Consider the following 56788-nt stretch of genomic DNA (forward strand, 5'->3'; position numbering starts at 1 on the left):
GGGGACGAGTTTGTCCATTTTGAAGCTCCTCTAGTCAGTAGGAGCCGACACCATCGCTGCTAAACGATTTGGGGTGGCGGCCATGCGCAGGTTAGCAGACCGGTGACTAGGAACCCGGTGCACCCGAAGGTGCCCTGCGCACGGCCACCATGAAACACGGGCCGAAAAAAAGCGCCCTGCAAAAGGTGGCGCTTTGCGCCTAGTCATATCGGCGGGCTGCTAAACCCGGTCACTGAATTGGCAGTGACCGCCGAAGACTAGCCACGTGATTTGAGCGGCGCAAGCGCTTGGGATTCTCTCGGAAACGTCCTGCAAGTTAAAGGGAAATGTCACGGCAGCGACTGTTCCTGCACTTGCCAAACCCCACCGATTCTGGGAAAACCCCAGCCTTTACGCCTTCAACGAGAACCCCATGAGCCCCGACGAACTCCAGATCACCGACATCCGCCCAGGCACCGGTAAAGCCGTGGTCAAGGGCGCACTGATCACCACCCAGTACACCGGCACCCTGGAAGACGGTACGGTCTTCGATTCGTCCTGGGAGCGGGGCAAGCCGTTCCAGTGTGTGATCGGCACCGGGCGGGTGATCAAGGGCTGGGACCAGGGTTTGATGGGCATGCAGGTCGGCGGGGTGCGCAGGTTGTTTGTGCCGGCGCACCTGGCCTATGGCGAACGGTCGATGGGCGCGCATATCAAGCCCAACAGCAATCTGCGCTTTGAGATTGAGTTGTTGGAAGTGCTGACGCGGGACGATTAACTTCGCAAAAACCTGGCCCACCACCTCGTACGCAGCTGCCGCCTCACATTCAAGCATCGGCGGCTTCAGGATAGGGGTTCCTGAACCCTCCCTGAAGAATCTTCTTATTCACCATATGGAAACTTTCCTACGGTTTACTCTCCTTAAATCGGGGCGTAAGCTTCGCGCGTTTTCATCAATAGCGGAGACCCTCAGTGGGTACTTGTTCGAGTGACAGTTGTCGGCCGGTCTCGGTAACCGGCACATACTTGGCAAGATAACGCGCATTTTTTCGATGCCGTTGTCTCGCCACCTAGCGAGAAGCGGCATCCCGACAGCGGCCAGTCCTGGCCCCTGTGCGATCCCTCTCATCGACGCTGACCAGCACCCGGTTAACCTCGGGATGCTACGGACGCGCCTGTCTTTTACGGCGGGCGGGCCGGGCTGACTGTGCCTATGAAAGGGCGCGGTGGGACAGGCAGTACCTGCTCGACGGTTTTTCCTCGCGCAGGAGTAACACACCATGAACCTCACTCTGTTGAAAGAGTTCTTCGCCGGCTTCCTGCGGACCCGGCATATCGCCCGGCATTTCCGCCGCCTGGCGATGCTCGAAACCGTCACCGATGCCAGCGTCAGCCGCGAAGTGCCGCCCACCCTGGCGCAGACCCTGGTGGTCGCGGCCAACAGCAGTGCCGTGCAATTGCTCGGTACGTTGGGCAGCCATACCGAGGGCTTGAGCAGCCTGGAAGCCGATGCCCTGCGCGTGCAATACGGCCTCAATGAAGTCGAGCACGAGCAGCCGCTGCCGTGGTGGGTGCACCTGTGGCATTGCTACAAGAACCCGTTCAACCTGCTGCTGACCTTGCTGGCGGTGATCTCCTGGCTGACCGAAGACATGAAGGCCGCCACGGTGATTTTCTCCATGGTGGTGCTCTCGACCCTGCTGCGCTTCTGGCAGGAGGCCAAGTCCAACAAGGCCGCCGATGCCTTGAAAGCCATGGTGAGCAACACCGCCACGGTGCTGCGCCGCGATGATGCCAAACGCGTCGAATTGCCCATCAAGCAGTTGGTGCCAGGCGACCTGATCGTGCTCTCGGCCGGGGACATGATCCCCGCCGACTGCCGCGTGCTCAGCGCCAAGGACCTGTTCGTCAGCCAGGCGGCGATGACCGGTGAATCGATGCCGGTGGAGAAGTTCGCCCAGCAGCACGACACCAACACCCGCAACCCGCTGGACCTGGAGAACATCCTGTTCATGGGCACCAACGTGGTGTCCGGCGCCGCGACGGCGGTGATTCTGACCACCGGCAACAGCACCTATTTCGGTGCGCTGGCTCAACGCGTGACGGCCACCGACCGTGCGACCACCTCGTTCCAGCACGGCGTCAACAAGGTCAGCTGGTTGCTGATCCGCTTTATGTTCGTGATGGCGCCGCTGGTGTTGTTCATCAACGGTTTCACCAAGGGCGACTGGACCGAAGCGCTGCTGTTCGCGCTGTCGATTGCCGTGGGCCTGACCCCGGAAATGCTGCCGATGATTGTCACGTCCACCCTTGCCAAGGGCGCGGTGTTCCTGTCGCGCAAGAAGGTCATCGTCAAGCGCCTGGATGCGATCCAGAACTTTGGCGCGATGGATGTGCTGTGCACCGACAAGACCGGCACCCTGACCCAGGACCGGATTTTCCTGGCGCGTCATGTGGACGTGTGGGGCGAAGAGTCTGACGATGTGCTGGAGATGGCTTACCTCAACAGCTACTACCAGACCGGCCTGAAAAACCTGTTGGACGTGGCGGTGCTGGAGCACGTGGAGGTGCATCGCGAACTGAAGGTCGGCACCGCGTTCCAGAAGGTGGATGAAATCCCTTTCGACTTCAACCGCCGCCGCATGTCGGTGGTGGTGGCCGAGCAGGGCCGGCCGCATCTGCTGATCTGCAAAGGTGCGGTGGAGGAGATCCTCTCGGTGTGCAACAGCGTGCGTCATGGTGATGTCAACGAAGCGCTGACCAACGAGCTGCTGGCGCGCATTCGCCAGGTCACTGCCGCGTTCAACGAAGAAGGCCTGCGGGTGGTGGCCGTGGCTGCGCAACCGATGGCCCCGGGGCGCGACACTTACAGCCTGGCGGATGAAAACAACCTCACGCTGATCGGCTACGTCGCGTTCCTCGACCCGCCCAAGGAAAGCACTGCGCCCGCTCTCAAGGCGCTGAAAGCCCATGGTGTGGCGGTCAAAGTGCTGACCGGCGACAACGAGCTGGTCACCGCTAAAATCTGCCGTGAAGTGGGTCTGGAGCAACAGGGCCTTTTGATGGGCAACGACATCGAGGACATGACCGACGCCCAGTTGGCCAAGGCCGTGGAAACCACCAATGTGTTCGCCCGCCTGACGCCCAGCCACAAGGAACGCATCGTGCGCCTGCTCAAGGCGAACGGGCATGTGGTGGGCTTTATGGGCGACGGTATAAATGACGCACCGGCGCTGCGGACGGCGGATATCGGGATTTCGGTGGACAGCGCGGTGGATATCGCCAAGGAAGCCGCCGACATCATCCTGCTGGAAAAGAGCCTGATGATCCTGGAGGAGGGCGTGCTGGAGGGCCGGCGCACCTTCGCCAATATGCTCAAGTACATCAAGATGACCGCCAGTTCCAACTTCGGCAACGTGTTCTCGGTGCTGGTGGCCAGTGCGTTTATCCCGTTCCTGCCGATGCTGCCGATGCACCTGCTGGTGCAAAACCTCCTGTATGACATCTCGCAGATCGCGATCCCGTTCGATCACGTCGACGAGGAAATGCTCGCCAAACCACAACGCTGGCAGCCAGGGGATGTGGGGCGCTTCATGCTGTTTTTCGGGCCGATCAGTTCGATTTTCGACATCACCACGTTCGCACTCATGTGGTACGTCTTCGATGCCAACACCCCTGACCACCAGACGCTGTTCCAGTCCGGCTGGTTCGTGGTAGGGCTGCTGACCCAGACGCTGATCGTGCACATGATCCGCACCCCGAAAATCCCGTTCCTGCAAAGCCGCGCGGCGCTGCCGTTGATGGTGATGACCGCTGTGATCATGGCTGTGGGGATCTTCCTGCCGATGGGGCCGCTGGCGCATTACTTCAAATTGCAGGCGCTGCCGTCGCTGTACTTTGTGTTCCTGCCGGTGATCCTGCTGGCGTACATGGCGCTGACCCAGGCGGTGAAGGGCTACTACATCCGTAAGTTTGGCTGGCAATGAACAGGGACGGTTTCCCATGCAAGCAATCGACAACATCAACCTCAACTCCCTGATCGATACACTGGTCAGCCTCACCGCTGCCTTTATCCTCGGTGGCTTGATCGGCTTCGAGCGCCAGTACCGCCAACGCACGGCGGGCCTGCGCACCAACGTACTGGTGGCGGTGGGCGCGGCGATTTTCGTTGACATGGCCAACCGCCTCGGCGGTGCGGAAGGCGCCGTGCGGGTGGTGGCGTATGTGGTGTCGGGCATCGGCTTTCTGGGGGCCGGTGTGATCATGCGTGAAGAAGGCAATGTGCGCGGTCTCAACACCGCCGCCACGCTCTGGGCGTCGGCGGCGGTGGGGGCGTGCGCCGGTGCCGACCTGGTCCTCGAAGCGTTGCTGGGCACGCTGTTTGTGCTGGCGGCCAATACCCTGCTGCGGCCCATCGTCAATAACATCAACCGCCAACCCCTGGATGTGGTGTCGGCGGAGGTTACCAACATCCTCTATGTGATTGCCCGGCGTACCCAGCAAACCGCGGTATTGGCGTTGCTGGAAGCTGAACTGGCGCGCTGTAACTACCCTGCCAGCGATGTCGATGTACGACCGTTCGGCGCCGAGGAGGTTGAAATCGAAGCCACACTGGCGGTGACCTCGGTAGACGGTGACGAGTTGGACGCCCTGGTGGCGCGAATTTCCCGGTCGACCCTGGTGGTACAGGCGTTCTGGAGCCCCAGCACCACCGAGTAGCCTTTGGAAGATTCTGAGGAAAAGTCCTACATTTAGTCGAGATTATCCCTTCATTGGAAAAAGCACGCGGTTGCTAAGGTTGCGCGCTTGCGCCTGTTCAGGAATCAAGGCGTGGCTGCACATGTTTATCGTGTTTTGCAAAAGGAGGGGCCTGTAGTGCCTGAGGTGTTGTACAGAGTAATCAGTGCCGCTTGTCGGAACTGTTACTTTTCACAGGTAGTGGGGTCTCGCGTGATATGTAAGCGTACTGATCTTCCCAGGGGAGTCTTATGAGCAACAAAGCTTTAATCGTGGATGATCACCCTTTTATACGCGCCACCGTGAAGTATCTGTTGAAGCAGGAAGGCTTCGATACCATCTACGAAGCGGGGAACGGCGCTGACGCCATGCAGATTGCTCGTGAAGAACGTCCGGACCTGGTCATTCTCGACCTGGCGATGCCCAAGCTCGGTGGGTTGGAGGTGATCAGCCGGATCAAGGCACTGGAGTTGCCCTGCAGGATCCTGGTGCTGACCTCGTATCTGGCGGTGTTTTTTTCCACTCGCTGCATGCGCGCCGGGGCGATGGGGTTTGTCGCCAAGACCGGTGAGCTGGATGAGCTGCAAAAGGCGATCAGGGCGATCAGGTCCGGCTACAGTTGCTTCCCCAGCCTGCCCACCAGTTCGGTGCGTCGCGACGACCTGCAATCGACCGAGCAGGAGTTGGTGGATGCGCTATCAGATCGCGAATTGACCGTCCTGCAAAAGCTGGCGCTGGGCCTGGGCAACAAGGATATTGCCGACGACATGCTGTTGAGCCACAAGACTATCAGTACCTACAAGACGCGGCTCAAGGAGAAGTTGCGTATGTCGTCGGTGGTGCATCTGTCCAAGTTCGCCCAGCGCAATCATCTGATCTGAAATGGTCACCTCCCGGCGTGTGAAACGTGCGGCCATCCTGCTGATGGGGCTGTTGCCGTGGGCGGTGATGGCCCTGGAGGAACCGCACGATCTGAAACTTCTGGGCCACTCCACCCTTGAAAACTCTTCCCTGGTGTTGGACGAAGCCGACTGGCGCTGGTTGCGCGAGCGCCGCACACTCACGATGGGGGTGTCGGCGCCCGACTACGCGCCCTTTGACCTGAGTAACAACCAGGAGCTTGAAGGCATCACGGCCGATTTTGCGGCACTGGTTGCCCAGGCGCTGAATATCACCATCGACGTGAAGCGCTACGACACCCGCGATGAGGTGATCGACGCGCTCAAGGCGGGCGCAGTGGATTTCGTGGGGTCGGCCAACGGGTTCGAGGCGGCCGACCCGGAGTTGGTGCTGTCCCGATCCTACGCCAACGACCAACCCGCATTGGTGACGCGTGCGGGAGAAAACCAGGCGCTGAGGGCTGACCTTTCAGGCAAGCGCCTGGCGATGCTTTACCACTACATGCAGCCTGAGGCCGTCCAGGCCTTTTACCCCGATGCGCAATTGCTCCTGTTTGCCTCGACCTTCGAAGCGCTAGGTGCCGTTGCGTTCGGCCAGGCGGATGTGTACCTGGGTGACGCCATCAGCACCCGCTATCTGATCAACAAGAACTACCTTAATAATGTGCGTATGGCGGATTTTTCCGCATTGGAGGTCAACCCTTTCGGGTTCGCATTCGCCAAGGACAATACCCGCCTGTTGGGTATCATCAACACCGCGCTGGCTGCCGTTACGGCCAGTGAGCAAATGGAAATCCTGCGCCGTTGGAGTGCCGGTGGCAGCGGATTCCTGGAGGCGGAGCAACTGCGCTTGAGCGCAAGTGAACAGCGCTGGCTGGAGAAGCATCCGCGGGTGAAAGTGGCGGTGCTCGACAAGTTCGTGCCGTTGTCTTTTTTCAACGAACAAGCGCAATTCGAAGGGTTGAGCGCCGAGGTGCTGTCGCGCATCAGTTTGCGCACAGGTTTGAAGTTTGATGTGGAGCGGGGCAGTTCGCTGCCTCGGCAAATTGAACAGGCCAGTGCCGGTCGCGTGGACATGCTGGCGGTCGTCACGCCGAGTGTCGAACGGTCTGAAAAGATCCGTTTTACCCGACCTTATCTGTCCAGTCCCTATGTCTTGGTGGTGCGCACCGACGACGAGCATCTGGTTACCCTGGAAGATATGACCGGTAAGCGCCTGGCGGTTCTTCGCGGCAACAGCCTGGCCGCGCAAATCAGCCGGGACTACCCAGGCATCGGGTTTGTCGAGGTGGAGAACCCCGAGCAGGCCATGGAATTGGTGGTCAACGGCAGTGTCGATGCGACTGCGGTTTCACTGATGAGCGCGCGCTACATGATCGCCCGCAATTACCGCAAACGGCTGCGCATCACCAGCACCGTAGGGAGTGAACCTGCGCGCATTACCTTTGGTGTAAACCGCAGCCAACTGGAGCTGTACTCGATCCTCGACAAGGCGTTGTTGAGCATTACGCCAGAAGAAATGGACGAGCTGACCAACCATTGGCGCAGCGAGATCATCATCGAAGACAACTACTGGACACGTCACCGCAACATCATCCTCCAGGGGTTTGGCTTGGCTGCGCTGCTGCTGCTGGTCACGCTGGGATGGGCGTTCTACCTGCGCAGCCTGATTCGCAAGCGCGCCCAGGCCGAGCGTGCGTTGAGCGACCAGATGCGGTTCATGAGTGTGTTGATCGACGGCACGCCGCACCCGATCTATGTGCGCGATCGCCTGGGCCGCCTGATGGCCTGCAATAACGCCTACCTGGATGTGTTCGGCTTCAAGTTGGAAGACGTCATCGGTAAGACCGTGGTGGAAACCGACACGGGTAACGCGCCCCAGGCCCAGTCGTTCCATGCCGATTATTTGCGTTTGATGGAGTTGGGCGAGCCGCAGGTTCATGACCGTGTGCTCAAGGTGCCCGGCGGCCAGGTGTTGACCATCTACCAATGGATGCTCCCGTACCGTGACAGCAATGGCAGTGTCGTGGGCATGATCGCCGGCTGGGTGGATGTCAGCGAGCGCCAGCGCTTGCTGGGGCAGTTGCAGGTGGCCAAGGAGGAGGCCGACACTGCAAACCGTGCCAAGACCACTTTCCTGGCGACCATGAGCCATGAGATTCGCACGCCCATGAATGCGGTGATCGGCATGATCGAACTGGCCCTGAAGAACGCCGAGCAGGGCGTGGCTGACCGCGATGCGTTGGAGGTTGCGTCGGTGGCGTCCCGGAGCATGCTGGAGTTGATCGGCGATATTCTCGACATTGCGCGAATCGAATCCGGCCACCTGTCCCTGAGCCTGGAGCCGGCCAATCTGTACGAACTGCTGGCCTCAGTGGCGCGGGTGTTCGAGGGGCTGGCGCGGGACAAGGGCCTGGTGCTGCAGGTGGAGCTCGACCCGTTGATCGACCGGCCGGTGCTGGTTGACCCGCTGCGCTTCAAGCAGGTGGTGTCCAATGTGTTGGGTAACGCGATCAAGTTCACCGCCTCGGGCCAGGTGCGCCTGGGCGCCCAGGGGGCACCGGTGTTGGCCGACGACCAGTTGCACCTGCGGTTGTGGGTGGAGGACACGGGTATTGGCATCAGTGCCGAAGATCAGCAGCGTTTGTTCAACCCCTTTATCCAGGGCAGCAACAACGAACAGCCGGCGCGAAGCGGATCGGGCCTGGGGTTGGTGATCAGTCGTAACCTATGCGAGATGATGGGCGGTCAATTGCACTTGAGCAGTGTGCTGGGCAAGGGCACGCGGGTGGATGTGACATTGACGCTGGCGCTGACAACGGCGGCGCCGGTCAGTGTCCCGGTCCCGCACATTCCGCCAGCGCGCGGGTTGAATATCCTGGTGGTGGATGACTACCCGGCCAACCGCTTGTTGCTGGCGCGACAGCTGATTTTCCTGGGGCATCGCATCACCTTGGCCGAGGACGGCGCCCAAGGATTGTCACTGTGGCAGGCCGGGCATTTTGACGGCGTGATCACCGATTGCAATATGCCCTTCAAGGACGGTTATGCGTTGGCGCGTGATATTCGCGCACAGGAACGCCAGCGTGGGCTGGCGCCGTGCCTGATCCTCGGGTTCACCGCTAATGCCTTGTCGCAGGAAGCCGAACGCTGCCGGCAAGCAGGCATGGACGGTTGCCTGTTCAAGCCGACCGGGCTTGAGGACTTGCGCCTGGCCCTGGCATCACGGACCGCTGGCGCGCTAACGGATGAAGTGGAAGTGGCGTTTGATTTAAGTTCACTGATCATGCTGACGCAGGGTGATAAGGATGCTCTCAACGAGCTGCTGATGCCGTTGCTCAAGAGCCTCGAGGAAGACCGTGCGCTGTTGCCGTCCCTGAAATCGCCGGCTGATTTCGCCAAGCTCCATGACTTGGCTCACCGCGTTAAAGGGGGCGCGCGCATGGTCAAGGCTCAGGTGTTGATCACGTGCTGCGAGACATTGGAAAGCGTGTGTGAGCGGCATGACAGCGATGCATCGGACGCTGCGGTAGGGGCGGTAGCTTCGGCCATCGAACAGTTGCATCACAGCCTGGGCCGGTATGGCAATCAGGCTTGACTGCGGGAGCTGGCCATTCGGTTGATTTGGGAGAACTCCTACGCGAAGGGGGAACATGCCTGATTTTGTCTTCGGTATATGTCTGGAAAATGGGTCTCGCTCACTGACGAGCGCTGCCTGCCCAGGGGTTTGCCATGCCGAACAAAGCACTGACCATCCTGATTGCCGATGAACAGCACCTGCAACGGTTGTACATCGAAAAAATGCTCAATCAGTTGGGGTACCACCGGATCGTGCCGGTACAAACCTTCGAGGAAGTCCAGATACTCACGGCTATCCCGGCCGAACCTTTCGACGTGCTGATCATCAATGCGGGGCTGACGGCCCAGGCCTGTGGGCCCCAGCCCCAGGTGCGCCATGTATTGGTCTACGATCACCTGGATGTGGGCGCGCATCCCGGTGTAACGCCGGCGGTGCTGGTGCGGCTGCCCGGTGTGCCGGACAACGTCAATCTCGAACACTTCATGGACATCATCGACCCACCCGAGGCCACTGCCGGCCTGCGGGTGTTGCCATGGCTGCGCGAGTTATCCCGCACACCGGTGGCGGGGGTTTAGTCCCACTTCGGCGCGATGCCCTTGGGGCTGGTCAAGCGCTGGCCCCGTTCCAGCCCGGCAATGTGCGCCATGTCAGCAGCGCTCAAGGTCAGTTGCAGGGCCTTGAGGTTGCTTTGCAGGTTGGCACGCTTAGTTGAGGACGGGATGACCGCATAGCCCAATTGCATGGCCCAGGCCAAGGTCACTTGCGCCGGGGTGGCCTGATGGCGCTCGGCGATCTGCTGGATCACCGGATCCTTGACTACTTCACCGTAGGCCAGGGTCATGTATGAGGTGATCTGGATACCGTTGGCGGTGGCGAAATCCACAACCTGTCGGTTTTGCAGATAAGGGTGCAATTCGATCTGGTTGGTGGCGATGTGCTCGGTACCCACGGCTGCGATGGCCTGCTTCATCAGGGCGATGGTGAAGTTGGAAACACCGATCTGGCGTGTCAGGCCCAGGCGTTTGGCTTCCAGCAACTGCTCCATGAATTCGGTGACGGGCACCTGGTCTTCCGGCGATGGCCAGTGGATCAGGGTCAGGTCCAGGTAATCGGTCTCGAGCTTGCGCAGGCTTTCCTTGAGGCTTGGGATCAGCCGGCCTTCAGCAAGATTGGCGATCCAGATCTTGCTGGTGATAAACAGCTCGTCCCGCGGGATGCCGCTGGCGGCGATGGCCCGGCCAACGTCTGCTTCATTTTCGTAGATCTGCGCGGTGTCGATGACACGGTAGCCCAGTTCCAGGCCGGTGCTGACGGAATCGATCACCACCTGGCCTTGCAGGCGAAAGGTGCCGAGGCCGAAGGCAGGGACTTTTGGCGTGAGGGTAGACATCGGTAACTCCAATAGGGCCGTAGGCAATGACGTTGAGTATCCCCTCGTCGTTGCTTCGGAAACACCGTCGACGCCGAAAAGGACTCTTGCCTGCACGTCACGAATGGCCTGTGTGCCGCAGGTTCTCATGAGGCGCTGTACCTGCGGCAGCAGCGCCTCGATCGATCAGCCTTAAGCGCGCAGGCGCTCGGCAGCCGCACGCAGCAACTGCTCGGTGGCGGTCCAGCCCAGGCAGCCATCGGTCACCGACACCCCGTATTTCATCGATGGGCTCAATGGCTGGCAGCCTTCGAACAAATGGCTTTCGAGCATCATGCCGATCAGCGAGGTATCGCCCTGCAAGCGTTGCTCCAGCACATCGTTGAACACGGCCGGTTGGCGCAGCGGGTCCTTGTTGCTGTTGGCATGGCTGCAGTCGACCATGATCCGCGGGGTGACCTTGGACTTGGCCAGGTCGTGTCTTACCCGCGCCACGCTCTGCACATCGTAGTTCGGCCCGTGATGCCCGCCGCGCAGCACCAGGTGGGTGTCGGGGTTGCCCGGGGTCTGGATGATCGCCGGATGGCCTTGGCTGTCGACGCCGAAGTGGCGGTGCGGGTGGGACGCCGAGCGCATGGCGTCACAGGCAATCGCGACGCCGCCATCGGTGCCGTTCTTGAAACCCACGGGCATGCCCAGGCCGCTGGCCATCTCGCGGTGGATCTGCGACTCGGTGGTACGCGCGCCAATCGCCACCCAACTGAGCAGGTCATCGAAGTAACCGGCGGCCATGGGTTGCAGCAACTCGGTGGCGACCGGCAGGCCCAGGCGCAGCATTTCGCGCATCAGCTCGCGGGACAGGGTCAGGCCGGCGGCCATGTCATCGCTGCCATCCAGGCGAGGGTCGTAGGCCAGGCCTTTCCAGCCGATCGTCGTGCGGGGTTTTTCGACGTAGGCGCGGATCACCAGCAGCATCTGGTCGCCGACGTCGAGGGCCAGCTTCTTAAGGTTGCGGGCGTATTCCATGGCCGATTCCGGGTCATGGATCGAGCACGGACCGACAATGACCAGCAAGCGTGAATCTTCGCCATTGAGGATGGCGCGCACGGCTTGGCGGTGGGCGTGGATCTGTTCGTTGAGGAACGGGCTGAGGGGCAACTGGTGCTTGAGCTCAAGTGAGCTGGGCAGGCGCTGGGTCAGGGCTTCATTGGCACTGTTCAAGGCAGAGAGGGGCAGAGCGGCGACGGAGGAGTTCATATTCAAGGTTTCCTGGGCAAGCGGCGGGCTATTCCCGCGCGCTCGGCCTACTGGGGTGTTCGACAATTCGCCGTATCGGCGATGTGTGTTGGTTTGCCACCGATAGGTGACCGATCGGAGGCGGCAGGCTGTCCCGAGCGGAGCTGGCTAAATCGCCACGCAGTGCACAAGTCGTAGCGGTAATAGGTGGCGTAGTTCATGTCGTGATTCCCTTAAGTGTTCTTGATCAAGTTGAAAGGTTTATGGAGACCTGAAAAAACAAAACCCCCGGTCGGGGAGCCGACCGGGGGTTAGATTTCTCTGGTAGGCGACCCCTTGGTAAGTGGGCGCCGATTTCAGGTATCAGGCGCGCCAGTGGCTAAACCAATACCCAAAATAAAAGCTGACCAGTGTGCTCGAACCGTTCACACGGGTAGCCGACACCGAGCGCTGGGCGCTGGCAGCAGGGCAAACCTGAGTGTGGGTGAGTTGCAACATGGTGTGTCTCCAAATGTATGGAGGGAGCTTACTCGAGGCACGCAGGCAGATTCAATCAGTAATTTCTATTGCGGTGGGGGACTTACGACTATGGGGGGAGTGCCGATATGCTGTTTGCACTTTGATACTGATTGCTTGGACGCGACCATGACTGCCTTCACCCTTGCTGCTGCTCAATCCATTTCCATCGCGGGCGATGTCCCAGCCAATATTGAACGGCACCTCGCATTTATGCGCACGGCGGCGGAACAAGGTGTGCAATTACTGGTGTTCCCCGAGTTGTCGTTGACGGGGTATGAGCCGTCGCTGGCCGCTGAATTGGCGATTGCGCCGGGGGACAAGGTGCTGGCGCCCCTGCGCGAGATGGCGCGTGAGCTGCGACTGACGGCGGTGGTGGGAATGCCGATCCGACTGACGCCAGAGGCGGGCGTGCTGATCGGTGCGTTGGTGCTGGGAGCGGATGGCTCCCTGGCGGTCTACACCAAGCAGCATCTGCATGCCGGCGAAGAGGCTGTGTTTGTCCCAGGGCAGGGCGGTGCGGTCCTTGAGCGAGGGAATGAGCGGATTGCGCTGGCGGTGTGCGCAGATTTTTCCCAGGCCAGCCATCCCCGTGCCGCGGCGCGAGCGGGCGCCACGGTGTATGCCGCCGGGGTGTTGATCAGTGAGGGGGGGTACGCCACGGACAGTGCGCTGCTTCAAGGCTATGCCGCTGAACATGGCCTGCTGGTGTTGATGGCCAATCATGGCGGCCCGTCGGGTGGCTGGGCCTGCGCCGGTCGCAGTGCGATCTGGGCCGCCAATGGCACTTTGCTTGCTGCTGTACCTGGCGTGGGGGATGCGTTGCTGATTGCCCGTCGCGATGGCGGGGGTTGGGTCAGCCACGTGATGGCTCTCTAATGGCTTTTCACCTGCGCGCTGCAACGGACCAGGACCTGCCCTTTGCGCGGAAGTTGACCCACGAGGCCATGGCCCGCTACTACGTGCAGTACGGATTGTGGTGGTCCAACGAAGGCTTTGATACGGCCTGGGCCGGTCGGGAAAACTGGCTGATTTGCCGGGACGACAGGGTCTTGGGTTTTATCAGCCTGAGCCGCGATAGCCGGGCCCTTTATATTCGCGAGTTGCATCTGCTCGAGGCGTATCGCGGGTTGGGCGCGGGTGGCTGGGTGTTGGAACAGATGGCGCTCAAGGCGCAATCGTTGGGACTGTTGCGTTTGACCGTATTCAAGACCAACCCGGCCAGGAGGCTCTATCAGCGCATGGGGCTCAGCATCGTAGGTGAAGAAGACTGCTTCTGGCGTATGGAGCGTGTTTGTCGCTCAAGCTAAAACGTGCACCCACTCCTTATAAGCGCATACTGGCCTCAGGAGCCGATTTCCTGATCGTTGTTCAGGTCTCCCGTCTCAGCAAGGATGATCCCTTCTTTCATGCCCAAAAGGACCGCTACCTTATGGGCTTCCCCACGCCGTCCCTTTTTGCGCCCAGCGAGCACTTGATAGGTGGTTGCCGGATCTACGCCATGTTCACGGGCGAACGCTTGAACTGACTTTCCTTGATGTTCCAGCCAGGCCTTGGCTTGTGCAGCGGTACGGATTCCGGGCATAGTTCAAAACCGTTCAAGTTTGTTTAATAAGAGATGAATGTGTCACCTCTTGGGGTGTGCCAAATAGGATCATACATCCAAATGAGTGGAATCGGTTCGCGTTTACGGCAAGAAAGGGAGCGACTTGGCCTGTCGCAAAAAGTGTTTGGTGAAATCGGCGGCGTTGAAGCCAACGCACAAGGTAAATATGAAAGTGGAGGGCGTGCGCCTAAAGCGGATTACCTGTCTCGTGTCGCCCAAAGAGGCGTGGATGTACTTTACGTGTTGACCGGCGCAGCCACGCCGATTCAATTGGAAAATCTGAGCCAGATCGAAGAGAAAGTCCTCGGGGACTATCGCGCGATGCTCAAGGAAGACCAGGCTGCGATCCGTCGCCTGACCTCGACGTTGGCCGAGCACTCGATTGCGATGAATGGAAAACCCAAGCCCCAGCCCCAGGATTCCTGACCCTTCGCCCAGCAAATTGAGCCATCCGCCGCCCGGCGGATGGCTGTCGCTCAATCAATCTCTCTCTATATGACGCGTGCTATTAGGTCTGTGCCTTGGTTTTTTGCTAAGGTGTTCAGCAACCTATAAGACCATTTCGCGAGGTGTCTGCTTGATTAGGGTGCTAGTAGTCGATGACCATGATCTCGTTCGTACAGGCATTACACGAATGCTGGCTGACATCGATGGCCTGCAAGTAGTCGGTCAGGCCGAGTCAGGCGAGGAATCCCTGATCAAGGCCCGGGAGTTGAAACCCGATGTGGTGTTGATGGACGTCAAGATGCCTGGCATCGGCGGTCTTGGCGCGACGACCAAATTGCTGCGCAGCCATCCGGACATCAAGGTCGTGGTGGTGACTGTGTGCGAGGAAGACCCGTTTCCGACACGCCTGCTGCAGGCTGGCGCTGCCGGTTACCTCACCAAAGGTGCGGGCCTGGCGGAAATGGTCCAGGCCATTCGCCTGGTGTTTGCCGGCCAGCGCTATATCAGTCCGCAGATCGCCCAGCAATTGGCCATCAAGTCCTTCCAGCCCACCAGCGACTCGCCGTTTGATGCGCTGTCGGAGCGGGAAATCCAGATTGCCCTGATGATCGTCGGTTGCCAGAAGGTACAGACGATCTCCGACAAGCTGTGCCTGTCGCCCAAGACCGTCAACACCTACCGATATCGCATCTTCGAGAAGCTCGCCATCAGCAGTGATGTTGAATTGACCCTGCTCGCGGTGCGCCACGGCATGGTGGACGCCAGCGCCTGACATGACCACACCGTTTGATCCGAGTGCCTTTCTCTCAACCTGCAGTGGCCGCCCTGGCGTTTACCGCATGTTCGACAGCGAGGCGCGCCTGCTTTATGTCGGCAAAGCCAAAAACCTCAAGAGCCGTCTGGCGAGCTACTTTCGCAAGACCGGTCTCGCGCCGAAAACCGCCGCCCTGGTGGCGCGTATCGCCCAGGTCGAAACCACCATCACCGCCAACGAAACCGAAGCGCTGCTGCTTGAGCAGACGCTGATCAAGGAATGGCGACCGCCCTACAACATTCTGCTGCGTGACGATAAATCCTATCCCTATGTGTTTTTATCCGACGGCAACTTCCCACGCCTGAGCATTCACCGTGGGGCGAAGAAAGCGAAGGGCAAGTACTTCGGGCCTTATCCCAGCGCCGGGGCCATTCGGGAAAGCCTGAGCCTGCTGCAAAAAACCTTTTTTGTGCGTCAGTGCGAGGACAGCTTCTATAAGAACCGTACCCGGCCCTGTCTCCAGTACCAGATCAAGCGCTGCAAAGCGCCCTGTGTGGGGTTGGTTGAGCCGGCCGAATACGCCGAGGATGTGCGCCATTCGGTGATGTTCCTTGAAGGGCGCAGCAATGCCCTCACCGATGAGCTTTCCACCGCCATGGAGCAGGCGGCCAGCACCCTGGATTTTGAGCGTGCCGCTGAGCTGCGCGACCAGATTTCGCTGCTGCGCCGTGTCCAGGACCAGCAAAGCATGGAAGGCGGTACCGGCGACGTCGACGTGATCGCGGCCTTCGTCAATCCGGGGGGAGCCTGTGTGCACCTGATCAGCGTGCGCGGTGGGCGAGTGCTGGGCAGCAAGAACTTCTTTCCGCAGACCGGTATTGATGAGGAGGTCGCCGAAGTCATGGCCGCTTTCCTGGGCCAATACTACGTGAGCAGCCCCGAGCGCGACCTGCCGTCGGAGTTGATCGTCAATGTGGTGCACGAAGACTTCCCCGCGTTGATCGAAGCCATCCACGAACTGCGCGGCCGCGAGCTGGACATCAGCCACCGCGTGCGTGGTACCCGCGCACGCTGGCAGCAACTGGCGGTGACTAACGCCGAGCAAGCCCTGAGCGCGCGCCTGGCCAACCGACAGCACGTCGCCGCCCGCTTTGACGCCCTGGCTGAAGTCCTTAACCTGGAGGAGCCGCCCCAGCGCCTGGAGTGCTACGACATCAGCCACTCCAGTGGCGAGGCCACGGTGGCATCCTGCGTGGTGTTCGGGCCGGAAGGGCCGATCAAGTCCGATTACCGGCGCTACAACATTGAAGGCGTCACTGCTGGAGATGACTACGCCGCCATGCACCAGGCCCTCACGCGCCGCTTCAGTAAGTTGAAGGACGGCGAGGGCAAGTTGCCGGATATCCTCCTGGTCGACGGCGGCAAGGGCCAGCTGTCCATGGCCCGCGACGTGCTCAATGAGCTGGCGGTGCCTGACCTGATCCTGCTGGGCGTGGCCAAGGGCACGACGCGCAAGGCGGGTTTCGAGACGTTGTACTTGAATGATGCCGCCCATGAGTTCACTTTGAAGGGCGACTCACCCGCGTTGCATTTGATTCAACAGATTCGCGACGAAGCCCACCGTTTCGCCATTACCGGCCACCGCGCCCGCCGTGGCAAAACCCGGCGAACCTCAACCCTGGAAGGGGTGGCAGGGGTAGGCCCGACGCGGCGTCGCGACTTGCTTAAACATTTTGGTGGCTTGCAGGAGCTGTCCCGTGCCAGCATTGACGAGATAGCCAAAGCACCCGGTATCAGTAAAAAGCTCGCTGAGCTGATTTATGCGAATCTGCATAGCGAATAGAATGCCTTTCCACCTCGTAGCCAGTTGTGCCGATGAATATCCCTAATCTGATCACCGTTCTACGCGTCCTGCTCATCCCTATTTTCATTTTGTTGTTCTATTTGCCGTACGAATGGAGTTATCTGGCTTCCAGTTCAGTGTTTGCCTTTGCCGCCGCCACCGACTGGCTCGACGGCTACCTGGCGCGCCGCCTGGAACAAAGCACGCCTTTCGGCGCGTTCCTCGACCCCGTGGCCGACAAGCTCATGGTGGCCGTCGCTTTGGTCCTGCTGGTGCAGGAACACGGCAACCTGTGGCTGACCCTGCCGGCAGCGGTCATCATCGGCCGCGAGATCGTCGTCTCGGCCCTGCGCGAATGGATGGCCGAAATCGGCGCCCGCGCCCACGTGGCCGTGTCCAATATGGGCAAATGGAAAACCGCCGCGCAAATGCTCGCGCTGGTTATCCTGCTGGCCAACCCGTCGGACTTCTCGTTCTGGGTCCTCACGGGTTATGCCTTGCTGCTGATCGCCGCGGGCCTGACCCTGTGGTCGATGCTCCAATATCTGCGCGCCGCCTGGCCGCATCTGCGCACCACCGTTGAAAAGAAATAAAACTTTTTTGAATCAAGGGGTTGACGGGTGCTGAGGATTCTATAGAATGCGCATCACCAAGCGGGAATAGCTCAGTTGGTAGAGCACGACCTTGCCAAGGTCGGGGTCGCGAGTTCGAGTCTCGTTTCCCGCTCCAAATATTGCGCTACAGAGTTCCACTGAATTCTGTAAGTGATTGAAATCAGGGCCTTTAGGCCCTTTTTTCGTTCCAGCGGGAGCCACTGAAATCCAGCTCCATCCAGTGCTTTTAAGTCCCGATTTAAGTCCCGAATGAGGATCTTGGATCTGGATGAGCACTGAATCGGTTTTTTGCTGGAGCAGCTTGGATAGCGAGACGAGCATCTGGCCCTGACTCTGCTCAGGAGCTCGCTATGGCACTCTCGGATACGACCGTTCGGCAAGCCCGAATCACCGGCAATGACTACACGATAGGCGACACGGATGGGCTCGCGCTCAACGTGACCGCACGCGGCGGGAAAATCTGGCGTTTCAGATATTACTGGGCGGGCGTGCAGAAACGCATGTCTCTTGGTAGTTATCCGCAAATCAGCCTTAAAGAAGCCCGTGCCCGACGTGACGAGGCGCGCACCTTGGTCGCCCAAGGCATCAATCCCTATGAGCACCGTAAGCAGCAGCGTCGTGCTGTTCGTTTTGCGGCGGAGCACACCTTTGAGGCCGTGTTCAATCAGTGGGTGGAGTTCCGCAGGCTAAGCCTGAAGGAAGGGCGACAGAGCACGCTCTCGCAGATTTTGAGGATCTTCAGTAAAGACGTCCTGCCTATACTGGGTGGGCGTTCTATCTACGATATCAATCGTCACGATCTGTTGGATTTGCTGAGCAGGATCGAACAGCGCAAGGCCTTAACGACAGCCGAAAAATGCCGGACTTGGTTCAACCAATTGTTCCGCTATGCGCTGGTGAAGATCGAGGGGCTGGAGCACAACCCAGCGTCAGACCTTGACGTAGTTGCACTCCCAAAACCTCCGGTTACGCATAATCCATTTCTTCGCATGGACGAGCTCCCGGCATTGATGGCTGCTCTTCGAAACTACGGTGGCGCCAACCAAACTCGGCTTGGCCTTCGGTTGTTGTTGCTGACCGGTGTCCGCACGGGCGAATTGCGGTTGGCAACACCCGATCAGTTCGATCTGGAGAAGCGCTTGTGGATCATACCAGCGGAAGTGGTGAAACAACTTCAGCTAGCGATGCGGAAGCCAGGTAAACAGACCCAAAATGTACCGCCTTATATCGTGCCGCTGTCGGTTCAGGCGCTGGAGATCGTGCGTCACTTGCTGGACCAGGTTGTCCCTGCGCAACGCTACTTGTTTGCGCATCGAAGCGACCTGAGCAAGCGCATCAGTGAGAACACTCTGAATGGCGCGCTACGCCGAATGGGGTACGCTGATCAACTCACCGGTCATGGCATGAGGGCGACGATCTCGACGGCGCTGAACGAGATCGGATACCCGAAGGTGTGGGTGGATGCTCAGCTTTCTCATGCGGATCCGGACAAGGTGAGTGCGGCCTACAATCACGCGGAATATGTCGAGCAGCGCCGGACCATGATGCAGGACTGGGCGAATCGTCTGGACCTTTGGGGGCAGGGACAGCTGAAAGCGGCAAGTTCTCCGCTGACCATTCGTTTAGAGGGCGCAGCTTCATTACCTTCGTTGGAAAGCGCGAATGCAAACGCCGTTCTGTACAGCGGTGGCTTCCCAGAGACGACTGTCCCAGCCTCCAAAACGTCCGTCAGCAACGAACCGGTCCTTAACGCTGCTCAGTATTCACCAGTCCTACCTGCTCCTACGCAGACTGAACAGCTGCGCGACCCCCAAGTATCTGAAATACAACGCCAGCGCGCCGAGATGCTAGCTACCTATGAAGCTTCGAGTAATTTGGCACTGTTTGTCTTCGCCAAACTGGCAGGCAAATCCAGAGATCAGATCAACCGAGATATCAAGGCTCGGCGCCTGCTATCCCTGAGTCTGGGGAATCGCGGTCAGCGTATTCCCGATTGGCAGCTTGATCCACTGCGGCACAAGTTGGTACTTGCTGCGTTAGCGCGGTTTCCGGATGTCGATGCATGGAGGCTTTATGGCGCCCTTTGTAAGCCTCATGAGCGATTTAAAGGTCGCGCGCCAATCGATGTGCTTACTACGGAGAATTTCGATGTGACCGCACAAATCGTTTGCAGTGCGCTGGGTTCAAGCTGAGGTACTGTCTTTTTGCTGTGATAATGGATGTCGCTGCTTGCTTGGGTCCATCTAGCTCGGGCTGCCGTAAATGCGTGAACTTCACGCGTTGCCTGAGGTGCGGCGGAGATGTTCGGCAAGAGGCTTCTATTGCGCAGGAAGACACCCTTTGGCATCATCTCGATCCCGCCCTCTCTTGTCAGCTCTCCATCCCTCTCATTTGGGGGCTGCGTCTTGGGGATGGCGGGTAACCACCCGGCCTCGTGCCGGGTTTTTTATTCGTTCGGCAGGCACGGCTGGCGGACAAACTTGGAATATCCAGCTACCCCATGTATGGGGTGCTAAAGGGAGAGTGTTCGAATCACTCCGTCCCGACCATATTTTTCAATGTCTTAGCCCAATCTGAAAAGATTGGGCTAAGACATTGAACTCCAGGAATGGCGCGCTACGCGCAAGCCCAGGTGTGAGGAGGTGACAGCTTTGGCACTGGTGAGGGAGTCGGCGGGAAGAAACGGGATTACCCTAGTCATTCCTATTGACTGAGCAGTTGCCGCTACAACCTCCATGCCTGTCAGGGAGCTTGGTGTGTCGGTGCGCTGAGCACTTACCAGGTACAAAGGTGAGTTTGAAGCGTCAAGCCGGGCAGCCCTCGACCAAGTCAAAATACAGCATCGAATTGGCTCATATCGATGTCAGGATCATCATCTCTTTGGTGAGGTAGCCCGGAATCGTGAAGGCTTTGCTCGTACGTCCGTCCCTTCAAGTCGGAAGAGTCGTTTCTAATTGCCAACACCGTCCCAGCAATATGCAATCCACCATCCATACGCCGGATCTGCTTGACTTGAATAAGGCTACCAACCGACTGTCGACCTGTTAGCCAAAGACTCCAAGCGGACACTGAGGTAGCTTCGGCCGAGTCAAATACGAAGCTAATAATTACGTGATTTGCTGTTCGCGTACCTCTGCGTAGAGCGATGCCCACTGGTGCTGGCACCTCATCTGAGAATGAGTGAGCACCTTGAACAAATATGATGTCGCCGGGCGCAATCGTGCATCCCAGCACGCTTCGGTCGAGGTGGTCTGAAATGTTCCTGACAACGACGTCCTGCATTACGGCCGAAAACAGCGCAGTAACATAATAGTAAAGCTGTATTCGATCTGAGTCCGCGTACATAAAGCTGCCAGCTGTCACCCTTTTCACGACCGCCCCTGCTTGGTCACAGACCCCCGCCGTGATTGCCTGCTGAAAGCCCGATACAGCAGTGGGGTCTACTCCCAATCCCTGCGCCAACTCGAACAGACGCAGATGATTAAAGTAAAGCCAGTTATCAAGCTGAAGCTGACTTCCTTGCTGAATAGCCAGGGCATCATCTCGTACAACCTGCTGTTCCCATTGAGCCTTGAGGCTTGAAATACGTGATGACGTCAGATTCTGTTCAAGCTGCCGATTCGTATGCGCCTCTCCATGATGGATAGTGCACAGTACCGCTAGATTCGGCGTTGAGTGATCACGACTGGTAGACCACTCGTTAATATGGTGCACAATAATTGGCCTTTGAGGATCACGGCAGACACAGCAAACCCAGCGGTTGGCAAACAAGACTTTGACAAGATCCTCCTGAGGTATCGCTGGCCGGGTTCCGCCGTATATAGCTGCGATTTGCTCAGCATTCAGTCCAAGCGCTGACAACGCATTTTCACTCGAAAGCTTTAGCTTCGCCAATGTCTGACCTGCGCACCGCAGCCTTGCGGCCGTCTCACTATCGAAGCCGCGCGCCATGAGAGCTTTTTCAGTTGGATTATTCGTCATGCTCGAGACTATAGGCCATGAGCGAGCTCATGGTGAAGCAAGACAGCAAGCCAAACGGCTGCGTCGAATCACACACTGGCCTAGGTCGTTCCGACATTAACTGCTGAAGTGGCGAAACGTCGGAACACCTGAGTGTCTCGGTGCCAAAGAAAACGCAAAAAGGAGTATTCCGCCGATATTTTCGAGTGCCAAACATCGTGCAAAGGAGTGCCAAATCCGGCGCGTCCTTACACCAGGGTCGCTTTCGTGTGCGTTGAGCGTGGCTGCCGCACCTCATGCCAACAAGACCCTTTACTGACCTGTCAGGCTCTGTGACATGACCCGTAATTCCCCGAGAATAAAATGGCTACAAGGCGTCAAGGCTGATGGTTAAAGTGCACCTCGTTGGTGAGCAGGAGGTCGGTGCCGCGTCTGGCTTGCTCCGAACGCTGCTGCCGGGCTGGCAGTGCCATGAGAAAGACATGGGGCCATTAGTAGACACTATGGTGGCAAAACAGTAGCGTGCAGGGCAGGCCTCTCCAGAACGGTTACAGGAGGCGCGGAATAGGAAAAGACTCAAGGCCGAATGACAGGAGGTTGCATGTTTGAGCCCATAGAAGCACTGGATATCTACAACAAAAATGTCAATATTCTGATCGGCTCTGGTGCTTCGGCGGATTTGTTTCCCACTTTGGGATTGCAGATTAAGGATGTGCTCGGCAACTGGGAGACGATCGAAACGCTGTCGACAAAGTATGCACTGCGCCCAGAGAAGAACGCGGCGCTGTTCATGCACTATTACAACACGTGCATTCATCCGGTTCAGACATTTTCTCCATCAGCGATTGCCACGGCTGAGGGACTGGAAAATCTTGATAATTACGAAGTTTTTTTGCGTACGCTATTAGGTTTTCTGGACAGAAGAAAGGATGTCAATCGCAAGATCAACATCTTCACCACCAACTATGATGGCTGTCTGGCGCACGCCGCTGATCGCCTGCTGGTGAGAGGGACGCACGAATTTGTCGTGAATGACGGGACTTCAGGGTTTCACAAGAAGCATTTGCACGCGAAAAACTTTAACACCTTTCAATGCCAGACCGGTGTTTTCGAGCGTGTCGCGTACGGCGTTCCGCAGCTCAATATTATTCACCTGCATGGCTCGGTCTACTGGGAAAAGAGCGGGGACAAGATTGAAGTTAGTTACAAGAATGACTTCAAAAACCTTCTCAGCCCGCACGTCATAAACAAAATTTCGGATCTCTCAAAGTATCTGACCACAGAAGGGGGCGTCACGGACGAGATTCCGTTGGTAAAGCTTACCCACAATCAGATGGAAAGATTCTGGTACGAGTACAATAAGCTTCCAATCGTGAACCCCACAAAGTGGAAATTTCACGAGACGGTTTTTGAAGAGCATTACTATCAAATGCTCAGACTACTCAGCTACGAACTGGAACGACCCAACTCGATCTTGATTACATTCGGGTTCTCCTTTGCGGATGAGCACATCTTGAAGCTCGTTCAGCGCTCGCTGTCGAATCCCAAGCTGCAGACGTTTGTCTGCGCATACAGCCAACGAGGAGCACAGAAAATGCGCGACGAGTTTGGCGCGTGGAGAAACGTCAAGGTCATTGGCCCGCCCGAGGGGGCTGACTTGAATTTTGCCAATTTTAATAAGCATGTGCTTTCGCTCAGCCCGCAGGCCTACGTGCCGGGAGATGCTCACTGATGGTCATCCGGGTAGGTGAGGTTATTGCCGTCAGCGGCGTCAGGATTACTCTGAGGATATTTGAGGATTCCAACCAGGAAACCCTATTCCACGAGGGTAAAAAGTATAGGGGTGTTTCAATCAGAGAGCATTTGCTGATTCAACGCGGGTTCATCGATATTGTATGCCTAGTGGAAGGTGAGTATCTGGATGAGCGCAAGCTTGACGAAACCGCAGAAAAAACTTCCTACATCAGGAAGGTGGATGTTCGGCCCGTCGGTTACGTGGCTGACAATAAGTTCTATGAAGGCGTGAAATACATGCCGATGATCAGGGATGGTGCCTCTCTCCTCAGTGAGGAGATGGTAGGGAAGATCTACGGTGTGAATGATGGGGGCAGCTTTACCATCGGCGCGATGCTCAAAGAGAATATCCCTATCAGCCTCCCGTGGACACGGCTATTTAACAGTCATCTGGGCATTTTTGGTAACACCGGCAGTGGGAAGTCGAACACGCTGGCCAAATTATATACGACTTTATTTCGGGAGAAACTTGCCGGGTTAAAAGGGAAGAGTCAGTTCGTCATTATTGATTTTAATGGTGAATACACTGGAGGCCAGATCCTGGCCACCCAAGATAAAAAGGTTACGGTTTTAGACTCCAAGAATGGGGCACAAAAATTCACGCTGGAAAGTGCTCATTTCTGGGATGCGGAAACCCTCAGCCTGCTTTTTCAGGCAACCACCAACACTCAGGCACCGTTTCTCCGACGGGTTCTGTCGGGGAGGGAAAAGTTTAAAGACCTGCCGCTCTCCCATTTTCTGGAAAAAACGTTTGAGCGAGTGTTTGCTGCTGCTGAGCCTAAAGCGGAGGCGTTGGAGTTAACACGCGAGGTCGCCCGGATTATAGGCTCTGAGGCATTGCAGCACCACTTGGCAGGGGTAAAATACCATGCGCAGAACAAATACTTCAGAGCGCTGGAAGGGCACTACTACGATTCTGATGGGAAAGCATTTGCTGCCTTTTTGAAGCCTTTCCTTGCCGCACATGTAAAACTGGATGCGCTGGACCAATTCGATGAGCTGCTTTTGCGTTGCTATCTACAGCTCTGCGGTGATGTGGTGATGGGCTATGCACAATACGAACATATCCAACCCGTGTTGGCCAGGGCGAGGTCTTCTCTGGCGGGATTGCGCAACGTATTGCATATCGTCGATGCACCACCCCCTCCCTACCTTCTGCACGTCATTTCACTGAAAAAATGCAAGAACGATGTGAAAAAAATTCTGCCAATGCTCATTGCAAAGAATTTTTATGTGAATCACAAGGAAGCAGAAGGGTTGAACAGCCCACCGACTAAAACCCTGCACTTGATCATTGATGAGGCACACAACATCCTCTCCGAGCAATCAACACGAGAGCATGAAATCTGGAAGGATTATCGACTGGAGTTGTTTGAGGAGATCATCAAGGAAGGAAGAAAATATGGCGTGTACCTGACGCTCTCCAGCCAGCGACCTGCGGACATCTCTCCTACTATCGTCTCTCAAATACACAATTTCTTCATTCATCGCCTGGTGAACGAACGCGATTTGATGCTTCTGGATAATACAATCAGCACATTGGACGCTTCGTCCAAATCATTGATACCCACGCTAGCTAAAGGGTGCTGTGTACTTACTGGAACGGCCTTTGATTTACCGATGATCCTGAAGATAGATCCTCTGCTTGAAGGGCACAGGCCTGCGAGCGATGACGTTAATCTTGAGGCACTGTGGGCGAACCATTAGCTTTTTCACGCGATGACTCACGGATTGGCATGGCCAAAACGCTGATCCGCGGCCGGCAGCCCTTCGTGATTTTTGTACGTAAATACAACTCGAGCTTGACGGCTCCGCAGGGATGAAGGACGTCTGCGCATGCCGTCTCCAATTGGACAGGCCTTAACTTCGCTTCAACTCGATTTTGGTCAAGCAAGATCGTTGTGTCCTTGAGCAGGAGGATCGAGTGACGGAGCTCATCTCAATGAGGCGCTGGCACGCGTGTCTGAATACTCATAGACGAAGGCGGACAGGTGAGACTTCTACGCGAACTATGCTTGGTGGCACTTGGCTATAATTCGTGCCGCTGCTCGTGTCGAGGTGGGTTAAAGTGCATCAATGGCTAAGCAAAGCCTCCCGAGGCATGAAGGAGTATCTGGGTTGGAAAGGACTTATGCATTTGTCGACGAATCCGGAAATCATGATCTAGAAACCTCGAAGCAAGGCAGCTCCGGATTCTTTGTTGTGTGCTCAGTGCTTGTTTCTGAAACCGGCTTGGAAAGAGCTTATGAGCTCGCTGAAGCGCTCCGGGTGCGGCATTTCCAGACGGGTGAGATCAAATCCAGCAAAGTTAAGGTCAAGGATACAGAGCGGCGTGTTCGCATTCTGAGTGACCTGGCAGAGCTTCCTCTAAAGCTCTACTTTACGGTCGTCGACAAGTCGAGGGTGTACCGAGATGGGGGGCTTCAGTTCAAAAAGTCCTTTATTAAGCACATCAACGGCATGCTCTATGAGCGGCTCTTCATTGACCGCCCAAACCTCCAGATGACCGTCGATGAACACGGTGGTGCAGAGTTTCAGGAGAGCCTGAAAGCCTATGTTCAGGCCCGTTACGTCGATGATCTGTTCGGCGATGATCAATCCTTTCAGACCAAGAGCAGCAAAAACGATGTCCTCATACAGGTAGCAGACTTTTTCGCCGGTTCGGTCGCCCAAATTTATGAGGGAAAGGCTGGCGAGGAGGTCGTTAAAGCCTATAAAAGGATATTGCGTGATCTGACGCTAGGTCTCGTTGAGTGGCCTCCGAAATATCAATCGCTGCTTGCTGCTCCTGCCGACGATTCTCAATACGCAGATTATCGAGTGCATCAGGAGGCACTTAAACAGGCAGATCAGTTCATCGCTAAGGTTGGCAAGCATCCTGACGAAGACGAACGCTTACAGTGCTGTATCCTTGACTACCTTCGGTTTCAAAGCGAGTTTGTCAGTAGGGATTACGTGACGATGGGTGACATAAAAAGTCATTTGGCTGATCGTGGATTCGGCGATCTCAGCGACCAGAAAATCAAGTCAAGCGGGATTGCCAAACTTCGCGATTCCAATGTGATCATCACCAGTGCATCCAAGGGGTACAAGATTCCGCAAACACGGGCTGACATCAATGATTTCCTGAGAATGACATCTGGGCAAATTGTGCCGCAGTTGGAAAGAATCAAGAGGGCTCGTGATGTCTACATGCTGAGCAGCCGAGGGGAGTACGATATTTTGAAGGCGGCGAATTTGCCAGAGCTTGAGAAGTTGCTAGCCTCACTTGAAGTGCTTGGAGATGGTGACCATTAGTCCTGAATGGCCGCCCCTACCATGTTGCGGCTGATGGAGTGGAAAAATGAACTTGTCGATGCACGATGGATAGTGCCGAAAAGAGTATTTTGATGACATCGGCCAAGGTGAAATATGTACAAGAGGGTGGGCGATTGAGCGCATACACGGATCGTGACCTTGAGCGGAAAATCGTAGCAGCCCAAAAGGACTTACAAGCCTGGGCTGTCACCAACGATCTTTGGCATGATAGCGGGTTTACTTCCTATGCCAAGCGCGTACAAGCAGAGCCTGGCGAAGGGGCGGTGGCTTTCATTCTCTACAGCAGTGGAGAGCTTGCACGCATGCTTGATGAGGATCTATATCCGAAGCTTCGAGCGGAGCTTGATGAAATTGCTGACTCGCATGGTTTTTGGTATGACAACTACGACGGCTGCTCCTACTACTTTTACGCCACAACCGAAGCACTCCAAGAAGCCTACGACCAATTCTTTCACTGGAAATGGGTCTGCAGTCTGATCATCGAAGATTTCGGCGATATCTACGCTGAGCTCTATCAGTATTTTCAGGCTCGCCCTGAGCGGCTTTACAATCTGCATCACCGCGAATTCGAAATATTGCTTTACCGCGTATTCCAGAGCTTGGGATATGAATCAGAGTTGGGGCCGGGAGTTGGAGATGGAGGGGTTGACGTCAAACTACTTCAGCGGAGTCCGTTGGGGGATACCTTGGCTTATGTCCAAGCTAAGCGATATGCCCCTAACCGGCCCATAGGCCTTGAGGCTGTGCAAGCATTGCGTGGGGCGGTAGCAAACGATGGCGCTGACTTGGGCATATTTGTCACCACCTCCCGTTATTTACAGGGAGCGCAGAACTTTGCACATCGATCATCAGGAATACTGGAGCTGAAGACCTCTGCAGACGTCGCTCAGTGGTGTCAGCAAGCGCAAGCGGGCATTGTCCAAGACAAGTCCGTATTAGTTTCGGATACGCATCTATTATCTATTCTGCGTCGTATTGAAGATGGAAGTCACGCGTTAGTCGTTCATGCTCACACTGGGTATCGAACAATCGGAAACAGCTTTGCACTCGTGCTTAAGGAGACCAAGCACGCGGCTCTCCTCATGAGTCTGCCACGGCGGATTATCAGCCAGGATTCCCATGGCCTTGAGGGGCATGAAATCCCAATGTTGGATAAACAGATACTGACTGCCAAAAATGCAGATACGGTCTTCCGCGCAAAACGGAAATTGGATGATCAGGGGCGGGTGAGCTACTGGGATGGGCAAAACCTCTATTCGATCTGGAATCGGCAGCCGAGTCGCTTCAGCCATTTAGACTGAGTATTCTGCGGGGAACTGGTTTGCCATTGCGGCTAGCAGCGACAATAATAAATAGCTCCTCATTTTTGGGTCCTCCTTACCTGGTTTCATGCAGTGGCCGGGTTTGATGCCGTTTCACGTGGCTAACAAATTCAGAATGCGGGTTTCAATGCATATCCCATCCCCTTTGTGTGCACTAGCGGAGCCCGCCATGGTATCAATGCCAGCTTGATTCGAAAGTGGGTACTTACTGCGTTCAGTCCGTCATTAAACATTATGGGCAGCTGAGAGGCTGCAAGAGTATGGTCCAGTGGCGGGTGTTCCAGCGTCGACTTCGCGTGTTGAGCTCTTTTGGGGCTACGGACGTTTATGCTATTCCACTTTAAGGAAAGGATTGTCGGCAGGTACTGGCCCAGTTTCGAACATGAGTGCTGGATTTTCTAGCAAATAGCCTTTGAGGGCTCCTTTTTTCCGTGGACCTTCTACCTGACAGATCCAGATGTTCAAACCATCGTCGCGCTTTTTGTGGGTCTTCAGTTTCTCGAACTGCTTCTGCACCCATCGCCATTCCTCACCTGCAGAATCGGCCCCCAGTGAGATGCACGGAAACTCTTGAACGTAGCGCTGAAAAAGGCCAGGCGTGACCAGGAACACTGTACCGCCCACCGTGTGAATTTTAGCTTTGCTGTCATTGATGATCAGCTTGTGACTCCGGATGCCTTCCTTGACCCAATTCAGGAATACCTGGCCTGGGTCATCCGATGGAAGCGTTGAAGTTTTGTCAGCACTTTCGGACAGTTCAACAGTGGCCTCACGTTCTTCCAACTCGAACATGTCCAGCAGCGAGCCGAGGTAATCGGCATCCTCTAGCGCCATGGGTTCCGGCTGCGGTTGGCTATGGTCTGATCCTACACGGACTGTCTCGGGCGCTGGTGTTGGTACCAGGGTATCAGTATCAGTTGAGTGGTCATGGGTTGCAATGCTCACCGTTCCGCTGAAAGCCTCAGGCCGGTCTTCGTTCCCCCAAATCAAAGCCGGTTGAAGGCGCAGGAAGGTGAAGCTCTGCTGCCAGTTGCCTTGTGCCACAAGCGCGGTCCAGATGGCTTTGCCTTCCGGCGTGGACTCAACCAATCCATGTGACTGCAGCTCGTCAAACACCGTGAGGTTGGACGAGGGAATCCCTTCAATCGATTGCGACAGCAGATAGGCTCGCAGCTTGTCTGTGACCGTCTTGCTGACGAGCCAGAGTGCGTCCTGGGTCAGCCATCCCGCGGCACCTGGCTGGTTGAGTTTCAGCTCGTTCAGAACCAGATGACGCAGTCCGCTGATCAAGTGATGTTGCAGCGAAGGAATGGGCGCTTGTAATGCCTTGCTTGGGTTGCCACCGATGTTCTGCGCAGTGGAAACGCGGTCGGCCTGAGTCACCAATTCGCCCAGCACGCCGGCACGTTCGTACTGACCCGCCAGGACATACAGCAGGTTGGCCCAGAGCGATGGGAACCCACTGAGCCAATCGAAGATCGGGCGGTCGAGAATCTTCGTGTAGAGCAAGCCTGCGGCCGCGCCGTGCAGGTGGTAGTCGCGCCCCTTGAGGTAGCGAAAACGGTAGGGCTGATCTAGGGATCCCTGCCAAGGATGCCAGACACGGCCATCCTGGCGTTCGACCAGCAGGTCCACGGCGATTTTGCCGATGTCATGCAGCAGGGCTCCATAAGCGATGCCGGCGGACCAGGCATCTGTCTGTGCGGCTTGGTCTTCGGGCGCGGCGCCGGTGGGAAGCAGATACGACTGACGCAATTTCAAACTGCAAGCAACCAGCTCGAGGCCATGGTCGAGCATGCCGCCGAGATAAGCATGATGGTGCGTCTCGCTGGCCGGGAGTTGTTGGACCAGTTCGGCGTAGCGATGGATCGGATTTAAATAGAGCTGGCTGAATTGCGGATGGGAGAGGGCGGTGTACTGCCAAATGCGATCAAGCAACTGGCGGCGATGCTCGGCTGCTAACAAGCGCTGGGACGATTCGATGGGCAGATACCCATCGGCGACGTTTACGGTGGGTGGCGGAGGAGGCTTTTGCCTTTTGTGCCGAAACAGACTGAGCATCATGGCCTCCCGGGAACTGGCAGAGTCAGTGGCCTTTTAGCCTTTTCGGATAGGGCTCTTACCCTTGACTTCCCATTCCCTTCCAACCCTTCCCCGTCCTTTTGCCGTGTGTCCCTTTGTGCGGCAATCGGAATATCGATTTGTCCTGGTGCCGTTTTGTTGGAAGCGCATGCTGGTACGAAAAAGGAAAGTGTCGGTACACTGCGGTGCGAATTTTATCGGGTCTTGCCATGAACCTCACTGACGCCACGCTCATACTGCTGCTCGCGGCACGTATCCATGGAACAGACGAAGCCGTCAGGGCCTCGGCGAAGAGCGTGGTCAAGAAGCTACCGCGCAGCAAACGTGATCTGATCTACAGGGTGATCGACAGCCGAAGTCCACTCGAACTGGTGGATTACCTGGCTGAGAATCTGGATACGTAACGGCGTACTGCGGTTACGGGACTACCTCATGTTCTTTGCGTCAGAGCACCGCAGTGTGGGGATTTTTCTGGGCATAGAAAAAGGGTCCAACTCGTGTTGGACCCTATGAAGCGTTTGCAGCGGCGAGGTGACGATCAAGCTCCATCGTTCATGCATCGCGAGTCATCCATTACCGTCTGCTTCCGTTGCTGCTCCAGGTTGAGCACATACTCCGAAGCGCATCGGGCCTGGCCACTGGCGCGGAAAATCGCGCGGTTGTCAGCTTTGAGCAGGCCGAGCCAGGAGTCGATATAGCCCTCGTGCCGAAGCTCTCCCCGTATACCGGCGTAGGCACATAAAAAAGCGGCGCCCATTTCGGCGATCAACTCTTCAAATGCATAGCCTGGCGAGCCAAATGGACCAGGAGAGGTCACGCCTTCGCGCTGCAATCGAGAGTGGTGTCCGGTCCAATGCGTCAGCTCGTGAAGTGCAGTGGCGTAGTATCCACCTTGATCGTGGAATTGCGACTTTGTCGGCAGTTGGATGAGATCCCTGATCGGGTGGTAAAAGGCTTCGTCGGCAGATCGATGAATGATGATTGCGCCCGAACGTAACAACAGATTTTCCGCAGCGCCGTTGGGGAAGAAGGGATCGCTCGGTTCTGTCTCGAGCACGGTTTCGTTGAGCGTTTCGAGCCCTTCCGTTTGCTCGATGTTGAACAGAAAATGCGTCCTGAGAATGCCAAAGTGAGCGACCTTCGGCTGACCGTTTTCATCGAGTACGGGTTGACCTGACTTGGTCTGTTCCTCGCGCTCCATCGGCTTGTAGAGCACTGCCAGGGTGCTGTGCTCACCCTTACGAATATGCCCGCCGGCTTTTTTGGCTTGATTGAAGGTCAGCCAGCGATCTTGAGTGAACCCCTGCAACCTAGCCTCGGCCCAGAGCAACGGTAAATTGATGCCCGAATAGGGACGCTGCGTGACGGCGTTGATGGGATAGGGTTGGTGATGACCGACGTCAGTTGAGCCACTTGAGGACCAGGGCTTGATCCAGGGAGCTACGCCTTGGTCTAACGCGGCAACAATTTTGTCAGTCACGTCTTGATAGATATTACGCATGGCATTTTCCTCGGAGAAAACGGAGGAACGCCTTTCCCGTCGGGGAGGGTTCCCCGGTGGGCGTTGGTTGGAATGGCGCAATACCGCGCACCGTTTGAGTGTGAATCGGTGGCGGGGTATGGCCGTTTGCGTTTAGCGTTGTTGCTCTTCCGCAAGCGCTATCAGCAAGGCGTTAGGTTGGTCTGATGCCTGAAGCAGGCTGAGGCTCAGTCGCAGTAATGGCTCATGATCTGCATCACTCGCTGAGCCGAACTTGGCTACCTCGAACACCACGTAGGGTGTGTTTGGATCGGCCAGGTGAGCTTTGAAGGCTGCGCGTACGACGTTGCTCAGCCTATCGAGCTGCAGCTTTTCAGGATGACTTGAACCATCGAGCAATACTGCGTGTTGCCACGCGTCTGGAGTGAACACAACGGGCAAGCGCAGAGTGTTCAGTGCTTTGCTTGTGAGTGAGTCGGACATGGTGTGCCTCCGTTGATAGCGCGAAGAAACCTGTCCCATAGGGGAAAGAATTTCCCCGCAGTGGATTGAAGAAAAACAAGAGGGTTTGGGACGAGCCGAGCTCGAAAGAAGCTCGGGAGAGCAGTAGGCGTTCATCACCCGTGAAACGTGATCGTGCGAGCCACCGAACGCTAATCGCACTTGGGGGGAACCATCACCGGAGTGACGTAGCTTTGAAGGCTCTGGCTACCTGGGAAGGTGCTGTCGATAACAGCGATCCGTACCCTCTATGTAGCTGGATGATATGGATGGGTCAACGGCCATAGAGGCGCTGGTGCACGAGTTGCGTCTTCTGTCTTCCAGTGAAGAGTTTTTTGACCGAGCAAGCTGATAAACGGTTAAGCATGGGCGATTTTCAGTAGTAGGCTGTAGTCTCAATTTCCACAGGAACACGCTCAGAAGAGGGCGCAACCATGCCGGCTCAGCAGCCAGTTCAAATTTCCCACGCGCACCGCTGGGCATATGCATGTGGTATGGCGGCAAAACGTGGTTATCGCAAGTTGAAAGGATTTGAATCCCGCGTAGCTAAACGTGCGGCGGCGACAGGTATGCCTGCGGGTGGGCTGTTGATCCGCGGGACCTTTCTGGTTACGAAGCTGGCATTCCTCCTTGGGTTGCTCTTTATCGGTTTCTGGTTGGTCGCTTCTGTCGTAACGATGATTGCTGTGATTGGACTTCTGGTGTCCAAGGCTGCCATTGACACGGATCTTGAAGACAATGATCCAGGTCCAGACTTTTTAGGGGCCAACTCCTATCTAGGTAATTACGACGACGATGGCCACTACATTGGGCATTCCAAATCATCGAGTAGTGATGTCAGATGATTCTTTTCGTAGCTCCCATCAACTGATCTGTGCCTTTGCCTGCCGCGCCATGCGCTGCCTTGCTCGCACTTCCTAGCATCCCTTCAAGGCTGCTGCCAATTGAGTAGCCTGCCCAACTCATAGCAACCAGAAATAGACCTGGCAGGACCAAGAACATCGCCCCCATCACGTATTCAATCACCTGCGCCGTCACGGTTCCATCCATAAATCCGGATGTGGGTAGGGACAACAGCACCTGACTGGACGCCGATACTTGGTTGTACAAGGTATCGAGCATGCTGGAGTCGACCCAGCGGGCCAACTCCCACCAGAAGGTCAGCATGTGCAGCGTGAACAGCGCGAACGTCACCGTCATGACGGTCTTTAGCTGGTAGGTGCTGACCAGCAGTATCAGCGGCAAGCTGATGATGACGCCCATGATTAGGAAAGCCTGCACCATCGGCAGGGCAGCGCGTAGTGCATTCATTGCCGGGAAGTTGCTGAAGGAGCCGAGGGCTAGCCCAGTGTTAGTCGCCAGGTTATTGAGCCCCTGATTGATCGACCCACCGCGAGCACTGGAGCCATAGTCCTGGTACACCTGTCCGGGCGACATGGACATCGATTGTTGGCGCGGGCTGACCAGTTCGCGAAGCGTGGCATCCTCGATCTCGTTGCTTGAGCGACCAGTCAACCAGCCTTTCAGCTGAGTCAGTAGCGAAGGATCGACTTGCTCGATCAAGCGCGCTCGCAACCCGACACCGCTGTCATTCCACCACTGTTTGCAGGTGGGATAGCCTGCACCACTCTCCAGCCGTGGCAATGAAACATCGCGGGTTTCATCATAGGGCCAGCTGACACGCGGTGTCCGTGAGCGATCGGTGTCGTAGTAGCCCGGAGTGTCGAGAAAATAGCGTGAGCCGACCCAGGACGCATCATGACTTTGTGCCTTGTCCAACTGCGGGCGATTGGTGAACAGCCGAGAGCGGGAATAGCCGTAGCAGTCGCGAGTAAAATCGGCGACTTCCTGTAGCAACACTTGGTTATCAATGCGAGAACTGTCGATCTCCATGCGCATCTGTCGGATGTCCGGTGCGCAGGGAATGGAGGCGGTGGCCGCTGCGGTCACTCCTTTACTCAAGGCGTGCACCAGAAACCACCAGATTGGCACGTTGGCAGAGCGTTCTCCGATGGTGTTGAAAGTGGTACCCCAGGCGGTTTCCGCTGGCTTGGCCACGCTGACACCGCAGCGTTGGCTCGCTGCATCGTCGAACGCCATTGAGGCGAGGTTTAGCGGGAAGACCGGTGCGCAGCCAAACAATACGACGATGTAAGCCAACCAAAGCCGGTTTTCGATTCGAGGCACCGAGAGCAATCCCTTGTTGCCTTCATCCGCGCCTTGCTGACGGGCCGACAACCACTCTTGCAAGATGATCGCGCCGAAGGGCGCGGCGAACAATCCAGTATCGGACATGACATTCCAGATACCGTTGTTGATGATCCATGCCAGCAGGGAGAGGTAAAACTCCAGGTAGCTGTTGGTGCTCATGAGCATGGTCGTGACCTCACAATCGAGTGAGCTCGACGCAGGTAAAGAGCAAGAGCCCTAATGTCCCGGCGCGTTTCACGCGCAGTCGGTCCTGCGGCCGATGTCGGTAGCGCCTCAGCAGGTCCCGCCAGAGCGCAAAGAGGATGCCGTAGAGCAGGGCGCGCCACCACCGCAGGTAAGGCCGTATCGATTCCAGGGTTTGCTGCCAGACCTCGAAACTGCCCAGCGCAGTGCGGCCGATCCAGGCGACCAGTGCGGCGGCCAGGATCATCACTGCCGCAACCCAGAGACTTGAAAGCAAAGTGAATAGCAGTGAGCGTTTCATGGCTCACTTGCGCCTGGCGTCAGCGTCGTTGAGTCGGCCAGGTTCAGGGTCGCCTTGCTCGACGGTACGCGAAGCATCGGCGCCTCCGGCATGTCGATCGAGCACGAGGCTGGCGGTATTGGTAGCCAATATTTGCCGTACCTGCAGCTCGGTCTGCAGCAGGCGTATTTCGCGCTCCAGCGTGTCGATGTTTTTCGTCAAGGCCGTTTGGGCCGGTTCGGCGGAAGCGATGTTAGGTTCGTGGCTGCCTGCCAGCAGCGTGCGCAATAGCAGGAGCGCTTTGTCGAGTACGCTGGACAGGGCCGTCTCACTGGCCAGGCGCCGCGCCAGGAGTTCCTGATCAGGATCGTCGCGCAGGGCTTCGATCACACCACGAGTCACCGGCAGCATCGGGCTGGAGGCTTTGCTCAGATTGTCAGGGTTCGGCGGCAGAGATCCGGACAGTAAGCCTTGCAGGGTTTTGAGGTGTTCACTGTAGGCCTCCTGGATCAGCGGCGTCAGTCCGCTGCCTGCGGTAGCCCGCAGAGTCTCGCAGGTGTCGCAGGTCGCGACTTCGGTCTCGCCCAACACGCGAACAGCCCATTCGGACTCCTCTTGCGGTGAGGTCCATGCCTGGCAAATAGCGCCGCCCAGGCAATCACTGTTACTGATCGAGGTGTTGTCATCCACTGCGCGGTTATGCAGCAGGTTATAACCCGCGCGCACCACATCGGAGGTTGCCCGGATGGGTGTTTGTCCGCTACCTCCAGCCTTCTGCCCGCCGACCCATGACACCCCATTATTGCCGTTACGGGCCTCGGTGTTTTTCACCGCGGCCACCGCATCACCGCCGGTTTGTTCGAGGTTGCCCTGCATCTCCTGGTTCTTGGCCAATGCGCCCCAACCGGCTTGACCGACCTTATCCGCCATCTTCTCGGCCATGGCCTGGCAGGTCAGCTTGGAACGGTCGAAGTCGATGCGCCCTTGCATCACCCCGTTACTCAACAACTCATAGAGACCGGGGTTGGCGCGCTGGATGATCAACGCCGGCAGCGACATCACCGCCTGGGTCGCGTTCTGCACGATGCTGCCCATGATCTGCTGGAACCCTTCGGTGACGCCGTTCAACTGGTTTTGCAAGGTGTTGGTGAGGCTCATGTTTCCGCACATCATGTTCGCCTGCCAGGACCCGCCGACACCGAGTCCGTTGGGGCGATAGAGCGAGCTCGGCGAGCCCGCTGCCGAGCCGCCACCGATGGTGTACATCACCCGGTCGTCGAGCACTTCACCTTGAGTGCCTAGGCGGTAATCGTCCTCGACTGCATGAGCATGAGTGGCCACTGCGAGCAGTCCACATAGCAACAGACTCATCGCGTCGAACGAGGATCGTGTGAGAAGCAGGCTCATGAAGCACCGCCTTCGAAGTCGATGCTGAACAAAAAGGTCTGTCCTTCACGCTTGCAGCAGCTATAGGGACGCCACAGCGACCAGGCGTAGCCGCCATCCGCGCTCTGCACCGAATCGCTGGGGAAGATGGCACATGTGGGTTGAACCACGGGGGAGAGCAATTGCCATTTGTGGGTCGAAGCGTCGTTTTCAACGATTGGGCCAGGCGGCCAATACCCCTCGCGTGGTACGGGCATGAGCGGGACATATACGTGCGGTTGCCAGTTGCGGGTAATGACATCACCCGCCCGCTGCACCATCACCGCAGCGGCTTTGAAATCGTCGGGTTGCACCAAAAACCCTTGCCGGGGATAGACGTTGCCCCACATGTTTCCCGCGAGCTGACGACCGATTTCACGGATCCCGGGCACAAGCGACTCGGGGTAGAGGCTTTCCGGAATGCCATGACGCCAGGCCAGTGAGTCCAAAGTGCTCAGGTAATAGGGCATGAACGCAGTGGCGCCGCTGGCGCAGGCGTAGCCGGATTGCGAGGCAAGTTGCGTGGCGGCCCAGCCACCGGGATGGCCGATGCCATCAACGTTTTTGAAACGAGGCAGGTTGTCGCGTTGCGTGTTCGGCGTGATCAGGTTACCACCGCCTTCCGCACCGCTGAGGGGAGAGGAGAGTGCGGCCATCTCGGTCCAAGGATTGGCACCGGTGGTGGCATAGCTCGAGACCACCAGCTCAGGAATGAAGTGACGAACCTTGGTTGAGGTTTTCACAGTGCAGCCGAAGGGGGTGCAGAGCAACCAGAAGCAGATGCCGACGACCTTGTATTCGAGACAGTCCGGAGTGAGCACGGAGGCGGCAATGCTGCCGGTATCCAACGCTACGCTTGGCCCGGATGCCAGCAGAATGCTCAGCACCAAAGGATGCAACTTCTGGGGCGAAATGTGTGGGCAGGCAGCAGACATGATCCAGGCTCTGGGTGTATGGCCTGGACAGGTTCAATAATCGAGAGAGGGGTGTCAGTGAGAAAGCCGAACGCAGGATTGTCGGTTTATAACGATCTTCTAGATCAGCAGAGGGTCATTCAGCGCTCAGCGTACGAGCAAGCGCGTCAGACTCGATGAGCAACTGATCCGTTTTGATCTCGAAAATGTTGGCGAGTTTGCAGAGGACCAATAACGACGGGTTGCCTACCCCTCGTTCGATTTGACTCACGTAGGTACGATCCACCTCGGCCATGAGCGCCAATTGCTCCTGGGTAAGGTTCTTCACGCGTCGCATCGAGCGGATATTTTCCGCGAGTTGCAGACGGAGCTGTTCGAAGTCTTGAGTCATGCGCGCAAACTGCGCCTTGAGGGACTCTCAATCCACGGGATATAGTCTACATTGGCTCTGATTCGGGCTTTTTTGATGCTTAAGCCGAGTGTCAATTTTGTTTCTATGCTGCTTAGAACAGACCGAGCATTAATAAATAATCGAAAGCTAAGGTGTCTATGGACGAAAATTACGTTTCAATTCCGGCGGCGGACGGCTGCCCGAGCCTTTTGACACCGTGGGGCAGCGAATTTGCGCCTATGATCGAACGTGGCGTGCAATGCGCCCAGGCCTGGCTTAATACACCCGGTGACGTACCACTGTGGTGGGAACTGGCGCAGGCACGGAAGACTTGTCCGGCAGGAGAATCTCAGGATGCTTTCGAAGCAGGATTTTTATTGAGAGTTCAGCAACGGCTTCAAGGCGTTTCACCGTAGCCGTGCGGCTCCAACCCTGACGATATGGCCTACACGGGAAAATTTACTGGAAGGTATGGTTCCAGGCTCCATTCCTCTAGAATGGAGATCTGACAGAAGTGGCGTTGGTCTGTGATAAACAGATTTACGTAGCTAGGATTCTGATAAGTGCAGATTCTGCACGCTCTGAGAACGTGGAGCGCGATATGAAAGCCGACCAAGTGTTGAGTGACGATCTGGTGAGCCGACTGGAGGGTAAAATCCCAGCCATGGCTGAAGGTGCGATCAATACGGCCTATATCAACGCGCTGGCGGCCGGACGCAGCGTGATGGAAGTGATGGACGGCAAGCTCGTTGAGACGACTGCCGACGGTAAGCACAAGGTTATTCGAGTAGCCAAGCCCAAGCATAAAGTGACCTTGGGTGGGATTATCAAGGTGCACCGCTGCTCATGACCGTCCCTCGGCTGAGGGTGTTTGCCGGCCCTAATGGTTCCGGTAAAAGCACAATGAAAAGTGCCGTCCCTTCCCACCTGATCGGGATCTACATCAACCCGGATGAAATCGAAAAGGCTGCCAAAGAGGGCGGACGCCTGGAATTCAGCGATTTTCAACTGGAAGTCGAAGGCGACGAGGTTCTCGGCTTTATCAAGGCGCACCGACTGATTCGGTCGACCCAGCTCATTGAAGAGGCATCCAATATAGACTTCAGCAATAACGGCCTGAATTTCCAGTCCGTCGCGATGAATTCCTATTTTGCTTCCGTGCTCTCTGATTTCATGCGGCACAAGCTCCTTGAAGCCCAGTTGTCTTTCACCTTCGAAACGGTGATGTCTAGCGAGGACAAAGTCGCTTTTATGCTTAAGGCAAAAGCGTCGGGATATCGAACCTACCTCTACTTTGTCGCCACTGAAGATCCTGACATCAATATCAACAGGGTCAAGAACCGTGTCGCGGCAGGTGGGCACCCAGTCCCCACGGAAAAAATTGTGCAGCGCTACGGTCGTTGCCTGAACCTATTGTCAGCAGCCATCGCAGCCTCGAACCGGGCTTACATCTTTGATAACTCCGGCGCTGATCTGGTGTTGCTCGCTGAAGTAACGGACGGGACGGACCTTGAATTCAGGGCTGATGAGATCCCTGACTGGTTCATGCAAGCCTACGTGGAGAAGGTGTTCAAGGATTTGCTGCCGGGTTGATCGAAACCTAGGATCAGCCCCGTTTCACTTAATTCCTCGCATCCTATCGATCCGTTCAGCTACCCGGTAAGCCGCCTCCAATTCCGAGCAGCCGGTGCTCTGCATCAGTGTCCAGCGTTCGGCTTTTTCCTCGGGCTCCGTCATGGCCAGGGCGAGATAAAGACTCGGCGGAACGGCCCGAAACAGCGTTTCGAGCTTCTTCGACAGCACGACCCCCTCAGTGTATTTACCCGGCTCCTTACTGGCGGAGAGCAGCAAGGCTTTCTGTGCCGGCGTGAGTTTCTTGAACCGTGCGATTTCTTCGATTTCCGCGGGCGGCATGTTCAAGCAAATCCACCATTCGATCATGTTGAGCATGGTCTGCGCGGCGGTGGGGAAGTCGGCAAGGTTTTGCGTCGCCAGCCAGAACCAGGCGCCAAGCTTGCGCCACATCTTCGTGCCCTTGACCACGAACGGTGCCAGCAACGGGTTCTTGGTGATGATATGGCCTTCGTCGGTGACCATGATGATCGGTCGGCCCAGGTATTGATCGCGCTCGGCGAGATTGTTAACGGTGTTCATCAGGCTGATGTAGCTGATGGACATCTGTGCTTCGTAGCCCTCACGAGCATAGGTGGCCAGGTCGACGATGGTCACATCGCTTTCGGGCCAAGGTGTGCCTTCGCGATCGAACAGTTCACCCTCGAAACCCTGGCAAAATAGGTCGATGGACTCTCCCATTTCCTGGGCACGCTCACGACGCTTTTCAGGTAAGTGCGTGTCGCTGGCGACGTGCAGTAACGCGTCGCGCACGTCGCGGGTCAATACCTGGCGACCCGACGCGACACAGGTCTGCGCTGCATCGAGAATGCACTCGCGGATCAGACTGCGATCGGCTCGACTCAGGCGCGCCTCTTCCTTGGCTTCGCCGCCGGTGATCATCAGCCTGGCGGTGATTTCCAGTTCGCCGAGAACATCACGCTGGTCGTCGCGACTGCTTACCGCCTCATCGTCCAGCTCATCGATCGACAGAGTTGCCACCTGATCCGGCTGCTCGACCAGACGCCATGCATCGACAAAGGGTGCGAGGCTGACCGAAGCGCCAGGTTTCAATTGGACCTTATTGACCGACAGGCCCTGGGTTGCGAAGTAGTCGCCCTGCAAGCCGAATGAGTTACCGGCTTCGACGATAAACAGGCGAGGGCGGTACACCGCCATGACCTGCATCAGCAGGGTGACCAGGGTGGCCGATTTACCGGCGCCGGTCGGGCCGAATAACAGCAGATGGCCGTTCATGGCTCGGTCTAGGCGTGACAACGGATCAAAGCTCAACGGCGAGCCACCACGATTGAACAGTGTGATGCCCGGGTGGCCGGTGCCGGTGCTGCGACCCCAGATGGGAACGAGATTTGCCAAGTGTTGAGCGAACATCAGGCGTGTGTACCAGTTGCGTGTGTCGCGGGCCGGGTTGTAAGTCATCGGCAGCCAACGCAGGTAACTGTTGCACGCGGCGACTTCATCACCCTCACGTACCGGTTGCAGCCCCGCGCCCAACAGCGCGTTGGCCAGGCTGACCGAGCGCTGGTGCAATTGCTGTTCATCGTGACCGCGCACGTAAAATGCCAGGGTGCCCCGGTATAGCTTGTGCTGACGGCCGATGATCGCGCGAGCCTCTTCAACATCCTGGCGGGTCTGGGTCGAGGCCAGGTTTTCACCGATGGCTTTGCGGGCCAGGCGGTTTAACTGCTCCTCGAGCGCATCTTGGGGTTTGATCACCAAAGTCAGACTCATCACCGTGCCTTCGGGCAACTGGTCGAATAGGGCATTCACCGCGTCACCCTTGCGGGTTTCGCCAGTGAGTTGGCCAATTAAGGGAGCCCGCCGCAGCTTGTCTACCACCATGACCCGATGGGGCTGTCCATCGAAAAACCAGAGTCCGCGCTGCACATCCGAACGCGGTTCATTGAAGAACAGACGTTCGGCAAAGTCGTGATCGAAGGGCAGTTCCAGCGACTCACCGTCGCCCGACTCCGGATAGGCCACTCGGTGGTAGAAATCTTCGGGCGATTCATCGGTGAGCTTGGGGGCTGGATTGAACCAAGGCAGCAACCAGGCATACAAACCTCGGCCATCGACTCGCGTCGATTTCACCCCACACAATTGCAACGAAGCAGCGATACGTTCGCAAGCCTGATGCAGGGCTTGCACTGAGATAAGTCCCGTCTCCTCAGCGTCAGACTCGAGCCAACGATAGACCACGAGGCGCACCCGGCGGTTGTTGCCCCGCCAGGGCAGGCGCGTGACTGTCTTGTCCTCAAACAGACCACCGGGCTTGGCGATGGCCTTCAGATGATGGCGGCTGAGTTCCAAATAGGCTTCGGTGAAAACCGTGCCTCGCGCGCGGTCCTGAATATAATTGGTGAGTCGAGTCAGGTAGGGGGTGAAGTCGTTGTCGTCCTGGCAGAAAAACTGCGCCACCCAAGGCGCTTGATCCAGTTCGTCAAAGCTATCTTGCAGGGCATCTTCGAGGGCATCGCGGGCGGCCATTAGCCAATCGGGTTCGCGCCCTTCGGTGCCGATGGGCAGTAACTCGAACACCGCTCCCACCGAGCGATTGTCATCGAGTAGAAAACACTGCTCGGTCTCGAGGTACTCGACCCAAGGCAAGTGGTCGGTGAAGCTGGGGTTGTGTGCATAGAGTGCAGCTTCATCGGCCAAGGTTGCGCGAGGGCGCGCTGGGTGGCGCCAGGCTTTCCAACCAGAAGTGCGGTTGCCCGCATCGCCGCTACGCACTACAAGTCTTCCTGACGTTCACCCGGCAATGCGTACTGCACCCGTTGGTAAAACGGAAAAACGGTCGAGTAACCCGGGACCGGTGCCTGCTCGGTACCACTCAAATGCGGATACACGTACAGCACCAGATCGGGATTGGGTAGGCGAGGGAACAGATTATGGATCTCGTTCTCCGATGTACGCGTGTACGGTTCTTGGAGAGAAGCGGAGAAATCCACCTCAGCCAACGGGCGGCGTAACTGCTGCCGAGCATCCAGCAGTTGCTGCTGAGTGCCTTGCGACCCGGCACCGTTCCAGATGTCCAGCATGGTTTGCTCGCCATGGGGCAGCAGCGTCTCCTTGTCAGTGGAACACCCTGTCAGGACCAAGGAAAACACGCTAATCCAGGTCAGGCAGCGAAACGTGGTCTTTTTCATGGCGAACTCTCCGGCCCTTGGGCTCGTAGTCGATGGTAATCTCATGGTCGAGGTGCAGCGCGACTTGGGCGGCCGGTGGCACGTACACGGCAGCAAAGGTCTCGCCATAGAGTTTATTGATCCACTCACGGATGTCGCTGACCCCACCACTGAGAATTGAATTCAGCGCGCTATTGCCACTGCTGCTGGCGACCCCGAGCGTACTGCCGCCTGAACTGATCACGCTGCTGTTGTTCTGCTCATCCCCGAGCAAGGCGGCGACACCGGCGCCGGCGGCAGTGATCAAGCTCTGGCTGCCGAGGTACTGTTGAGCGTTTGAGCGGCGCTCACCGGCAATGCAAGGAATGCCATACGGATCGGACAGGTAACCGAGTCCGCCACGAATCTTGTCGGTGTTCGAGCTCTGGGTGGTGGAGGCATTGCGGCTGGCTACCGCCTTCGGCTGAGGCACCGTGCGGATGGTGCCGTCTGTGAACACGAAAGTGATCGACTCGACTTGCCCACGAACGCAGGACAGAGTCCAGTCACCGGACGCCGTGCCGCTCATAACGGCGCCCGCGACGTCCGGCAGATCGATGCCGTTGGCGGTCAGGTTCTCGGGGCCCACCAGCACTTTGAAGGGATAGGGATCATTCACGGTTCCGTCCACTGGGACTCGGCCAATCAGCGCGGTCATGGCGATCGAGCCCATCAGCGTGGCGTTTTCGGGGATCGTGTAGACCGGCTTCGCGCCTTCGGTACGATCAGCGGGGCGTGTCAGGTCTCGTTCACCCTTGGTGACCTCGCGTAACTGCTTCTGGCTGCGGTCGGTGACATTGTCCTTCAAATCCTCCAGTGAGTTGAAGGCAGTAGGCAGACTCAGTGCGGACACGGTCTTGGTTTTGCCTTGGGCGTCGGTGGGCAGAGCATCCAAGGGCTCAATCCACTGCAATGCATCATTGGCAGAATGCTGCCGTTCGAACTGAGCACCGTCGCCCGGCTCAAGCCCCAGTCCGATCGGCATATCCTTGCCTTTTCCGGTCAGCCCCGACAACTGCTCCTGCAATTGCGTCAGCAGACCGCGAGCTTGACGACTGTCTTGTTCTGCTTTGAGTCGGGCCTCGTTGGCTTGGCGGCGACCTTCGTCGACCTGCTGGGTCACGCTGCCAAGCGCCGTCTGGATTCGCGAATCAACACTGTTTTCTCGCTCGCGCAGGCGATTGTTTTCCGTCTGCAGCGAATCGTTGTGTTTCTTCAAACCGAGCATGTCGCTACGCATGGCCTTCACTTGGCCGATCAAGGTGGCGACCGTATCGCGTGGAGTGTCGCCCGCAATGCCGAGCGACTTGGCTTGCTCGGCGGATAACTGAATATTGCCCTGATCAACTGGGTGCTCTGGAGAGGAGGTACTACCCGCTACCCAGGTTTTCAGGATGATAATAGCCACGCCCAGCAGCACAGCTGGTACTAGCCATTTAAGTAAGGCGTTAGCTTTCATCGTCGGCACCTTCCGAAACAGACAGGAGCATCACGGCGTGTTCAAGACCGGCACCGCGGGTGACGAGGTAGGCAACCGTAGTGTCCTCGGCGCTGCCGACAGGTCCGAGGAAGGTGTGCTGGAATGCCGCTGCGAATAGCTTAGCCTGTAGCCGACGTGGATCGAGTTGCACCGTCGCTGAACCACGGTTGCGCAACTTCACTGCTGTAACCCAGTAGTCACCGAGTTGCCAGGCGGCGATGGACGTGCTGGACACGTTTTCGGTCGGCAGCAGGGTTGGCAGTTCTGTGCGCAGCTTTAGCGGGACGCGGCGTACGCCGGGCAGGGACTCCACGGTACGTAGAGGTGCGTACAGGCTTTGCGCGGCGTAGCGCGTCAAAGCGACTGGGATTGGCGTACGTTCTGGAGCAGGGACGGTGCTGGATTCAGCCTCGGTAGGCTGCTCCTGAGCATTCTTGAAAATACGCACGGGTTCCAGCGGTTGATCGCCAGGCGTGGCTGCAATGTCCAAGAGGATGATCTCTCCCGTCGCGACAGATTGCAGCTGTAGGCGGGTCGGGGCGATGGCCTCCGACGCGCGCAGGTACAGCGTGCCGCCAGTTGATTGCACACGCAGCTTGCCCGTCAGGGTTGAGGGCACTCCGACGCGAACAGCCTCATCGACAAAGACCACCCGCTCCTGATTGATTACTAGTGGCACCGCGAGAGGAAGGCGTTCCCAGCGCATCAACTCGACGGACTGCGCTGCAGCTACCCATAGCAGCAGTGCGATGGTGAGCGCCGGGGTAGAAATCCGCTTCATGGCTCACCTCCAGGCAGAGCGATTTTTTGCGGCGTGCCCTGATAACAGTCCAGTGCCAGCCCCCACTTATTGCGTTCGGGGTCCAGATCAAAACGCACCACGCGTAATGGATAACGCACCACCACCCGTTTCACCGGTTCGGCGGCGTAGTACTCATCGGCGTTGAGGTCGAGGGTGACCAGCCAGCTGTCGCGATCGAGTTGCTTGACCCTGAGTTCCGGATCTTCGCTATAGCCTCGGCCCAGAATTTCGTAGACGCCACGCACCCGCTGGCGGAGTTCGCCGGCGGCCTTGCGGTATTCGTAGTCGCCGTCGAGGAAGGTCTTGCAGGAGGGTGTCAGATAAGACTGCAAGCCATAGATAGCGCGGCGATAGTCCTTCTCGCCATCCGAGGGCCAGCGGTTGAGCTGACCAAAGATGTACAGGGCAAAGGCATAAACATTCTCTGAGGGGATATCCCACCATTTGCGGGTGCTGCCCGAGCGCAGATCCGGTGGTACATGCACGGTCAGATCGGTCGGCGCCGCGCGCCAGCCGTACCAGAGCCCGGCACAGACCAATGCTAGGACTATTACCGCCAGGCGCAGGCTGAAGATATGGGCCTGTTGGGTATCCACCTTGTTCCGAAAGCGGCTCATGGCTGCCACCGGGACAGAGCAGGGCGTAGTCGACGCGAGCGGCGAACTGTCCAAGCGCCTGAGTGGAGAATCAAACTTCCGCGTCCCAGGCGCCAACGGCTGGCGAGTATCCATTCGAGCTTGCGGTACAACCAGGTCTCGGGACGAGCCCGTTTGGCCCGGCGCAATAGCGTGCCACCGGCCAATAACACCACCGCCATGCCTCCAATCATGCTGGTCGGTGCCACGGCAATGGAGGAGGTGGCGATCGCCAGAGGAACACCCAGCACCAGGCCGACGAGTGCGCCGGCACCGAGCGCCACCCACATTTCATCATTGGTCAAACCGCGCAACACGGCGGGATCACGATTGAGTCGCTCAGGCAGAAAGACCAACGTGGCGTCGGCAAGACGTTCGATAGCGTCGTTCATGTCGGCCTCACAGAATCGCGGCTGCCTTGGTCAGGAACCAGATGATGATCACAACCAACAGCGCTCCGATACCAACCACCGCGCCGAGGTCTTTCCAGGTCTTGCGCTGGTTCTGCACGTCGGCATAGACGGTCAGGGAGTGCCAGGCCACACCGAGAAAAGCGAGTAGGGCGATCAGCAAGCCGAGCAGGATTCCGCCGTCGTAGGCGTAGTTTTTGATCGTCTCGATCAACCCGGATCCTTCGCCGCGCGAAGGGGCTTCCATGGTCGGGAGTTCGGCAAAAGCCAGGCTTGGACCGAGCACCAGCAGCAGACCGATCAAGCGCTGGCTGGCACGATCACGCAGGTTGTTTTTCAGAGGGGCAAAACGCTTGAGCATGGCGGCGATCTCCTGGATTAGGACAGGGTAAAAAACATCAAAACCAGCAAGGTGAGCAGGACACGGGTAGTACTGCCGCCAAACGCGCCGAAGCGCACACTGCCGGCCGCCCATCCCCGGTAAGCCGTCCAGATCACCCATGCACACCAAAGCAAAGCCAGGACGAGAACCAGGGACAGCCACAGTGTCGAACTGCTTTGCGACGAAAAGCCGGAGGCGTTTTGAAAAGCGGAGCTCTGAGCGTCAGTCATGCTCATGGCGACGGCTCCGCGGGCAGTGCGTCCAGACGGTAATCGCCGACCAATTCAGTAGCGTCGCGGGGTTGAGCGCGAGAGGGGGACATATAGCCCTGCACCCCCTGGCGAATACGTTGGATGTCCTTAGACAGACGGAGATAGTCAAAGCGATAGCGCCCGACTGGTTCAGCTGTGCTGGCTGCCCCAGCTCGTGTCGCAAGGCGTTCGATGGTGTCGAGTTGCCGCTGTATAAGGCTGAGTTGATCCTGCTCATGAGCCGAGGCGGCATAGCTGCTGCCGTGAACGATAGCCAGTGAGAGTAGTAAGCAGCGAAAGACGGTAGTCGGCATGATGCTGTCCCATATGAAGCTGGGAGCAGAATCAAGTCAAAGGTCGAATTATTCCGTAAGAAACCTGAGATCTAATGAATCGCTTTTTCTGGGAAAGGACTGGGGATGTTTACGTTACAACTAATGTGGTCCTTCGATCTTGGGTGGAGAGAGTGGTTGAGGCTCTAGGGAACTTCCACTCTCGATGAGCTTCGTTGATGACGATATTGTCACCCCCCCCCCATTTTCCGTGAACACCCCGGCACGCCGGCCTGTAAGCTATTCAGGAGGCCTTCTGCCAACTCTCTCAGGACCGTTCCCGATTCATCACCAATCCTGACAGAGAGCCCCATTCAAACACTTAATCCGCGTAGCATCTGTGACTGGCCGTTTACCAGAGCGCGACGCGATGCTTTTGTGGCTCACACATACCACTGGCGTTCGCGTCACCGAATTGGCCTTGCTGGAGTTCGCTGACGTACTGTATCCCAGCGGGGCTATCAAGCCCGAAGTGTATCTACGCGCAGAAATCACCAAGGGCTGTCGACCGCGCAATGTGTACCTGACCCATCCACGATGCCTTGCCGCCCTGGAAGGCTGGATCGCAGTTCGCTGGCGGCGCCGCTGGGGCCTTTCCGGCACTGACGAATACCGAAGCCTGCGCCCAGGTTCAAAGCTGGTCACTACACACAAGGGCCAAGCCTTTGAACTGGCGTTCAAGCACCGCGAGCTTGACAGTGGGCCAGAGGTGTACCAGGCCAGTGATTCGCTCCAACAGACCATTAGCAGGCTCTACCGGCAGGCTGGTATCAAGCAGGGATCGTCGTACACCGGCAGGCGCTCCCTGGCGGCCAAGGTACTGGCGGCAACAGGCGATGTTGAGACGGTGCAGACCATACTCGGTCACTCCTGTCTTGAGCATAGCAAGCCTTACTTGACAGTCGACCAAGCGACAATTCGACATGCATTCGAGGTTGCGCTGGCATAGCGACATCAGTGATGCTTCCTGGATGCATTTTAGTCTAGGTGACGGGCTCTACAGGCTCGCATAATCAAGCTAGCTCTGCGCAGAAGCGCAGCTAAGGAGTCGTCATGTCAGATTCACCCGAGAAACAAGTAGCGGTCGCGCGTTTGCTGGAGCTGGAGCAGATCCTGGCAGCAGCCGAAAAGGACCTGGCAGACTGGAAGGATTATGACTACCGTCGCCGCGACGGCAGCATGCGCCAAGACCAGATGCACGAAGAAGAAGGCCAGAGATTGCGCGACGCTGTTTATCACGCGCGCCAAGCGGTGGAAGCTCAAAAGCAGGCGATCGCAAAGTTGCCCTGAGGTCTGCCTTGTAACTTCAAGAAGCCCGCGGTGCGGGCTTCTTTTTCCCCTCGGACATCGCGATGGCCATCTACGACGAAATCCGTGCCCAGCTCCAGGAGCTGATCGAGCTAGTAGAACAGGACGCGCAGTGCACCTCTGCTGTTGCTCATGGTGCGATTGTGGCCGACCTGGGCACCGCGCAGGCCCGCCAGCAGCGTGCAGCTCGTATCGTCGAACTCAAGCGTAATTTCGGGCTTAAGTGAGCCCTCACAGCCACAACGGAAAAATCAGCCAGCTCAACCCCAAGCTCTGAGCTACAACCAGTAAAGGGCGATGCGACTTTCGCGGCTGAGAAAACGAGGGAATGAAAATGAGCAATTGCGGCGACTTGCTGGACGACAACCTTGGTGACCGTTCCAAATTCCCATCAGAATTTGCAGGTCAGAAGTTGTTTGTTCGAGGTGACGACTGGCAGAACAATGCCATGCTTGGCTGGGCGCCTTATTCCATGGATATCTACGCGGCTGGGTATAAAGACGCGGCAGATGCAATTTTGTATGCATTGTCGGAGCGCAGAACCAGTCTCGACAGCGTTATTTATCCATTAGTATTCCTCTACCGCCAAGGATTAGAGCTTCAAATCAAGCTGATTTTGGCGTTGGCTAGACAGCTGGCAAATTCTCCTGCCAAAGAAGACCACAGCCATAGCCTGATGCCCATGTGGGCAGAACTGCGAACGCTGCTCAATGAGCTGACTCCACATGCATGCGATCAGGAGGTGCCTGCGATGGAGCAATTCCTACATCAACTAGCCGAGATTGATCCGCAGTCGTTCTCTTTTCGGTACCCCGAGGACAAGAAGGGCCAGTTATCACTGCCGGATCTGCACCATATCAATGTTCGACATCTCAGCGAGGTCATGGACAGCATGTTCATGCTGCTTTCCGGCATTCATTCGGAGCTGGGTGAGATGGATCAGCATGTTTGGTGAGCCGGTAGTGTTCAACTTCAAAACTGTGGTTTCGCTAAGCCACGGCCATCCATAGGAAAAATCCTATGAATATGCGCTCATATCGCTACTTCGCTTGCCCGAATAACCACCGGGGCGGAGAGCAAACGTCCGAAAATGATCAGCCGTATTCAAAGTGTTGGGAGAATGTGTCGACTAAGGGCCTCTCGGATGGATCAGGTGACACGTATTTGTGCGCAACCTGCGGGCTGTTGATGTCTCCAGCCTCGAAGCCGGAGGTCAAGAAACACCATGAACAGTGACCAGCTTCAGAGTATTGCTGCTGCTTTAGAAGATGGGTACGGGAGTTGCCCACACGGGCGAGCGGCACTGATGCGTTGGCTGGAAGAGGAGATATCCAGGCTCAAAGCGCGTGGAGTTCCAGGTGGTGAAGCGGCAACGATGGAGCTTGGATTGTCGTACGGGGCTTGGCTTGGTGAAGAGTAGGGAAGTTCGACCAATCCCCATGGGTTGCACTGTCAAACGCGCTTAAATAACTCGGAGGGGTTATGGAAAAGACCAAGAAAATGAAGGGAAGTGTCCGCACGGCGGTGGATGCCGATCTCCCACTCATCCAGGAATGGTTAAAGCGTGAGGCGCGCAATGGGCATGGGTTCATCAACAATTGGGGCATGATTCAGAAAGCGTGCGCCGAAAAGCGGATGACGGTCTTTATTGGGGCGGAAGGACCGGTTGGTTTTCTCACATACGGTATTTCACACGATACTATCTTGCAGACAAAAAGCAGTTGTCAGCAGCGCGGGATTGGACGGGCACTTGTTGAGCATGCCATTCGTAAGGAAGAAGCACTTAACAACACTGTGCTCGTTGTTCAATGTGAACCACGCAGCTCCGTGGAGTTCTGGTCACAAATGGGTTTTGAGGTACACAGGGATGCTGGAGATTTAAAGCATCAAAGGTCAATCTACATGCAACGCCTTTCGAAGTTGGCTCACGCGCACGTTCGGGGCGATCCCTTGGAGATGGTCACCGTATGCGTTTACCCCGAGAACGCTCTGTACTCGAAAGAGCGGGTAAAGCCTGATCGTGTGCATTACGTGATGGCTAAATTCGACGAAGAAACGCGCTCGCTTGAATTGGCGCATCGCGTTTCTGTCGCTCACGAGCGGATTCTGAAAGATCCGGTTGTTGAAGTCAGCTGGGGTGGCTTTGAGATCGTCAGGGGCAAAGTCAAGCATGAACAGGCGAGAGCTATCGGATTTAGGGCCACGCCGAACTGCTGTGGTTGGTATCTGGATGTCATCACTCTCAACGAAATCGAGCTCTAACTTCTTGCTGAACGGATCAAGGAAAAAGAAGCATGTCTACCAAAACGACGGAAACATGTGTCAACTCTTCATGTAAAAGAAAATTCAAGCTGGTTGAGACTGGAGGCAGCTTTGGTGGTGGGGTGGAAGATGCTAGCTATGACTGCCCTTACTGCGGGCATCACTTCGTGTCTCGTAGCAGCGGTCACTTTGAGGCCCAGCCAATCAAGGAGAAGTAGGAAAAAACGACTCTCGCAATAAACGTGATTCTTGGCCTACCGCCGCAGCTGCAGGCATCGATTGACCAGGTGAAAGCCGAGGAAATTCGCTCAGTCCCCTCAAGGGACGTGTCATGTAAAGTTGAGCCGTAAGACAAGAATTTTAAGGCCGTTAGAGGCGCTGCATGGGTTCTGGAGATATTCCGATGAATTTTTTGAAAGTAATATTGGCTGTCACTTTTTTTGCTGCTGGGCCCTCATGGGCTGGAGATTTGACTGGACCTCAAAATAATGCAGTCAGATCAGCGAAGCAGTATCTCAGCATGACGGGCTTCTCACGGAATGGGCTTATTCATCAGCTTTCATCTGATGCTGGAGAGGGTTTCGACGTTTCTGACGCTACGATAGCAGTGGACAGCATGAGCATTGATTGGAACCAGCAGGCGGTGAGGTCTGCGAAGCAGTATCTCAATATGATGGGCTTCTCGTGCAAAGGCCTCATTAAGCAACTTTCCTCGAGTGCTGGAGAAAAATACACTGTGGACCAAGCAACCTACGGGGCAAAACATGCAGATGGTTGCTGAAAAACGGCGTGGTTCAAACGATAGTTACATTGGAATAATCGAATTTGCCTACAACCATCGTTCTAGGCCGTTGGGCTGAAATAGCAAGATGTTGACCAATGCCACCACGAAGCATGGTTTGCCCGTGCCGATTTGGCTCGTGACGCTGCGGACAACGTGAACCAGTAGGAAAGGCTTGTATGAACAATTTTGGGCCTCTAATCCTTGTCATTTCCGGGGCGATAGTTTTTTACCTCTACCGGTCACACAAGCGGAAGGCTGACTACGAAGCTCTATGTGAAGTGTCCCAAGTTTTGAGAGATTTGGCATACAGATCTGGAGCTGAAGCCAACGGGAAAATTCATCGGCACGAGGTCATGGCGGACGCCATTCGGGAAGCTCAGTCAGCGGTTATTGGGAAACGCAGATTCGAGTCTGACTACACTAACCATGTCAGTCGCCAATTGCTCAGTTCATGTAGCCCCGACTTCCTTGAATCGATTGGATTCCCACGCGAAACGGCAAGGTTTAGCAGGTGCCGCTCTGGTCTGATTACGCTCGCAAAAGACTTTGAGCGTCTTCAGCTCCGTAATAAAAAGTGGTGAATCGCGCCCTGTGAGTTGAAGGAAATGTCACCAGGTACACCCAAGCCGAATACCCGCCGCGCCGACAACTGAACGCCAGAGGAAAAGTAAGAATATGGACATTCCAGCGGTCGCGGGTGAAGAGAAGCAGAGACTGTATGAACGCCTCTACGTAGCCGCCGATGATTTGGGCCTTGCACGCCAATACGCCCAACATCTACTGAAAAAAGGGTGGCACTCAGCGCCTTGGGAGCGTCGTGGTTCTATCTACATGCAGCAATCCGCATTTGTGACGGCACTTGTTGTTAGCTATGCGAGGGCATTCACCAAAAGCTACGGATGGCCGAGTCTCGGTCTTCCAGAAAGTTTTTTGCCTGAGGATCAAGGCGCTATAGCTCTGCACAAGCGGTTGATTAGCCTTCGCTATGAGGTGTATGCACATTCGGATAGCAAGCACCATAAAGTCCAGCCTTGGCGCATAAATTCTAAGTCGGTCACCGATTTACGCAGTGCACCGTTTTTGCGTTTCACGAACGATGAATGCGAACTGATAACCGAATTGATTGACGAAATTCGGAAGCGGCTCTTGCCGAGAATAACCCTCATGCGAGCCGATATTGCCGACGCATAGGAAAATGCACGGCACCTACAAGCCCGCCGCCGTGCGGGCTAAACGGGAAGGTACTCAAGTGGCCAACAACATCAAAACCGAAGTTCAGGAAAGCGGCATGGTCGAACAAGTGCAAAAGGTTGAACTCGCTGACTTGGCGGCTGCTTTCGACCTGCCTGCGACGCGCTTACAGCGAGAGCTGTCGCTCCTAGGCTGGGGCATGATTGTCAATGAGGCCATCCGCTTGGCGCATGCGGATGACTCCGATCGAAACGTTGGACAGCGGCGGATTTTAAAGAGCCTCAAAGACCTCGATGTAACCCCAACCTGGGCGCATTTCGTAGAAGCCGCGAAGGAATTTCTCCCGCATCTCGCTTCGCGTGCGCCTGGAAACCCAACGAGCCCGCCTGACCGACTGGTCGGTTATGTCTATGTCTTGTTCGATGGGATGACAGGGCTCAGCAAGATCGGACATACCAAGACGGCAGGTCGTCGCCAGCGTGCACAGATGAGCGGCCATGGGAGCGTGCTAGTCAATGTAATCAATGCCAAGGTTGCAGACTGCCTTGCGGCCGAGGCGAAGTGTCACCAGCATTTTGCCCAGTACCGCACGAACGGTGAGTGGTTCAGCGTGAAACTAGAAGACATCATTCAGTATGTTCATGCGGAGCTGGATTGGCTGGAAATCGACTACGAGAATCAGGCGAGGCTTGCGCAATACATCCTTCACTGCCGATCCGGTAGTAGAGAAGAAGCAAAGGCGGTGCTAATGGAGGGGCGAAGAAAACACACACGTCTCAAGCCTACCTCAACAACAAGCTCGGGTATTGAGGGTGCTTCATAGCTGATTCTAGAAATCAGTTGCATATCACCGGCCCTCGAATGGGCCTTTGGCAGTACCAGGGCGTATTGGGCGTCCGAGAGACTGAGTTGGGAAAGGTTGGTGAGAAGCTTATGAATACTATCCCGCTTACAGATACGATCATCCATGCATTGGCTCAGCTCGTAGACGACTCTGGAAATAATGGCATTTATCGGGAGCCATCCCATGCCGATATTGAATTTCAAGTGAACACCGTTGGTCTTTCTAAGCATGATCCAAAGCAGCAAGGACAGACCATTGGCAAAGCGAAGCGAGTTCGTGCGGTGCTCTACAGTGCGATGGAGCTACAGCCTGAGGCTGGTTCTCGCTTAGTCGCTGGGCTCCTATCTAAAGTCCGCGCCTGTGGTGGTTTCCGCGAAACATCTGCGAACTACGTAGGCCGTGAGGCTGTGGAAAACGCTAAGGGAGCCTTCAACGCAGAGGGCTTTAATCTAGCGGACGATGGGACGGTATCTCCCAAAGTACTGACCGCGCTTGTCGGAGCGGAATTGACTGATGCTTTGTGGGCCTATGCTCTTCGTGCCCAAAAGGGGGCTGAGGATGCGGCTCTCATAGCGGGTACTGGAAAGGATTTGTTAGAGGCTACCGCAGCCCACGTGCTTATGAGCCTGAAGGGGCGTTATCCAGAAAAGGCGAACTTTCAGGGCCTTTTGGGTATGGCATTCATCGCTCTTGAGTTGGCAGTGCCAGAGATTCCCGAGCAGCCCGGTGAACCAGCGATTAAATCGATGGAGCGCGGCCTTTTCACCGCCGCCCTCGGTGTCAATCGAGTTCGCAACAAACAGGGTGCTGGCCATGGTAGGCCTTGGGTGCCCACTCTTTCGTCAGAGGAGGCTAAAGCCGCTATCGAGATCGTGGGAACGATCTCGGCGTACTTGCTCGGGAAGCTGTCGAAACGAGAGCGTCGATAGGCCTAGCTACCGAACTCCAACTGATCGAGGAAAATCTCTATGAGTGCGCTGAGCAGCTATAAGGGTCAGATCCATCTGATGCGGCAGATTCACGAAGCCAGCTACTACATCGGCAAAGCAGAAGAGCTTGGCCATCCTCATCTCTGGAATTCATACTGCCCGATCCTAGAGTTCTTAGGACACTTCAAAAGCGCGCTCAACTCGTATGCGAAATGCTTTGTGAGTACTGGGAAAGGTCGGAATAAGCTTGAAGCTTCCTCGGTTTTTAAAGCTGAGGAGGCGTGTCTGGAACAACACAAAAAAATCATGGAATTGCGTCATACCTACGTTGCGCACAATGACGAAAACGAGTTTGAGTCGGTGACAGTTCGTGAGGAGCAAGCGCCAGGAGAGCTTGTGCTTCACCTGCAGTACGAAATCTCTTTTCCTTTTGATCGTCTTTACGAGCTACGTAAGCTGATCCGGATAGTTGAGCTTCATATTGTTGACCGTCAAAAGGGACACCTAGCTGCGATCGCGCGCGAGGTTGGGAAGCCTGTGCGAGTTCTCGAAGGAAAACCGTGAAGAAACCAACTACCGTTCAAACCTTAGGCGCGGTCTGTCTTAGCGTGCTGCTCGCTGGGTGCGATGGCTACGACGGTCGGGATGTCACCGGGGATTGCCAACCAGATGGCGTGCGCCCACAGAATGGGCAGTGCCCGGCGTATTCGGACGCCGACCAGCCGCATGCTGACGGCTACTGCTACCCCGGTTGAACGCCCCAAGCAAAAAGGTTGAGGAAATGCCCCGGTCGCAGCCGTAGGCAGCGGCGAACACCCCACCCCTTGATTGGGGGCAGTGCCAGGGCGCAGTTTTCGCGTCTAGGAAACTGACACGAAAAAAACACTGCCATGAGTACGACTATGACCCAGCTTGATAGAAGAATCTTCAGCACCTTCAGCTCCAACCTTTCAGCAATCACCACGCTGATGGAGGCGGGGCACCTTACCCATGCAATTACCTTAATTTATTCGGCGATCGACCACATGTCCTGGCTGAACGCAGCAGGCGAGCCTGGCGGCCGAGGCTTTAAGGATTGGGTGAACCGATTTCTGTTCAATGGCAACACTTTCGACTTCAACGCTGAGGACCTGTGGGCGGCAAGATGCGGCCTCCTTCATACCGGAGCAGCTGAGTCCGATCTCTACAGGGATGGTAGAGCGAAGCTTGTCTATTACGTTGTCGGCGAATCACAACCGGATGAAAGCATGCTCAATCCCGTACTGACGGCGCATGGTATTACTCGCAGCCAAGTAGTGATCGTGGACTACCACTGGCTCTCGACAGAGTTCGTTGATGCCTTGAGCCGCTTTCACGCGCACCTACTGGCAGACGCAGCCGCGCATACTCGGGCTGCTCAAAAAGCAGCAATGTAGATGGTTTTCCAAGTCTCCAGCGACGTCTCCAGGTGATCGAGAAAAAGCGGCTTCCGCGCCTATGGGCGTGCTGGCTGATGTCGCCCAGGGCGATAAGTCATCCCCCTCCATCACTAGCTCCACGAACAATGAAAAAAAGCGGCGTTCGTATATATGGCGTCGCTGGCTAGCTGATCTACCACTACATGTAGTGGCACAAAGGAAAAGACCATGCCATTCCCAAAGATCCACCAGCACAATTCACACGTCACGGCCGATCCGATCATGTCGGACTATGTTCGCGAACAGTAGCAACGGCTTCATATCGAATGGCTTACTCATGTTCGACCGCCAATGTAAGTCGATAACAGGTCGATACGGCCGAGTCCCAACTCGTAGCTGATTTGCACTCGGGCATCCTGGTCTAGGCGTCGGTCGAGTTGGTAGCAACGGCCACCGTTGATGGGCGCAAGATGATGAGTGCTCTGCTCATAGCGTTCGCACGCATAGGCGGCCCGAAGCTCGTGGAAGCCTTTGAGGTTGTGCGAATGGAGGATCTCTCGTGCGGGGCGGACGATTTGCTGTTGTAAATCGACATAGCTTTCGTTCGGTGCAAGCAGATTGCGGCTACCGTTGGGTGAAACCTGTTCGGCAAATTTCAGCGCGTCACGAATAGGATCATTTACCGTAATCCAACGAAGCGCCGACGCACGTGAGCGGCTACCTTGGATGCCATCTCTGATGTTGATTTTGCCGTAGTGTTCGGTCTCATGTTTTAGGCGCGGTAGGTCGGCCAAAATGGCCTCGCGCAAGCGCATGCCGGTGGCTCGCGCCAACTGAACGATGGCCGCCGCGCGTGGCATTTGGTGTTCGCAGAGCACGTCGACGATCCGCTTCACCTGCTCATGGTCTTGGCCTTGCGGCGTCGAGCGACGAACACTGGTACGCCGCATTCCCAAGGCCTTACTCGGGCTCGGCACCGCCACAGACTGATCGCCGCGAAGCGCCGCCATAGTCCGGTTCACGCTGGACAACCGGTTTTGCGCGGTGGCGATGCCGATAGCGCCTTGTTCAACTAGTTGGCGCAGATGCCCTGCGTACTCCAGCAAGGTCTGCCGATCAATCTGTCGCGCATCGTTAAACCCCTCCGAACGACACCAGCGGACAAACGCCTGCCAGCGATCACTGTGCGCCTTGACCGTGGCATAATGCCCACCACCAAAAAGATCGCGCAAGGCTTGCGGTCCGGCATAACTCAGTTGTCGGCCATAGCCAAAATTGCGCCCTTCTCGTCTACCAACCAATGCCATGATCAAACTCCTCTCGAAGCCAAACACCTGTGAGGGTTGTCCACTAACGCGGGACTGGCGGCTCCTTACGACCGGGAGCTTGGGCCTCTCATGAGCTGACCTCCTGAACACTTCCGCAGATAAGCATTCGTATCGCACTCAGAGATATTTTTTGAATGTCGCCGTCGTGATGGCCATGGCGACCCCGAGCATCACGGCGCAAGGCACAAAAACAAGCATGGGGTTGAGCGAAAA

General features: G+C 56.6%; 56 protein-coding genes and 1 tRNA gene (1 of these 57 cut by a window edge). 34 read left to right on the top strand and 23 right to left on the bottom strand.

The genetic code is table 11. The annotated features are described in order from the left end of the window. Positions 1-412: 412 nt before the first annotated feature. The 6 genes from BB029_RS30730 (at position 413) to BB029_RS30755 (ending at position 9770) form a co-directional block, all read left to right on the top strand. Positions 413-757, top strand: a complete 345-nt coding sequence (locus BB029_RS30730) for an FKBP-type peptidyl-prolyl cis-trans isomerase (protein WP_065942148.1) — start codon at positions 413-415, stop codon at positions 755-757. A gap of 502 nt (positions 758-1259) precedes the next feature. Beyond that, positions 1260-3965 (top strand): magnesium-translocating P-type ATPase, encoded by a 2706-nt coding sequence (gene mgtA / locus BB029_RS30735; RefSeq protein ID WP_065942149.1) that lies wholly within the window; start codon positions 1260-1262, stop codon positions 3963-3965. 16 nt (positions 3966-3981) lie between these two features. Next, complete coding sequence (locus BB029_RS30740; protein WP_065942150.1) at positions 3982-4698, top strand: MgtC/SapB family protein; 717 nt, start codon at positions 3982-3984, stop codon at positions 4696-4698. A 269-nt stretch (positions 4699-4967) separates the two neighbouring features. Continuing rightward, positions 4968-5597, top strand: coding sequence for a response regulator transcription factor (locus BB029_RS30745; RefSeq protein WP_065942151.1), 630 nt, complete (start codon positions 4968-4970; stop codon positions 5595-5597). A 1-nt stretch (position 5598) separates the two neighbouring features. Then, positions 5599-9213: a transporter substrate-binding domain-containing protein gene (locus tag BB029_RS30750; protein WP_065942152.1), complete on the top strand. Its 3615-nt coding sequence runs from the start codon at positions 5599-5601 to the stop codon at positions 9211-9213. A gap of 134 nt (positions 9214-9347) precedes the next feature. Beyond that, positions 9348-9770: a chemotaxis protein CheY gene (locus BB029_RS30755; protein WP_065926224.1), complete on the top strand. Its 423-nt coding sequence runs from the start codon at positions 9348-9350 to the stop codon at positions 9768-9770. Here BB029_RS30755 and dkgB read toward each other — a convergent pair. After that, positions 9767-10585, bottom strand: a complete 819-nt coding sequence (dkgB, locus tag BB029_RS30760) for a 2,5-didehydrogluconate reductase DkgB (RefSeq protein WP_065942153.1) — start codon at positions 10583-10585, stop codon at positions 9767-9769. The genes BB029_RS30755 and dkgB overlap by 4 nt on opposite strands. Positions 10586-10756: 171 nt before the next feature. Further along, on the bottom strand, positions 10757-11821 hold the full coding sequence (locus tag BB029_RS30765; RefSeq protein WP_027603201.1) for a 3-deoxy-7-phosphoheptulonate synthase: 1065 nt from the start codon (positions 11819-11821) through the stop codon (positions 10757-10759). A 624-nt stretch (positions 11822-12445) separates the two neighbouring features. On the opposite strand from BB029_RS30765, the gene BB029_RS30770 reads away from it, so the two are divergent. Both BB029_RS30770 and BB029_RS30775 read left to right on the top strand, forming a co-directional pair. Continuing rightward, the gene (locus BB029_RS30770) at positions 12446-13195 is read left to right on the top strand and encodes a carbon-nitrogen hydrolase family protein (RefSeq protein ID WP_065942154.1); all 750 of its coding nucleotides are present in this window, start codon (positions 12446-12448) and stop codon (positions 13193-13195) included. Next, positions 13195-13626 carry a GNAT family N-acetyltransferase gene (locus BB029_RS30775; RefSeq protein WP_065942155.1) on the top strand — a complete coding sequence of 144 codons (432 nt, stop codon included), beginning with the start codon at positions 13195-13197 and terminating at the stop codon, positions 13624-13626. Before BB029_RS30770 ends, BB029_RS30775 begins: the two co-directional genes overlap by 1 nt. Before the next feature lie 35 nt (positions 13627-13661). On the opposite strand, the gene BB029_RS30780 is transcribed toward BB029_RS30775, so the two are convergent. Then, complete coding sequence (locus tag BB029_RS30780; RefSeq protein ID WP_065942156.1) at positions 13662-13901, bottom strand: DNA-binding protein; 240 nt, start codon at positions 13899-13901, stop codon at positions 13662-13664. Positions 13902-13982: 81 nt separating this feature from the next. Between BB029_RS30780 and BB029_RS30785 the strand changes: the two genes are divergently transcribed. From BB029_RS30785 to BB029_RS30810, 6 genes are all read left to right on the top strand, one after another. Then, a complete protein-coding gene (locus BB029_RS30785) occupies positions 13983-14348 on the top strand; it encodes a helix-turn-helix domain-containing protein (RefSeq protein WP_065942157.1) in 366 nt (121 codons plus the stop codon). A gap of 151 nt (positions 14349-14499) precedes the next feature. Beyond that, complete coding sequence (gene uvrY / locus BB029_RS30790; protein WP_003190387.1) at positions 14500-15141, top strand: UvrY/SirA/GacA family response regulator transcription factor; 642 nt, start codon at positions 14500-14502, stop codon at positions 15139-15141. Between the two features lies 1 nt (position 15142). Next, entirely contained in the window at positions 15143-16966 is a 1824-nt protein-coding gene (gene uvrC, locus BB029_RS30795; protein ID WP_027603206.1) for an excinuclease ABC subunit UvrC, read from the top strand. Positions 16967-16998: 32 nt separating this feature from the next. Then, positions 16999-17559, top strand: coding sequence for a CDP-diacylglycerol--glycerol-3-phosphate 3-phosphatidyltransferase (pgsA, locus tag BB029_RS30800; protein WP_027603207.1), 561 nt, complete (start codon positions 16999-17001; stop codon positions 17557-17559). Between the two features lie 60 nt (positions 17560-17619). Further along, positions 17620-17695: transfer RNA gene (locus BB029_RS30805), tRNA-Gly, on the top strand. Between the two features lie 235 nt (positions 17696-17930). Continuing rightward, positions 17931-19772 (top strand): integrase arm-type DNA-binding domain-containing protein, encoded by a 1842-nt coding sequence (locus BB029_RS30810; protein WP_065942158.1) that lies wholly within the window; start codon positions 17931-17933, stop codon positions 19770-19772. 637 nt (positions 19773-20409) lie between these two features. Here the strand turns inward: BB029_RS30810 and BB029_RS30815 are convergent. Beyond that, positions 20410-21561, bottom strand: a complete 1152-nt coding sequence (locus BB029_RS30815) for an HNH endonuclease signature motif containing protein (protein ID WP_065942159.1) — start codon at positions 21559-21561, stop codon at positions 20410-20412. A gap of 580 nt (positions 21562-22141) precedes the next feature. On the opposite strand from BB029_RS30815, the gene BB029_RS30820 reads away from it, so the two are divergent. The 4 genes from BB029_RS30820 to BB029_RS30835 all read left to right on the top strand — a co-directional run bounded on the left by BB029_RS30820 (position 22142) and on the right by BB029_RS30835 (position 27953). Then, positions 22142-23272: an SIR2 family protein gene (locus BB029_RS30820; RefSeq protein WP_065942160.1), complete on the top strand. Its 1131-nt coding sequence runs from the start codon at positions 22142-22144 to the stop codon at positions 23270-23272. After that, entirely contained in the window at positions 23272-25041 is a 1770-nt protein-coding gene (locus tag BB029_RS30825; RefSeq protein ID WP_065942161.1) for an ATP-binding protein, read from the top strand. Before BB029_RS30820 ends, BB029_RS30825 begins: the two co-directional genes overlap by 1 nt. Before the next feature lie 411 nt (positions 25042-25452). Further along, positions 25453-26631: a DUF3800 domain-containing protein gene (locus BB029_RS30830; protein ID WP_065942162.1), complete on the top strand. Its 1179-nt coding sequence runs from the start codon at positions 25453-25455 to the stop codon at positions 26629-26631. Positions 26632-26696: 65 nt separating this feature from the next. Further along, positions 26697-27953, top strand: a complete 1257-nt coding sequence (locus BB029_RS30835) for a restriction endonuclease (RefSeq protein ID WP_083236519.1) — start codon at positions 26697-26699, stop codon at positions 27951-27953. A 351-nt stretch (positions 27954-28304) separates the two neighbouring features. Here BB029_RS30835 and mobH read toward each other — a convergent pair whose 3' ends face one another. Next, entirely contained in the window at positions 28305-30035 is a 1731-nt protein-coding gene (gene mobH, locus BB029_RS30840; protein WP_065942163.1) for a MobH family relaxase, read from the bottom strand. 230 nt (positions 30036-30265) lie between these two features. On the opposite strand from mobH, the gene BB029_RS30845 reads away from it, so the two are divergent. Further along, complete coding sequence (locus BB029_RS30845; RefSeq protein WP_065942228.1) at positions 30266-30460, top strand: hypothetical protein; 195 nt, start codon at positions 30266-30268, stop codon at positions 30458-30460. Between the two features lie 134 nt (positions 30461-30594). Here BB029_RS30845 and BB029_RS30850 read toward each other — a convergent pair whose 3' ends face one another. Both BB029_RS30850 and BB029_RS30855 read right to left on the bottom strand, forming a co-directional pair. Beyond that, positions 30595-31557, bottom strand: coding sequence for an ArdC family protein (locus BB029_RS30850; protein ID WP_065942164.1), 963 nt, complete (start codon positions 31555-31557; stop codon positions 30595-30597). A 132-nt stretch (positions 31558-31689) separates the two neighbouring features. Next, a complete protein-coding gene (locus tag BB029_RS30855; protein ID WP_065942165.1) occupies positions 31690-32019 on the bottom strand; it encodes a hypothetical protein in 330 nt (109 codons plus the stop codon). A 452-nt stretch (positions 32020-32471) separates the two neighbouring features. On the opposite strand from BB029_RS30855, the gene BB029_RS30860 reads away from it, so the two are divergent. Further along, a complete protein-coding gene (locus BB029_RS30860; RefSeq protein ID WP_065942166.1) occupies positions 32472-32882 on the top strand; it encodes a DUF3742 family protein in 411 nt (136 codons plus the stop codon). Here BB029_RS30860 and BB029_RS30865 read toward each other — a convergent pair. The 5 genes from BB029_RS30865 to BB029_RS30885 all read right to left on the bottom strand — a co-directional run bounded on the left by BB029_RS30865 (position 32875) and on the right by BB029_RS30885 (position 37441). After that, the gene (locus BB029_RS30865; RefSeq protein ID WP_065942167.1) at positions 32875-34413 is read right to left on the bottom strand and encodes a conjugal transfer protein TraG N-terminal domain-containing protein; all 1539 of its coding nucleotides are present in this window, start codon (positions 34411-34413) and stop codon (positions 32875-32877) included. The two genes, BB029_RS30860 and BB029_RS30865, sit on opposite strands and share 8 nt — an antisense overlap. Before the next feature lie 10 nt (positions 34414-34423). Beyond that, positions 34424-34732 (bottom strand): hypothetical protein, encoded by a 309-nt coding sequence (locus BB029_RS30870; RefSeq protein WP_065942168.1) that lies wholly within the window; start codon positions 34730-34732, stop codon positions 34424-34426. 3 nt (positions 34733-34735) lie between these two features. Further along, entirely contained in the window at positions 34736-36118 is a 1383-nt protein-coding gene (locus BB029_RS30875; RefSeq protein WP_065942169.1) for an integrating conjugative element protein, read from the bottom strand. Next, positions 36115-37071 carry a TIGR03756 family integrating conjugative element protein gene (locus BB029_RS30880; RefSeq protein ID WP_065942170.1) on the bottom strand — a complete coding sequence of 319 codons (957 nt, stop codon included), beginning with the start codon at positions 37069-37071 and terminating at the stop codon, positions 36115-36117. The genes BB029_RS30875 and BB029_RS30880 overlap by 4 nt, the downstream gene beginning before the upstream one ends. A 115-nt stretch (positions 37072-37186) precedes the next feature. Next, entirely contained in the window at positions 37187-37441 is a 255-nt protein-coding gene (locus BB029_RS30885; protein WP_027603217.1) for a helix-turn-helix domain-containing protein, read from the bottom strand. A 158-nt stretch (positions 37442-37599) separates the two neighbouring features. On the opposite strand from BB029_RS30885, the gene BB029_RS32650 reads away from it, so the two are divergent. The 3 genes from BB029_RS32650 to BB029_RS30895 all read left to right on the top strand — a co-directional run bounded on the left by BB029_RS32650 (position 37600) and on the right by BB029_RS30895 (position 39034). After that, the gene (locus BB029_RS32650; RefSeq protein ID WP_083236521.1) at positions 37600-37857 is read left to right on the top strand and encodes a LasR-specific antiactivator QslA; all 258 of its coding nucleotides are present in this window, start codon (positions 37600-37602) and stop codon (positions 37855-37857) included. 185 nt (positions 37858-38042) lie between these two features. Continuing rightward, the gene (locus tag BB029_RS30890) at positions 38043-38291 is read left to right on the top strand and encodes a hypothetical protein (RefSeq protein WP_017529804.1); all 249 of its coding nucleotides are present in this window, start codon (positions 38043-38045) and stop codon (positions 38289-38291) included. Next, complete coding sequence (locus tag BB029_RS30895) at positions 38288-39034, top strand: zeta toxin family protein (protein ID WP_065942171.1); 747 nt, start codon at positions 38288-38290, stop codon at positions 39032-39034. Before BB029_RS30890 ends, BB029_RS30895 begins: the two co-directional genes overlap by 4 nt. A gap of 24 nt (positions 39035-39058) precedes the next feature. On the opposite strand, the gene BB029_RS30900 is transcribed toward BB029_RS30895, so the two are convergent. The 9 genes from BB029_RS30900 to BB029_RS30940 are packed head-to-tail and all read right to left on the bottom strand — an operon-like array spanning position 39059 to position 46514. Then, on the bottom strand, positions 39059-41806 hold the full coding sequence (locus tag BB029_RS30900) for a conjugative transfer ATPase (protein WP_065942172.1): 2748 nt from the start codon (positions 41804-41806) through the stop codon (positions 39059-39061). Further along, positions 41806-42222 carry a TIGR03751 family conjugal transfer lipoprotein gene (locus BB029_RS30905; RefSeq protein WP_065942173.1) on the bottom strand — a complete coding sequence of 139 codons (417 nt, stop codon included), beginning with the start codon at positions 42220-42222 and terminating at the stop codon, positions 41806-41808. Before BB029_RS30905 ends, BB029_RS30900 begins: the two co-directional genes overlap by 1 nt. Beyond that, positions 42185-43699 (bottom strand): TIGR03752 family integrating conjugative element protein, encoded by a 1515-nt coding sequence (locus BB029_RS30910; protein ID WP_065942174.1) that lies wholly within the window; start codon positions 43697-43699, stop codon positions 42185-42187. The genes BB029_RS30905 and BB029_RS30910 overlap by 38 nt, the downstream gene beginning before the upstream one ends. After that, entirely contained in the window at positions 43689-44501 is an 813-nt protein-coding gene (locus BB029_RS30915; protein ID WP_065942175.1) for a TIGR03749 family integrating conjugative element protein, read from the bottom strand. Before BB029_RS30915 ends, BB029_RS30910 begins: the two co-directional genes overlap by 11 nt. Further along, positions 44498-45139, bottom strand: a complete 642-nt coding sequence (locus BB029_RS30920) for a PFL_4703 family integrating conjugative element protein (protein WP_065942176.1) — start codon at positions 45137-45139, stop codon at positions 44498-44500. Before BB029_RS30920 ends, BB029_RS30915 begins: the two co-directional genes overlap by 4 nt. Then, on the bottom strand, positions 45136-45549 hold the full coding sequence (locus BB029_RS30925; protein ID WP_065942177.1) for a TIGR03750 family conjugal transfer protein: 414 nt from the start codon (positions 45547-45549) through the stop codon (positions 45136-45138). The genes BB029_RS30920 and BB029_RS30925 overlap by 4 nt, the downstream gene beginning before the upstream one ends. A gap of 7 nt (positions 45550-45556) precedes the next feature. Further along, complete coding sequence (locus BB029_RS30930) at positions 45557-45928, bottom strand: TIGR03745 family integrating conjugative element membrane protein (protein ID WP_065942178.1); 372 nt, start codon at positions 45926-45928, stop codon at positions 45557-45559. Positions 45929-45945: 17 nt separating this feature from the next. Further along, on the bottom strand, positions 45946-46185 hold the full coding sequence (locus BB029_RS30935) for a TIGR03758 family integrating conjugative element protein (RefSeq protein ID WP_065942179.1): 240 nt from the start codon (positions 46183-46185) through the stop codon (positions 45946-45948). Beyond that, a complete protein-coding gene (locus tag BB029_RS30940) occupies positions 46182-46514 on the bottom strand; it encodes an RAQPRD family integrative conjugative element protein (protein WP_065942180.1) in 333 nt (110 codons plus the stop codon). Before BB029_RS30940 ends, BB029_RS30935 begins: the two co-directional genes overlap by 4 nt. A 343-nt stretch (positions 46515-46857) precedes the next feature. Here BB029_RS30940 and BB029_RS30945 point away from each other — a divergent pair, with 343 nt between their 5' ends. The 11 genes from BB029_RS30945 (at position 46858) to BB029_RS31000 (ending at position 55265) form a co-directional block, all read left to right on the top strand. Then, positions 46858-47481: a site-specific integrase gene (locus BB029_RS30945; protein WP_083236522.1), complete on the top strand. Its 624-nt coding sequence runs from the start codon at positions 46858-46860 to the stop codon at positions 47479-47481. Positions 47482-47585: 104 nt separating this feature from the next. Continuing rightward, positions 47586-47822 (top strand): hypothetical protein, encoded by a 237-nt coding sequence (locus BB029_RS30950; protein WP_065942182.1) that lies wholly within the window; start codon positions 47586-47588, stop codon positions 47820-47822. A gap of 62 nt (positions 47823-47884) precedes the next feature. Next, positions 47885-48067 (top strand): hypothetical protein, encoded by a 183-nt coding sequence (locus tag BB029_RS30955; RefSeq protein ID WP_065942183.1) that lies wholly within the window; start codon positions 47885-47887, stop codon positions 48065-48067. Positions 48068-48168: 101 nt separating this feature from the next. Then, positions 48169-48795, top strand: coding sequence for a hypothetical protein (locus BB029_RS30960; protein ID WP_083236523.1), 627 nt, complete (start codon positions 48169-48171; stop codon positions 48793-48795). Positions 48796-49322: 527 nt separating this feature from the next. Next, positions 49323-50102 (top strand): GNAT family N-acetyltransferase, encoded by a 780-nt coding sequence (locus BB029_RS30965; protein WP_065942184.1) that lies wholly within the window; start codon positions 49323-49325, stop codon positions 50100-50102. A gap of 403 nt (positions 50103-50505) precedes the next feature. Beyond that, on the top strand, positions 50506-50883 hold the full coding sequence (locus BB029_RS30970; RefSeq protein WP_065942185.1) for an Ltp family lipoprotein: 378 nt from the start codon (positions 50506-50508) through the stop codon (positions 50881-50883). A 678-nt stretch (positions 50884-51561) separates the two neighbouring features. Further along, complete coding sequence (locus BB029_RS30980; protein WP_065942187.1) at positions 51562-52077, top strand: hypothetical protein; 516 nt, start codon at positions 51562-51564, stop codon at positions 52075-52077. 4 nt (positions 52078-52081) lie between these two features. Next, on the top strand, positions 52082-52900 hold the full coding sequence (locus BB029_RS30985; RefSeq protein WP_065942188.1) for a GIY-YIG nuclease family protein: 819 nt from the start codon (positions 52082-52084) through the stop codon (positions 52898-52900). 110 nt (positions 52901-53010) lie between these two features. Next, positions 53011-53850: an abortive infection family protein gene (locus BB029_RS30990; RefSeq protein WP_065942230.1), complete on the top strand. Its 840-nt coding sequence runs from the start codon at positions 53011-53013 to the stop codon at positions 53848-53850. A 39-nt stretch (positions 53851-53889) separates the two neighbouring features. Beyond that, positions 53890-54414 carry a hypothetical protein gene (locus tag BB029_RS30995; RefSeq protein WP_065942189.1) on the top strand — a complete coding sequence of 175 codons (525 nt, stop codon included), beginning with the start codon at positions 53890-53892 and terminating at the stop codon, positions 54412-54414. A 338-nt stretch (positions 54415-54752) separates the two neighbouring features. Further along, positions 54753-55265 (top strand): hypothetical protein, encoded by a 513-nt coding sequence (locus tag BB029_RS31000; protein ID WP_065942190.1) that lies wholly within the window; start codon positions 54753-54755, stop codon positions 55263-55265. A 317-nt stretch (positions 55266-55582) separates the two neighbouring features. Here BB029_RS31000 and BB029_RS31005 read toward each other — a convergent pair whose 3' ends face one another. Both BB029_RS31005 and BB029_RS31010 read right to left on the bottom strand, forming a co-directional pair. Continuing rightward, positions 55583-56554, bottom strand: coding sequence for an integrase domain-containing protein (locus BB029_RS31005; RefSeq protein ID WP_065942231.1), 972 nt, complete (start codon positions 56552-56554; stop codon positions 55583-55585). 138 nt (positions 56555-56692) lie between these two features. Further along, positions 56693-56788: the 3' portion of a TIGR03747 family integrating conjugative element membrane protein gene (locus BB029_RS31010; RefSeq protein ID WP_065942191.1), read on the bottom strand. The gene runs 633 nt beyond the window's last position; 96 of the gene's 729 nt are visible here — the last part of the coding sequence; its start codon lies off the right edge, out of view; it ends in the stop codon at positions 56693-56695.

Source organism: Pseudomonas sp. S3E12 (assembly GCF_001702295.1).
GTDB classification, from domain to species: Bacteria; Pseudomonadota; Gammaproteobacteria; order Pseudomonadales; family Pseudomonadaceae; genus Aquipseudomonas; species Aquipseudomonas marginalis.

Coding starts and splice junctions, on each gene's coding strand:
- BB029_RS30885 (WP_027603217.1), bottom strand. CDS start 37,441: ATGACTCAAGACTTCGAACAGCTCCGTCTGCAACTCGCGGAAAATATC.
- BB029_RS30915 (WP_065942175.1), bottom strand. CDS start 44,501: ATGAAGCGGATTTCTACCCCGGCGCTCACCATCGCACTGCTGCTATGG.
- BB029_RS30730 (WP_065942148.1), top strand. CDS start 413: ATGAGCCCCGACGAACTCCAGATCACCGACATCCGCCCAGGCACCGGT.
- BB029_RS30740 (WP_065942150.1), top strand. CDS start 3,982: ATGCAAGCAATCGACAACATCAACCTCAACTCCCTGATCGATACACTG.
- BB029_RS30880 (WP_065942170.1), bottom strand. CDS start 37,071: ATGTCTGCTGCCTGCCCACACATTTCGCCCCAGAAGTTGCATCCTTTG.
- BB029_RS30910 (WP_065942174.1), bottom strand. CDS start 43,699: ATGAAAGCTAACGCCTTACTTAAATGGCTAGTACCAGCTGTGCTGCTG.
- pgsA (WP_027603207.1), top strand. CDS start 16,999: ATGAATATCCCTAATCTGATCACCGTTCTACGCGTCCTGCTCATCCCT.
- BB029_RS30960 (WP_083236523.1), top strand. CDS start 48,169: ATGAAAATGAGCAATTGCGGCGACTTGCTGGACGACAACCTTGGTGAC.
- BB029_RS30835 (WP_083236519.1), top strand. CDS start 26,697: ATGGATAGTGCCGAAAAGAGTATTTTGATGACATCGGCCAAGGTGAAA.
- BB029_RS30995 (WP_065942189.1), top strand. CDS start 53,890: ATGAGTGCGCTGAGCAGCTATAAGGGTCAGATCCATCTGATGCGGCAG.
- BB029_RS30890 (WP_017529804.1), top strand. CDS start 38,043: ATGAAAGCCGACCAAGTGTTGAGTGACGATCTGGTGAGCCGACTGGAG.
- BB029_RS30905 (WP_065942173.1), bottom strand. CDS start 42,222: ATGAAAAAGACCACGTTTCGCTGCCTGACCTGGATTAGCGTGTTTTCC.
- BB029_RS31000 (WP_065942190.1), top strand. CDS start 54,753: ATGACCCAGCTTGATAGAAGAATCTTCAGCACCTTCAGCTCCAACCTT.
- mobH (WP_065942163.1), bottom strand. CDS start 30,035: ATGCTCAGTCTGTTTCGGCACAAAAGGCAAAAGCCTCCTCCGCCACCC.
- BB029_RS30970 (WP_065942185.1), top strand. CDS start 50,506: ATGAATTTTTTGAAAGTAATATTGGCTGTCACTTTTTTTGCTGCTGGG.
- BB029_RS30930 (WP_065942178.1), bottom strand. CDS start 45,928: ATGCTCAAGCGTTTTGCCCCTCTGAAAAACAACCTGCGTGATCGTGCC.
- BB029_RS30940 (WP_065942180.1), bottom strand. CDS start 46,514: ATGCCGACTACCGTCTTTCGCTGCTTACTACTCTCACTGGCTATCGTT.
- BB029_RS30820 (WP_065942160.1), top strand. CDS start 22,142: ATGTTTGAGCCCATAGAAGCACTGGATATCTACAACAAAAATGTCAAT.
- BB029_RS31005 (WP_065942231.1), bottom strand. CDS start 56,554: ATGGCATTGGTTGGTAGACGAGAAGGGCGCAATTTTGGCTATGGCCGA.
- BB029_RS30920 (WP_065942176.1), bottom strand. CDS start 45,139: ATGAGCCGCTTTCGGAACAAGGTGGATACCCAACAGGCCCATATCTTC.
- BB029_RS30925 (WP_065942177.1), bottom strand. CDS start 45,549: ATGAACGACGCTATCGAACGTCTTGCCGACGCCACGTTGGTCTTTCTG.
- dkgB (WP_065942153.1), bottom strand. CDS start 10,585: ATGTCTACCCTCACGCCAAAAGTCCCTGCCTTCGGCCTCGGCACCTTT.
- BB029_RS30990 (WP_065942230.1), top strand. CDS start 53,011: ATGAATACTATCCCGCTTACAGATACGATCATCCATGCATTGGCTCAG.
- uvrC (WP_027603206.1), top strand. CDS start 15,143: ATGACCACACCGTTTGATCCGAGTGCCTTTCTCTCAACCTGCAGTGGC.
- BB029_RS30785 (WP_065942157.1), top strand. CDS start 13,983: ATGAGTGGAATCGGTTCGCGTTTACGGCAAGAAAGGGAGCGACTTGGC.
- BB029_RS30955 (WP_065942183.1), top strand. CDS start 47,885: ATGGCCATCTACGACGAAATCCGTGCCCAGCTCCAGGAGCTGATCGAG.
- BB029_RS30745 (WP_065942151.1), top strand. CDS start 4,968: ATGAGCAACAAAGCTTTAATCGTGGATGATCACCCTTTTATACGCGCC.
- BB029_RS30770 (WP_065942154.1), top strand. CDS start 12,446: ATGACTGCCTTCACCCTTGCTGCTGCTCAATCCATTTCCATCGCGGGC.
- BB029_RS30825 (WP_065942161.1), top strand. CDS start 23,272: ATGGTCATCCGGGTAGGTGAGGTTATTGCCGTCAGCGGCGTCAGGATT.
- BB029_RS30935 (WP_065942179.1), bottom strand. CDS start 46,185: ATGAGCATGACTGACGCTCAGAGCTCCGCTTTTCAAAACGCCTCCGGC.
- BB029_RS30855 (WP_065942165.1), bottom strand. CDS start 32,019: ATGTCCGACTCACTCACAAGCAAAGCACTGAACACTCTGCGCTTGCCC.
- BB029_RS30815 (WP_065942159.1), bottom strand. CDS start 21,561: ATGACGAATAATCCAACTGAAAAAGCTCTCATGGCGCGCGGCTTCGAT.
- BB029_RS30850 (WP_065942164.1), bottom strand. CDS start 31,557: ATGCGTAATATCTATCAAGACGTGACTGACAAAATTGTTGCCGCGTTA.
- BB029_RS30750 (WP_065942152.1), top strand. CDS start 5,599: ATGGTCACCTCCCGGCGTGTGAAACGTGCGGCCATCCTGCTGATGGGG.
- BB029_RS30810 (WP_065942158.1), top strand. CDS start 17,931: ATGGCACTCTCGGATACGACCGTTCGGCAAGCCCGAATCACCGGCAAT.
- BB029_RS30895 (WP_065942171.1), top strand. CDS start 38,288: ATGACCGTCCCTCGGCTGAGGGTGTTTGCCGGCCCTAATGGTTCCGGT.
- BB029_RS30870 (WP_065942168.1), bottom strand. CDS start 34,732: ATGAAACGCTCACTGCTATTCACTTTGCTTTCAAGTCTCTGGGTTGCG.
- BB029_RS30985 (WP_065942188.1), top strand. CDS start 52,082: ATGCACGGCACCTACAAGCCCGCCGCCGTGCGGGCTAAACGGGAAGGT.
- mgtA (WP_065942149.1), top strand. CDS start 1,260: ATGAACCTCACTCTGTTGAAAGAGTTCTTCGCCGGCTTCCTGCGGACC.
- BB029_RS30980 (WP_065942187.1), top strand. CDS start 51,562: ATGGACATTCCAGCGGTCGCGGGTGAAGAGAAGCAGAGACTGTATGAA.
- BB029_RS30865 (WP_065942167.1), bottom strand. CDS start 34,413: ATGCTCATGAGCACCAACAGCTACCTGGAGTTTTACCTCTCCCTGCTG.
- BB029_RS30875 (WP_065942169.1), bottom strand. CDS start 36,118: ATGAGCCTGCTTCTCACACGATCCTCGTTCGACGCGATGAGTCTGTTG.
- BB029_RS32650 (WP_083236521.1), top strand. CDS start 37,600: ATGGACGAAAATTACGTTTCAATTCCGGCGGCGGACGGCTGCCCGAGC.
- BB029_RS30780 (WP_065942156.1), bottom strand. CDS start 13,901: ATGCCCGGAATCCGTACCGCTGCACAAGCCAAGGCCTGGCTGGAACAT.
- BB029_RS30755 (WP_065926224.1), top strand. CDS start 9,348: ATGCCGAACAAAGCACTGACCATCCTGATTGCCGATGAACAGCACCTG.
- BB029_RS30775 (WP_065942155.1), top strand. CDS start 13,195: ATGGCTTTTCACCTGCGCGCTGCAACGGACCAGGACCTGCCCTTTGCG.
- BB029_RS30965 (WP_065942184.1), top strand. CDS start 49,323: ATGGAAAAGACCAAGAAAATGAAGGGAAGTGTCCGCACGGCGGTGGAT.
- BB029_RS30860 (WP_065942166.1), top strand. CDS start 32,472: ATGCCGGCTCAGCAGCCAGTTCAAATTTCCCACGCGCACCGCTGGGCA.
- BB029_RS30765 (WP_027603201.1), bottom strand. CDS start 11,821: ATGAACTCCTCCGTCGCCGCTCTGCCCCTCTCTGCCTTGAACAGTGCC.
- BB029_RS30950 (WP_065942182.1), top strand. CDS start 47,586: ATGTCAGATTCACCCGAGAAACAAGTAGCGGTCGCGCGTTTGCTGGAG.
- BB029_RS30845 (WP_065942228.1), top strand. CDS start 30,266: ATGAACCTCACTGACGCCACGCTCATACTGCTGCTCGCGGCACGTATC.